This is a genomic window from Arcanobacterium sp. (ex Cirak et al. 2026), assembly GCF_053585065.1.
The window spans coordinates 57,672-101,930 of record NZ_JBQJCE010000008.1 but is presented as its reverse complement, the minus strand read 5'-3'; the positions used below and the strand labels follow the sequence as shown (position 1 = coordinate 101,930).

At 53.2% G+C, this 44,259-nt stretch carries 37 protein-coding genes and 2 pseudogenes (1 of these 39 cut by a window edge); 26 read left to right on the top strand and 13 right to left on the bottom strand.

Annotated elements, in window-relative coordinates:
* Window positions 1-136: 136 nt before the first annotated feature.
* On the top strand, window positions 137-721 hold the full coding sequence (locus tag ACTOVJ_RS05655) for a hypothetical protein (RefSeq protein ID WP_449504649.1): 585 nt from the start codon (window positions 137-139) through the stop codon (window positions 719-721).
* A 635-nt stretch (window positions 722-1,356) separates the two neighbouring features.
* On the top strand, window positions 1,357-1,554 hold the full coding sequence (locus ACTOVJ_RS05650; protein WP_449504201.1) for a phage portal protein: 198 nt from the start codon (window positions 1,357-1,359) through the stop codon (window positions 1,552-1,554).
* A gap of 92 nt (window positions 1,555-1,646) precedes the next feature.
* On the opposite strand, the gene ACTOVJ_RS05645 is transcribed toward ACTOVJ_RS05650, so the two are convergent.
* A complete protein-coding gene (locus tag ACTOVJ_RS05645) occupies window positions 1,647-1,979 on the bottom strand; it encodes a type IV toxin-antitoxin system AbiEi family antitoxin domain-containing protein (RefSeq protein WP_449504200.1) in 333 nt (110 codons plus the stop codon).
* Window positions 1,980-2,229: 250 nt separating this feature from the next.
* Window positions 2,230-3,029 (bottom strand): annotated as a pseudogene (locus ACTOVJ_RS05640) (IS30 family transposase); the annotation flags it as partial.
* A 304-nt stretch (window positions 3,030-3,333) separates the two neighbouring features.
* Here ACTOVJ_RS05640 and ACTOVJ_RS05635 point away from each other — a divergent pair.
* The 5 genes and pseudogenes from ACTOVJ_RS05635 to gap all read left to right on the top strand — a co-directional run bounded on the left by ACTOVJ_RS05635 (window position 3,334) and on the right by gap (window position 7,636).
* Window positions 3,334-4,038, top strand: a complete 705-nt coding sequence (locus ACTOVJ_RS05635) for a CDGSH iron-sulfur domain-containing protein (protein WP_449502063.1) — start codon at window positions 3,334-3,336, stop codon at window positions 4,036-4,038.
* Between the two features lie 45 nt (window positions 4,039-4,083).
* Window positions 4,084-4,545, top strand: coding sequence for a cation:proton antiporter domain-containing protein (locus ACTOVJ_RS05630; RefSeq protein ID WP_449504199.1), 462 nt, complete (start codon window positions 4,084-4,086; stop codon window positions 4,543-4,545).
* Window positions 4,473-5,336 (top strand): annotated as a pseudogene (locus ACTOVJ_RS05625) (cation:proton antiporter domain-containing protein). The gene ACTOVJ_RS05630 and the pseudogene ACTOVJ_RS05625 overlap by 73 nt, the downstream one beginning before the upstream one ends.
* 75 nt (window positions 5,337-5,411) lie before the next feature.
* Window positions 5,412-6,494, top strand: coding sequence for a zinc-dependent alcohol dehydrogenase family protein (locus ACTOVJ_RS05620; protein WP_449502066.1), 1,083 nt, complete (start codon window positions 5,412-5,414; stop codon window positions 6,492-6,494).
* A gap of 134 nt (window positions 6,495-6,628) precedes the next feature.
* A complete protein-coding gene (gene gap / locus ACTOVJ_RS05615) occupies window positions 6,629-7,636 on the top strand; it encodes a type I glyceraldehyde-3-phosphate dehydrogenase (RefSeq protein WP_449504198.1) in 1,008 nt (335 codons plus the stop codon).
* A 76-nt stretch (window positions 7,637-7,712) separates the two neighbouring features.
* Here gap and ACTOVJ_RS05610 read toward each other — a convergent pair whose 3' ends face one another.
* Window positions 7,713-8,456 carry an HNH endonuclease family protein gene (locus tag ACTOVJ_RS05610; protein WP_449502968.1) on the bottom strand — a complete coding sequence of 248 codons (744 nt, stop codon included), beginning with the start codon at window positions 8,454-8,456 and terminating at the stop codon, window positions 7,713-7,715.
* 475 nt (window positions 8,457-8,931) lie between these two features.
* On the opposite strand from ACTOVJ_RS05610, the gene ACTOVJ_RS05605 reads away from it, so the two are divergent.
* The 7 genes from ACTOVJ_RS05605 (at window position 8,932) to nadE (ending at window position 16,634) form a co-directional block, all read left to right on the top strand.
* On the top strand, window positions 8,932-9,759 hold the full coding sequence (locus tag ACTOVJ_RS05605) for a PRD domain-containing protein (protein WP_449502069.1): 828 nt from the start codon (window positions 8,932-8,934) through the stop codon (window positions 9,757-9,759).
* An 11-nt stretch (window positions 9,760-9,770) separates the two neighbouring features.
* A complete protein-coding gene (locus ACTOVJ_RS05600) occupies window positions 9,771-11,444 on the top strand; it encodes a PTS transporter subunit EIIC (protein ID WP_449502070.1) in 1,674 nt (557 codons plus the stop codon).
* Window positions 11,445-11,930, top strand: a complete 486-nt coding sequence (locus tag ACTOVJ_RS05595; RefSeq protein ID WP_449504197.1) for a PTS sugar transporter subunit IIA — start codon at window positions 11,445-11,447, stop codon at window positions 11,928-11,930. It begins immediately after the preceding gene.
* 124 nt (window positions 11,931-12,054) lie between these two features.
* On the top strand, window positions 12,055-12,315 hold the full coding sequence (locus ACTOVJ_RS05590; RefSeq protein WP_449502072.1) for an HPr family phosphocarrier protein: 261 nt from the start codon (window positions 12,055-12,057) through the stop codon (window positions 12,313-12,315).
* A gap of 3 nt (window positions 12,316-12,318) precedes the next feature.
* Window positions 12,319-14,037 (top strand): phosphoenolpyruvate--protein phosphotransferase, encoded by a 1,719-nt coding sequence (locus ACTOVJ_RS05585; protein ID WP_449504195.1) that lies wholly within the window; start codon window positions 12,319-12,321, stop codon window positions 14,035-14,037.
* A gap of 107 nt (window positions 14,038-14,144) precedes the next feature.
* The gene (locus ACTOVJ_RS05580; protein WP_449504194.1) at window positions 14,145-15,728 is read left to right on the top strand and encodes a succinic semialdehyde dehydrogenase; all 1,584 of its coding nucleotides are present in this window, start codon (window positions 14,145-14,147) and stop codon (window positions 15,726-15,728) included.
* 75 nt (window positions 15,729-15,803) lie between these two features.
* Window positions 15,804-16,634, top strand: coding sequence for an NAD(+) synthase (gene nadE / locus ACTOVJ_RS05575; protein ID WP_449502971.1), 831 nt, complete (start codon window positions 15,804-15,806; stop codon window positions 16,632-16,634).
* A 58-nt stretch (window positions 16,635-16,692) separates the two neighbouring features.
* On the opposite strand, the gene ACTOVJ_RS05570 is transcribed toward nadE, so the two are convergent.
* Window positions 16,693-17,364, bottom strand: coding sequence for a response regulator transcription factor (locus ACTOVJ_RS05570; RefSeq protein WP_449502076.1), 672 nt, complete (start codon window positions 17,362-17,364; stop codon window positions 16,693-16,695).
* A 20-nt stretch (window positions 17,365-17,384) separates the two neighbouring features.
* Entirely contained in the window at window positions 17,385-18,110 is a 726-nt protein-coding gene (locus ACTOVJ_RS05565; protein ID WP_449502077.1) for a sensor histidine kinase, read from the bottom strand.
* Window positions 18,111-18,224: 114 nt separating this feature from the next.
* On the opposite strand from ACTOVJ_RS05565, the gene ACTOVJ_RS05560 reads away from it, so the two are divergent.
* From ACTOVJ_RS05560 to ACTOVJ_RS05550, 3 genes are all read left to right on the top strand, one after another.
* A complete protein-coding gene (locus ACTOVJ_RS05560; RefSeq protein WP_449504192.1) occupies window positions 18,225-18,974 on the top strand; it encodes an ABC transporter ATP-binding protein in 750 nt (249 codons plus the stop codon).
* Complete coding sequence (locus tag ACTOVJ_RS05555) at window positions 18,971-20,371, top strand: ABC transporter permease family protein (RefSeq protein ID WP_449504191.1); 1,401 nt, start codon at window positions 18,971-18,973, stop codon at window positions 20,369-20,371. The genes ACTOVJ_RS05560 and ACTOVJ_RS05555 overlap by 4 nt, the downstream gene beginning before the upstream one ends.
* Window positions 20,372-20,464: 93 nt before the next feature.
* Entirely contained in the window at window positions 20,465-20,806 is a 342-nt protein-coding gene (locus tag ACTOVJ_RS05550) for a hypothetical protein (protein ID WP_449502080.1), read from the top strand.
* Between the two features lie 20 nt (window positions 20,807-20,826).
* On the opposite strand, the gene ACTOVJ_RS05545 is transcribed toward ACTOVJ_RS05550, so the two are convergent.
* Together ACTOVJ_RS05545 and ACTOVJ_RS05540 are read right to left on the bottom strand one after the other, a co-directional pair.
* On the bottom strand, window positions 20,827-23,061 hold the full coding sequence (locus ACTOVJ_RS05545) for an alpha-galactosidase (RefSeq protein ID WP_449504190.1): 2,235 nt from the start codon (window positions 23,059-23,061) through the stop codon (window positions 20,827-20,829).
* Between the two features lie 72 nt (window positions 23,062-23,133).
* Entirely contained in the window at window positions 23,134-23,868 is a 735-nt protein-coding gene (locus ACTOVJ_RS05540; RefSeq protein WP_449502082.1) for a FadR/GntR family transcriptional regulator, read from the bottom strand.
* A 168-nt stretch (window positions 23,869-24,036) separates the two neighbouring features.
* On the opposite strand from ACTOVJ_RS05540, the gene ACTOVJ_RS05535 reads away from it, so the two are divergent.
* The 6 genes from ACTOVJ_RS05535 (at window position 24,037) to ACTOVJ_RS05510 (ending at window position 33,233) form a co-directional block, all read left to right on the top strand.
* Window positions 24,037-25,473, top strand: coding sequence for a GntP family permease (locus tag ACTOVJ_RS05535; protein ID WP_449504189.1), 1,437 nt, complete (start codon window positions 24,037-24,039; stop codon window positions 25,471-25,473).
* A gap of 25 nt (window positions 25,474-25,498) precedes the next feature.
* A complete protein-coding gene (gndA, locus tag ACTOVJ_RS05530; protein WP_449504188.1) occupies window positions 25,499-27,445 on the top strand; it encodes an NADP-dependent phosphogluconate dehydrogenase in 1,947 nt (648 codons plus the stop codon).
* A 224-nt stretch (window positions 27,446-27,669) separates the two neighbouring features.
* Window positions 27,670-28,614, top strand: coding sequence for an aldose epimerase family protein (locus ACTOVJ_RS05525; protein WP_449504187.1), 945 nt, complete (start codon window positions 27,670-27,672; stop codon window positions 28,612-28,614).
* A 143-nt stretch (window positions 28,615-28,757) separates the two neighbouring features.
* Entirely contained in the window at window positions 28,758-29,978 is a 1,221-nt protein-coding gene (locus ACTOVJ_RS05520) for a substrate-binding domain-containing protein (protein WP_449502086.1), read from the top strand.
* Between the two features lie 74 nt (window positions 29,979-30,052).
* Window positions 30,053-31,561: a sugar ABC transporter ATP-binding protein gene (locus ACTOVJ_RS05515; protein WP_449504186.1), complete on the top strand. Its 1,509-nt coding sequence runs from the start codon at window positions 30,053-30,055 to the stop codon at window positions 31,559-31,561.
* 13 nt (window positions 31,562-31,574) lie between these two features.
* The gene (locus ACTOVJ_RS05510; RefSeq protein WP_449504185.1) at window positions 31,575-33,233 is read left to right on the top strand and encodes a galactose/methyl galactoside ABC transporter permease MglC; all 1,659 of its coding nucleotides are present in this window, start codon (window positions 31,575-31,577) and stop codon (window positions 33,231-33,233) included.
* Between the two features lie 55 nt (window positions 33,234-33,288).
* On the opposite strand, the gene ACTOVJ_RS05505 is transcribed toward ACTOVJ_RS05510, so the two are convergent.
* The 5 genes from ACTOVJ_RS05505 to ACTOVJ_RS05485 all read right to left on the bottom strand — a co-directional run bounded on the left by ACTOVJ_RS05505 (window position 33,289) and on the right by ACTOVJ_RS05485 (window position 39,856).
* Window positions 33,289-33,624 (bottom strand): rhodanese-like domain-containing protein, encoded by a 336-nt coding sequence (locus ACTOVJ_RS05505; RefSeq protein WP_449502089.1) that lies wholly within the window; start codon window positions 33,622-33,624, stop codon window positions 33,289-33,291.
* Window positions 33,625-33,651: 27 nt separating this feature from the next.
* Complete coding sequence (locus ACTOVJ_RS05500; protein ID WP_449504648.1) at window positions 33,652-36,300, bottom strand: bifunctional lysylphosphatidylglycerol flippase/synthetase MprF; 2,649 nt, start codon at window positions 36,298-36,300, stop codon at window positions 33,652-33,654.
* Window positions 36,297-37,556: an alpha/beta hydrolase gene (locus tag ACTOVJ_RS05495; protein ID WP_449502091.1), complete on the bottom strand. Its 1,260-nt coding sequence runs from the start codon at window positions 37,554-37,556 to the stop codon at window positions 36,297-36,299. The genes ACTOVJ_RS05500 and ACTOVJ_RS05495 overlap by 4 nt, the downstream gene beginning before the upstream one ends.
* Before the next feature lie 270 nt (window positions 37,557-37,826).
* Window positions 37,827-38,537: a purine-nucleoside phosphorylase gene (locus ACTOVJ_RS05490; RefSeq protein ID WP_449504183.1), complete on the bottom strand. Its 711-nt coding sequence runs from the start codon at window positions 38,535-38,537 to the stop codon at window positions 37,827-37,829.
* A gap of 53 nt (window positions 38,538-38,590) precedes the next feature.
* The gene (locus ACTOVJ_RS05485) at window positions 38,591-39,856 is read right to left on the bottom strand and encodes an AI-2E family transporter (RefSeq protein ID WP_449502093.1); all 1,266 of its coding nucleotides are present in this window, start codon (window positions 39,854-39,856) and stop codon (window positions 38,591-38,593) included.
* A gap of 101 nt (window positions 39,857-39,957) precedes the next feature.
* Between ACTOVJ_RS05485 and ACTOVJ_RS05480 the strand changes: the two genes are divergently transcribed.
* Entirely contained in the window at window positions 39,958-40,713 is a 756-nt protein-coding gene (locus tag ACTOVJ_RS05480) for an HAD hydrolase family protein (RefSeq protein WP_449504182.1), read from the top strand.
* Window position 40,714: 1 nt separating this feature from the next.
* Window positions 40,715-41,419 (top strand): vitamin K epoxide reductase family protein, encoded by a 705-nt coding sequence (locus ACTOVJ_RS05475; RefSeq protein WP_449504181.1) that lies wholly within the window; start codon window positions 40,715-40,717, stop codon window positions 41,417-41,419.
* Between the two features lie 107 nt (window positions 41,420-41,526).
* On the opposite strand, the gene ACTOVJ_RS05470 is transcribed toward ACTOVJ_RS05475, so the two are convergent.
* Window positions 41,527-41,952, bottom strand: a complete 426-nt coding sequence (locus ACTOVJ_RS05470) for an HIT family protein (protein ID WP_449502096.1) — start codon at window positions 41,950-41,952, stop codon at window positions 41,527-41,529.
* Between the two features lie 72 nt (window positions 41,953-42,024).
* Here ACTOVJ_RS05470 and leuS point away from each other — a divergent pair, with 72 nt between their 5' ends.
* On the top strand, window positions 42,025-44,259 hold the 5' portion of the coding sequence (leuS, locus tag ACTOVJ_RS05465) for a leucine--tRNA ligase (RefSeq protein ID WP_449504180.1). The gene runs 630 nt beyond the window's last position; only the first 2,235 of its 2,865 coding nucleotides appear in the window; the start codon lies at window positions 42,025-42,027; its stop codon lies off the right edge, out of view.

Below are 44,259 nucleotides of genomic sequence, written 5' to 3'. Positions count from 1 at the left end.
ATATACACTGTAGATAACCGTATTTAGTCAACAAAGTTGTTGCGCAAATATTGTTTTACTTGCAGCAGGAATCGACACTTACTGCGGAATATGGTTCTCTAGCACGACGCTAGCGGTTGAAACCACAAGGGGAAACATGAAAATACGAAACACAATTATCGCTGGGCTGACAAGCGTAGCACTTATTTTTACGACTGTCAGTGTGGCTTCGGCCTCTCCAAATGCCGAAGATGCAAAAAACTGGAAATCCCAAGGCCAATGTGAAGAAAAGAGTCTTCGCGCAGATCAACAAGAATTCGCGTCAATTCTTGAAGGTGAGTTGGCGCGGTTTGATCGCGTCAGCAATGTGGAAAATGTTGAGCTTACTGCCCGTGAGCGCTATCCAAATGATTTGGCTATGCAGAAGGAGTATATTTCTTTTGCTTCTGCCCCGTTGACAACAATTTATGAGGATAGGGCTATTCCGGCAATCGTGGCTGCTGCTATTCCAGTAATTGCCGCTTGTGTTGCTCGCGGCCTTTCAGGGGCCGCGTTGGATCAAGTTGTTAATGCGCTTCGGGGTAACGATTTGGCACGCGTGGATGATCTTATTTGGTCGTTCGGAGCAGGTTGTGTTGGTTGGGGTCCGTTAAAGTGGGCATACAATACAGCGAAACCAGTTGCAGCCAGAGCCTTAACGTGGGCTGTAAAGCAAGCACTTAAGCTCACCGGCAAAATCTAGTGGGCTCAAATGAAAACGAAAGAACGAGTTGCTGATATTATTGCGGGGTTGCTGGGGTTATTTGTCGCTTTTTGGGTAGTCGACTCCCATCTTTCTTGGAGCAAGATTGTACCAATCATTGCCGTGACTGCGCTGGTCTACCTGCTAGTTCGATTGTTGTTAATGCTGCCGAGAATTATCTGTCACGTGAAACGTGAGAACTCAGATGATTAGAGAGCCAAATTCTTCAAGGTTTCAACTGCTGATGTATAGTTCGCAAAAAGTATAAATTTGTTTTCGCCTCTGACGTCGCATGCGTATTGGTTCTAGTCGTCATATCTATGGTCAATGTGCGTGATAGGAAATCAACTAACGGTTGACATGTTCGTCAGGAATGCCGAGCTATTATTCCAAGGCTGAAACAATTGTAAACAGTTGGTCTGTGGGCACCTATTTTTTCGGATAGGCGCCCACTGTTTTTCTGCCCCGTATTGGAGGTGAGAAATGGGTTTATTGAATTGGTTGCGTGGCGACACTGCCCGCACCGCCAGTGATCACTCGATCAGCTCCGGCTACAGCTTTTCTTCGGGGCGACGTCGTCTGATCGTGTGGTGACGGAGCGCTCGGCGATGTAGACGACGGCGGTGTATTCGTGCGTGCGTATTCTTGCGGAGGCGATTGCTGGTTTGCCGTTGCACGTATATCGCCAAAGTGTTGATGGTGTGAATGTGAAGGCGCTCAATCATCCGCTCTACAGGTTGTTATGTGATGAGCCGAACCCAGAGATGACATCTTTCGTGTTCCGAGAAACGCTCATGACACATCTACTGCTCTGGGGCAATGCGTTTGCTTAGGTGATCCGTAACGGGCGTGACGAGGTGATTGGACTCTATCCGCTGCAACCTAACCGCATGACGGTCGTCAGGGACGAGACAGGCAGGCTTTACTACGAGTGTCGCCGCACATAGCTTTGCATGGCGGCGGTGAGGATCTGCGTATCGATGTGTGAACGCGAGCGCAGCATATCACAGATGGTACGTTCAAGATCGTAGAAGGGAACTAGGTGCCCATCAGGAGTTGGCACCTTCGTCTTACCCAACTCCAGCAGGTCAGGCTTGATGTAGAACACCTGCAAACTTGCTTTACGCAACGCAGTGGCGTTATAGCCAGACGGGACAGTGACAGTCACTGTGCCAGGTTCACGGTCAGTAAGGGAATGGGTGAGCAGCGCACTGTGATGAGAAAAACTGCGCGCGGTCAACGCAGCGAAGTCAGCCACATCTCATCGTGCCACCCATCCGCGTCGGCAGAGATTCCCTTCGACATCTGTTCATGCTCATTCTATTAGTAAACTACGCATAAATATAAAGTGCTAATGTGGTTGTTCTTTCGTCAACTCGGTGGCACAACAACTTCGGCGATAACAACCCACACTTTTCTCTAGCGACAAAGAATTCTCGACGAAAAGTAGTGGGCACACATTTTCGCCCCGTCCAGTCGTAATGGAATTTCAAATGGAAGGGCGGTTTCTAGTGGTGGTTGCAACAGTCGTTGTTGATTAGTTCGATTATATGTTCGCTTGGTTTGTACCAGTTGAGTGTTTTTCTTGGTCTGTCGTTGAGCTCTTCAGCGACGGTGTCGAGATAGGCTTCGGAAAACTGGTGCAGGTCGGTGTCTTTTTTTGGGGGGGGGAGTATTGGCGTAGCAGCCCATTAGTGTTTTCGTTGGTTCCTCGCTGCTATGGCGAGTGCGGGTCACAAAAGTAGACATCCATTTGTAGTTCTGTGGCTATTTTTGCGTGTAACGCCATTTCTGAGCCTTGATCCCAGGTCAGAGAATTACGTAAAAGTTTAGGAAGATGCCGCATTTTCTTCATCTTCACGATAGCTTCTTGCACGTTACCAGCATCGTGACGATCAGGCAGATGTAAGAGAATAGTGAACCGTGTGGTGCGTGTCTTACGTATCACCCGACCACTTCGCAACGCTTTCTTGACATAAGTTTCAAACTTCCACGAGCATGAACATAGATCGCTTGATAGATTGTTTCGGCACACACATGCATGGACTCGCATTCGGGAATATCTGTTTTAGTCTGCCACTGATTTGTTGTGGTGACCAGTGCTTACCTAAGTATTTCTCAACAAGAGCGAACAAGACAAGATTGGCGTGTATGTCACGACTAATACTTGATAGGGCACGACCTAGATGCCGAGCGATTGCACGAATACTGCACCCACGCTAGATCTGGTACGCCCATTCCTCCATACTTTTCCAGTACGTTTCGAAACGCCCACAGCCTTTGCTGCCTGAGTGAAATTCAATCCCTTATTCACTATGGCCACGCCCTTGACCCTGTATTCCGCGAATGTGAGCGGCGTACAGAGCAACAACCACTACCCGAACCAGCACCAGGTCACTGATGCGGCGTCGCTGACGGCAGTTAGCAGTGGCCGCGTTTCCACGTCTACTTTCCAATACACGAAGCGCGCGACGCAGATAATAGCGCGTGCAGGTTCGCCACGAAGGTTGCAGCCAAGCGCGCCAGCATGAGACTTCTTTTTGAAAGGGGTGAAATTGTCGTACAATGAAAACTACGTTTATTGAAAATTAAACTGAAAGGAGGGAGTGGGCATGACACCAGCTCCAAAGATCCGAATCATCAAGGATGGCCCGTATGAGGTATCCGGAGCTACCCGGCTGGCGCGCGTTGAAATTGAGCATGATAGTGCCGGTCATTCTGTTTCATGGGCGCACCTCGGCGATCTTGAATTGACTGAGGATACGGTGCACTTGTGTCGTTGCGGGCATTCACAGAACAAGCCATTTTGCGATGGACGCCATCAGAAGATCAGTTTTGATGGAACTGAAACAGCATCGCAAGTTCCTTTCGATGAACAGGCCAAGTTACGTACCGATCATGGGAAAACAACAGGTGATGTAGCTGAATTGTGTGTGCATGCGAAGTTCTGTATTCGGGAGATTGGAGATGTGTGGCATCTTCTCCATCAAGAGCTTAGTGAAGAGGACCGATCGCAAATGGAAGCGATGGTCGCATTATGCCCCTCGGGACGACTGACCTTCCGCCCAGCAGAGCTCGATGTGTGGCAGGAACCTCGCCTTGCTCCGTCGGTAAGTTTGGTCAAGGATGGTCAGATTCTCGCCTTTGGTGGCATTGAAATCGAGGGTTCCGACGGCGAAAACTTCGAAGTCCGCAATCGCGTGTCCCTGTGTCGTTGTGGTGAATCCCAGAACAAGCCATTTTGCGATGGGCGCCATCAGTCCAATGGTTTCACTGACCCCGAGGTCGACGAAAAGATCGCTTCTCAACAGTGCTAAGCATCCTATCTGCGCCTCACATCACACAATCACGAGAAAAGTGAAATGGAAATAGGAATCGAGCTCGTCGTCGCTATTGCCCTCGTCGCGTTTTCGACCATCGTGGCTGGAAAGGTCGGCGTTGCGTCGCCACTGATTTTGCTCGCGATCGGGACGGCGATTTCCTTCATTCCAGGCCTGTCGGTTCCCGAAATTGGTCCGGAACTCATCCTCGAAGGATTCCTCCCGCCGCTGCTCTTCGCTATAGCATGGCATACGCCAGTGGTTGACCTTCGCCGGCATCTTCTTCCCGTGTCGATTTTGGCAGTGGTTCTCGTTGGACTGACTGCGTTCTCTGTCGGGATCGCGACCTCGGCGCTCATCCCGGGTCTCGGGCTGACGTGGGCGGTAGCGCTCGGCGCGGCGATACCGAGAAACTCGGTGGCTCGGGACTGGTGGCCGCCGTCGTCGCCGGGCTCGTTGCGGGGCACCGTGCACCACTCTCGCTTGGCGCGCAAACTCGTCTGAATGCAAACTCCAACTGGCTCACCATCCGTCTCTTCTTAGAGAGCGTCGTTTTCCTCGTTATGGGACTGAATGTCTCGTCAATCGTGACAGCCATCCATACTGGAGATCTGGGAATCTGGCGTACCGTCATCATTTCTCTCATTCTTGGAACACTCGTTGTGGTGGTTCGCGCAGTGATTGTGTTGCCAATGATTGGTGTGATCTAACACCGCAATAGCTTTTTGCGCAGGTGCGTGGCTTCTTCACACCCGACAAGCGAACACCTCGTACACGACGTGTCCTACCACGACGCCGAAATTACTCATTGGCGCGACGGCGCAGTGCTGACCTGGGGTGGCATGCGTGGGGCAGTCACTCTGGCGGCAGCGCAGACATTGCCGCTCGATACTCCTGATCGCAATGTTCTGTTGCTCATCGCTCTCTTCGTTGCCACGGGTTCGCTCATCGTCCAGGGGTTGACGCTGACTCTACTGATCCGAATGGTCAAGCCTCATATGTTTGGTGATGTTGATCTTCCTGACGGTGACCACGTCAATACACTTCTTCACGGTGCTCAACACCTTGAGACGATCGCATCTCTACGTGCGCGTGTTGGCACTGAGGCTGACGTTGATCGAGATCAACGAATAGAGACAGTGCTCAAGGATATTGCGCAGCTTCGCGCTCATGCATTTAAAAAGTGCCGCTCAGGAACAATTTCATCGGCGACTTTCTCTGATGTTTTGTCTCACCTTGACCACCGGGAGATTACTCTCGTTTCGCTCATCAAACATCCCCACCATTCACTCTAGCTCGGATAACAGTCTCGGTATATGCTGTATCCAGCGTCACAATGTAGTGGCGCGAGATGACAAAGGAGTGATCATATGTCAACAACAATGAAGGCAATGACTTACTACGGTGAAGGTGATGTTCGCCTTGAAGATCGTCCTAAGCCGCAAATCATCGATCCGACGGATGCAATTATTCGCATCGAAAAGACAACAATTTGTGGAACAGATCTTGGTATCTTGCACGGCAAGAACCCAGAAATTGAGGAAACGGCGAAAGCTAAAACTGGACAGTGGAATGGCAGAATCCTTGGGCATGAAGGCATTGGCGTGGTCGAGGAGGTTGGAGACTCGGTGACCGGTTTTCAGCCGGGTGACCGTGTGATTATCTCCTGCATTTCGCGTTGTGGAACCTGCGAAAACTGCCAGAAGCAACTGTATGCACACTGCCAACGTGGCGGGGGTTGGATCATGGGGTACATGATCGATGGCACCCTCGCGGAATATGTCCGTACGCCGTTTGCTGACAACTCTTTGTACAAACTGCCAGAAGGTCTGAACACTGATACAGCGGTATTCCTTTCCGACGCGCTACCCACCGGCTTCGAAATTGGAGTCCAGAATGGGACGGTCAAGCCTGGCGACGATGTTCTCATCGTTGGCGCTGGTCCTGTGGGGTTGAGTGCGCTTGTGACATCGCAGCTATATTCGCCTGGAAATATCATCGTGGCTGATATGAATGAAAAGCGTTTGGAAATGGCAAAGGAAATGGGAGCCGGTTATGTGGTCAACCCTGCGACGCAAGATCTCGACGCTGTCATCGATGATGTCACGGACAGTCGCGGTGTCGATGTTGCAATCGAAGCCGTTGGCCTGCCTGCGACCTGGGCACTTGCACAACATGCGACGAAAGAAGGTGGCCATATCGCCGTCGTCGGCGTCCATGGAAAGCCAGTAGAATTCGAGCTTCAAAAACTGTGGATCCGAAATCTCACCGTTACTACCGGACTGGTAAGTGCGAATACCACGGGCATGCTTTTGAAGAGTGTGCAGAATTCGGATCTTCCGATCGAGAAGCTGGCCTCGCATCATTTCTCATTCGCCGAGATTGAAAAGGCCTGGGATACCTTTATTCATGCGAATGATACACAGGCGGTCAAGGTGATAATCGAAGCGTAGCTCCGATGTGGCTGGGGGAGTTCTGCTCACAGCGCATACCGGGAATCAATTTATTGTTCAACTAGTTCATGTGTACGTCACGGCACGAGTCCTGCAGGATGCACTACCCGTCGCCTTCTGTGAAAGGAGAAAACATGACAACAAAAGTTGGCATTAACGGTTTCGGACGTATTGGCCGCACCTACGTACGCGCAGCGCTCAGGACACACGCTGACGTCGATATCGTCGCAGTGAATGACCTGACAAGCCCGGAGATATTGGCTGACCTACTCGAATGGGATTCCTTGGATGGGCACCTTGAGGGTGTCTCTGTCTCAGGTGACACGATTTCGGTTGGTGACATAAGTTTCAAGGTCCTCTCAGAGCCAGATCCGTCAAAGATTCCGTGGGGCGATCTCGGTGTCGATGTGGTGATTGAATCAACCGGGCGTTTCGTGGATTCAGGGAAAGCGAAAGCTCACCTGGTAGGCGGGGCAAAGAAAGTCATTATTTCGGCGCCGGCGAAGGGAAGCGACGAGGAACTCCAGACCATAGTCTTGGGAGTAAACGACGACACCCTCGATGCCCAGAAGTACGACATCTTCTCCAATGGTTCGTGCACCACGAATTCGCTCGCACCTCTTGCCAAGGTCCTCAATGACAACTTCGGAATTGAGAACGGATTGATGACGACCGTGCATGCCTACACCTCGGATCAGCGATTGCATGATGCGCCCCACAAGGATGCACGTCGCGCTCGCGCCGCTGCAATGTCGATTATCCCAACCTCGTCGGGAGCCGCTAAGGCAATCGGTAAAGTCATTCCGGAACTGGACGGGAAGCTGACGGGAGCAGCACTCCGCGTCCCTGTGCCCGTCGGGTCGATCACTGATCTGACCGTGGTACTCAGCACGAGAGTAACTGTTGATGAAGTGAATGCTGCGTTCAAGAAGGCCGCTGAGGAGGGCGCGCTGAAAGGAATTCTCCAATATTCTGAAGCGCCAATCGTTTCAACGGATATTGTTCGCAATCCGCACAGCTCCATCTACGATGCTCCACTGACCGAAGTTATCGGTAATACCGTCAAAGTTCACGGCTGGTATGACAACGAGTGGGCATTCTCCTTGCGTCTGGTTGATTTCTCACAGCGTCTCGGTCTGTGAACCACACTCGCGTCTCGTGGCTGTTGAGCCACTGAACGTCTCGCGTGAGCCACTCCGGTCAAAATTCCGGGGTGGCTCACTTTATTGATGATGACGGTGGGCAGTTCGCGAGAACTCGTGCCATCGCATCTTTTTCCTCAGATGTGACACTCAACCCCCATGTGCTTTTGACCTGGATCTGCATCGTGACATATGTACACCGGAACTCGGAATTCGCCGGAAGCCAATGAGCGGCGTCGTCGGCAGACTTTTCCTGGTTTGCAGGGCCGTCCACGGCAAGGAGGTTGGAAGGTTCGTTAGCGAATTCTTCACGCCTGTGCGCATCCCACTTCCAAGCTCCTGATTGCCAGGCATTTCCTAACGCTACGACATGATCGATCTGCACTGCCTCGGATGTCTTTTGTCCTTTCACAAAATCAATAGTCTTTCCGGTATATGGATCAAGGAGCCGCCCGCCGGTCACTACACAGCGACGGGTGCCCGGCCGGAAAGTCGTATTGCGTAGGTCTCGAGCGAGAATATCGTTCCTCGTATCGCAACCGTTGCGATCGACGTCAGCCCATGTTTGTCCAAAAGCTGAACGGTGGTAACGCGGCACTTTTTCACTCCCGCGCACGGTCAGACCCGCAAGTGCACGCACAGTTGCGGTATCAGGCAGAGTGACCACTGGAGGGCGTGACAACGGGCCGCGCCAGTCACCGGGGGTGAGTTTGACTCCCCAGCGCGCTTCGATTCCGGCAATATCAGGTCCAAGTCCTGGGAGCATTATCCAGGCCAAAGCGGTAATGCACACTGCAGGTACCCATCGTGAACGTTTCATCAGTCTCCTCCTGGCCTGATTTTCCCATGATGCGCGTTATCAACTCAGGTTATTTCCACAGGTCTGGCTTGAGGGACACTGTACAAGTCGTCAGTCACGGCCTCTAGGACAGGGGACATGGTATCCAAAATCCGTTGCTGCAGGCGGACATCGACGAGGAAATGTTGTGGAACGTTGATGATCAGATCCATACCAGCCAACGAGTTGACATCACGATAAGCTGGGAGTGGTTCGGCTTGCCACCTTGCGCGACAGTCGTGAGTTAGTTCGCACGGAGGTGCGGTGTTGATCAGGTGGCATGGGGCAGAAGAGCTGACCAATGTGGACAAATGAGGAAATTGGTGTTCCAGCTCTCACTTTTTGCGAATGTCCGGTAAACTAACACTGTTAGTTTCCATCTGGGTGTTACTGATTCTCAGGCATGACCAGGACTGAGGCGCATTACTGTGCCCATGTCGCTCAACGAGGAGCTCAAGTGTCCGAAAGTCCTGCTCGCGTAATTCGCGCGTTCAACAACAACGTGGTTCTTGCACGTGTTGGTGACGCCGAAGTTGTGTTTGCTGGAAAAGGAATCGGATTCGACAAGCACCCAGGGGATCTTATCCCACCGGAAGCGATTCAACGGCAGTACGTGGAAGCTAACGCTGAACGCATTCAGACGCTGAAAGCGCTGGCACTGCGGCACCCACATCTGGCAGATTCTGTAGCTCAAGCGGTCGATCGAGCCGCCGAGGGGATTGCTGACGTTCATCCTTCGGTGTACGTGATGCTCGTCGATCACCTTGCTTTCGCTGTGGAACGATACAAAGCCGGGATGTATGTGCCGAACGAACTTCTTGGTGAAATCCAGGCAGGATTCCCACTTGAGTTCGCGGCGGCAGAGCGAGTGCTCGCTGATGTATCGAGCGAAATCGGTGTTGATCTCCCCATCGATGAAGCCGGATATATCGCGCTACATCTGTATGCGGCACGAACAGGAGCATCGGTGAAGCGATCCGTCGCCGTCGCCAACCTCTTGTCGAAGCTCGTCGGTGCGGTTGTGGCTTACCTCGGAGCTGAGGTTTCACGGCCAGCAATTGCGTCAGAGCTCGCGCGGCTCATCGGCCGCGTGGAGGCGAAACAATTCCGCAACAATGCAGCCACAGATGCGATCCGTGGCGCATTGCCTCAGGATTACGCCTTCGCACAGCAAATTATCCGAAAGGTCCCTGCTACGTCCGTCAATGACGCGGATAGTGGGGAAGCGGCATTCTTCGCAGTGACCTTACACGGTTGGCGAATGGATGCCGGCGCACAAAGATAAGGAGTTTTTCCGTGGGAGGAAAGACAATTGCGAGCTTGCAGAAGCTCGGTAAGGCGCTGATGGGCGCCGTCGCAGTCATGCCTGTGGCTGCGATTCTCATGGGTATTGGATACTGGATCGACCCGACCGGCTGGGGCGCAAACAGCGTTGTTGCGCTCGTGCTGATCAAGGCCGGTGCTGCAGTACTCGATAACCTAGGCTGGATCTTCGCAGTGGCGATTGCCTTCGGCCTCGCCCGCGATCACAACGGAGCAGCGGCGCTCTCCGGCTTCCTTGGATACGGCACCATCAAGCTTTTGCTGATGCCAGGAACCGTTGAGATTCTCAAGGGTCTGGATAAGAAAGCGGACTGCTCTATTCCTGTAGGGGAGAACGGTTCGGTCGCTGCAGATTTCGTGTTCGACGCTGCCAAGCACTGCAAGGATGTCTTCGTCTACCCAGAAGATTGGGCAGCTCAAGGCTGGGGCGCGATCAACGATAAGAACGTGCTCATCGGTATCCTCGTCGGCCTTCTCGCTGCTTGGGTGTACAACCGCTTCCACCGCACGAAGTTGCCGGATTACTTGGCATTCTTCTCGGGTCGTCGTCTTGTTCCGATTCTGACGTCGCTGTTCTCCATCCTTTTGGCTGTTGTCCTGTTCTTCGCATGGCCACTGCTCTACCACGCACTGTTCTCCTTCGGTCAGTGGATCTCCGGTCTCGGCGCTGTGGGCGCGGGTCTGTACGGCTTTGTCAATCGACTCCTCATTCCAACTGGTCTTCACCACGCTCTGAACTCGATCTTCTGGTTCGATGTGGTGGGCATCAATGACATTGGCAACTTCCTTAATGGTGCAAAGACCATTCAGGATGCTGCTGCTGTGACTGCTGCTGACCAGTGCTTCGGTGCGGGTTTCTGGAACGGTTCATCGTGTGAAGTCATCGGTTACATTGGCCGCTACCAGGGTGGTTTCTTCCCGATTATGATGTTTGGTCTTCCAGCTGCAGGCCTGGCGATGTACCTGCGTGCAGACTCGAAGTCCAAGAAGGCCACTGGTGCACTGATGATGGCCGGCGCTCTTGCATCATTCTTTACTGGTGTGACTGAGCCGATCGAGTTCTCTTTCATGTTCCTTGCTCCGGCTCTGTACCTGGTACACGCTCTTCTGACTGGTATTTCTGTAGCAATTGCAGCTGCTATGCACTGGACTGCAGGTTTCGGCTTCTCGGCAGGCTTCGTCGATATGTTCCTCTCTGCACGTAACCCGCTGGCGAATCAGTGGTACATGCTTCTGGTGATGGGTCTGGTGTTCTTCGCGATTTACTTCGCGGTGTTCTACTTCCTCATCGGAGCATTCGACATGCGTACTCCTGGCCGTCATGAGAACGAAGACGGTGGCGAAAAGGCTACTCTAACCTCGGATTCAGATTTCGCCGATGCAGCGTCCAAGATCATTGCTGGTCTTGGCGGAGCTGAGAACATCAATGAGGTTGATTACTGCACCACGCGTCTTCGTACCACTGTGCACGATCACGCAAAGGTGAACGAAAAGCTGATTAAGTCCACCGGCGTCGCCGGATTGATTCGCCCATCGCAAACAGCGGTCCAGGTCATTGTTGGCCCACAGGTAGAGTTCATGTATGAAGAGGTTGCCGGTCAGCTGGCTTCCTCACACGTGTCCTTGAAGGGCGAGCAGGAGGTTTAAGTGTTCGGCTTTGGTAAGAAGAAGGAAGAGTTCCACGCTCCATTCGCAGGAACAGTGCTAACACTGGACGATGTTCCAGATGAAGCATTCTCTTCGCGTATGCTCGGCGATGGTTTTGCGGTCAGCCCGGATCCGTCAGCGGCAGTGGTTGAGGTAGTTGCGCCCATCGCTGGAACAGTGGTGAAGATCTTTAAGACTCATCACGCGTTCTCGATGCGTACGCCCAGGGGAGTGGACGTCCTTGTTCACATCGGCATGGACACCGTGGAACTGGGAGGCAAGGGGATGGAGGCGTTGGTTGAGTCTGGCGCTGAAGTCGCGGCAGGCACACCGATCATTCGCGTTGATGCACAATCGGTGCGAGATTTAGGAAAGTCGCTTGTTACCCCGATCGTGTTTACTAAGAAGGCGCAAGTCGACTCGGTGAAAGTGAACGTTGGTCCCACGGATCTATCTGAAGTAGCCGCTACTGTCACTCTTGTGTGATCGAGATGGGTGAGGGGGCCGGCAATCGGCCCCCTCACCCAATTGACTTAATGAAATAAGTGACGCGAAATGCCTCACGTCACTCACACTTGCGGACTATCCGCATTAATCGAAAGGAACACTTATGGCTGAGCGTGTTGTTACTGTTGGTTCGAAGGTTGGTCTCCACGCCCGTCCGGCAGCAAAGGTTGCTGAAGCTGCCGAAGAGACCGGCGCAGATATTCTTCTGATCTTCGGCGAAGAAGAAGCAGACGCAGCATCGATTCTGGAGATTATGTCTCTGGGGGCAATGAACGGTGACGAAATTACCGTCAGTGGGGAAGATGAGGCAGCAGTGAACACGATTGCTGATCTCATTGCCTCGGATCTCGACGGAGAGGAGTGATCCGTGGCCTCGCAGAGCCTGAAGGGCATTGGAGTTTTCGCCGGAAGCGCTGTCGCGTCCGCAGTTGTTGTGGAACGTGTCGACGCCGACGCGGTGAAAGAAGTTGAGTTCGCTGATGCTGTCGCGGCCCGTGAACTTGCGACGGCAGCGCTGAGCGCGGTTGCCGAGCATCTCATGAAGCGTGCAGCAGATGTCGAAGGACATGCGAAGGAGGTTCTGGAGGCTACCGCAGGTCTGGCAACTGACCGAGGTCTCGTCAAAGCAGTTGGCAAGAAGGCCGACGCTGGTGCAGGACCAGTTGAAGCAGTGCGTACAGCTGTAGCGGATTATTCGGCTAAACTCGAGAAGATTGGCGGATACATGGCCGAGCGCGTCTCAGACCTTGCTGATATTCGTGACCGTGCCATCGCCGAGCTCGCTGGCCTTCCTCAACCAGGGATCCCGGCATTTGAGGGCGAAGCGGTGATCGTGGCCGACGATCTTGCTCCTGCTGATACAGCGACATTGGAGCCTGATCGGGTGCTCGCCGTCGTAACTGAAAAGGGCGGACCAACCTCGCACACTGCGATTTTGTGTGCCCAGTTGGGTATCCCCGCGATCGTACGCGCGAATGGTGCTGGGAACATCGCTACCGGAACCACTATTGGAGTCGACGGCGAACGCGGCATTGTCCTTGTCGACCCATCTGAAGAAGAAGCGGATGCGCTCGTTGAGCGCGCCCGGTTACGTGCTGAGGCTCTCGCCTCCGCCGTCGGCAAGGGAGAAACTTCAGACGGGCATCGTGTGCAGCTTCTTGTCAACATTGGTGGAGCCGAGGAAGCAGAAAAGGTTGCGGCAAAGCATACTGCCTCTGACGATCCGATCGAAGGTATTGGCTTGTTCCGCACAGAGTTCCTTTACCTCGATCGTGCTGATGCGCCGAGTGTCGAAGAACAGACCGAAACCTACCGCCGAGTTCTTGCAGCATTCGTCGGCAAGAAAGTCGTTTTCCGCACGCTCGATGCTGGCTCTGACAAGCCACTGAAGTTCACTGAGAAGATCGACGAAGAAAATCCAGCGCTCGGTGTCCGCGGTATCCGCATGTGCCAGCGCAACGAGCAACTTCTTCGCGATCAGCTTGAGGCAATTGCAGCTGCTTACCGTGCAGTGGTGGAGTCAGATCTGCCCGGTGCACACGAGACGCTCCTGTGGGTGATGGCTCCGATGGTCGCCGACGCCGATGAAGCGGATTGGTTCTTCAAGTTGGCTCACGAGTACGGGATTGATCATGCGGGCATCATGATTGAGACGCCGGCCGCTGCAATTCGATCGGGTGTTGTCCTCAAGAATGGAGCATTTGGTTCCCTCGGTACGAACGATCTGACTCAGTACACGATGGCTGCTGACCGCTTGCAGGGCGATCTCGCAACCCTTAATAGCCCGTGGCAACCGGCTGTACTCGACATGATTGCCGCTGCTGTTGCCGGAACTGAGAATCCGATTGGTGTATGTGGCGAAGCCGGTGGCGATCCACTTCTGGCACTTGTTCTGACGGGTATTGGGGTGAAGTCGCTGTCAATGGCTGCGCCGAAGGTGTCGGCTGTTCGGTTCGCGCTTTCGCTCCATACCCACACTCAATGTGTTGAATTTGCGCAGATCGCACGTGAGGCTCGCACAGCACATGACGCACGTGAAGCAGTCCTCGCCAAGGTCAATCCAAAGCTTGCCACTTTGGTGTCCTGACGAATGTGTGATTGTCATGGGTGGCGGGCTTTGCCCGCCACCCATTTTTCTCCCACACGATCATTTGTAAAGTTGAATCGTTACACAGAGGGGCGTTGAATAGTCTTATGAGTTACTCAGATAACAATGGTGTGACTGTCCCGGGTATTGGACCACAGCGTCATGGACGCGGAATTGACACCACACTTGCCCACCTTGCATGTGGCCGTGGTGATGTCATTGATATCCGTTATCCGGTGGATGGGAGCGTCATTGGTCAGGTGCGCTACGCCCGTGAAAAAGACGTCGATGAAGCCGTCCGGCGTGCACGCCAAGCACAGCGTTCGTGGGCACAGACATCGGTTCGGGAACGCGCTCGAATTATCATTCGATTTGCGTCGCTGGTTCTTGAACGTAGCGATGACATCCTCGACTCTATCCAGCTTGAAACAGGGAAAAACAGGCTCTCGGCGTTTGAGGAAGTGATGGATGTTGCGCGGCTTGCAGCGCATACGGCGAATACGGCGGCCTCAGTGTTAGCTTCGCGAAAGGCACGCGGAGCTTTTCCACTCCTGACACAAGTCCACGTTGAGCGTGCTCCTCGGGGCGTCGTCGGGGTGATTGCTCCGTGGAATTATCCTTTCACGCTTGCTGTCACAGATGTTGTCCCTGCGCTGATTGCAGGAAATGCTGTCATACTGAAACCTGATCCGGCTACGGTGTTCACAGCTCTCCTGGTACGAAAGCTTTTTGACGATGCCGGACTCCCGCGCGATCTATTTATTGTTACTCCAGGTGAAGGGCCGACTGTCGGCACATGGCTCATCGATCGCGTTGACTATATGACATTCACTGGTTCTACCGAGACTGGACGTACAATTGCGGCTCGCTGTGCACAACGGTTGATCGGTTGTAGCACGGAACTTGGCGGAAAGAACCCCATGATCGTCCTCAACGATGCCGATATTGATCGCGCAGTGGCAGGTGCAGTGGCCGCCTGTTTTTCTAACACCGGTCAGCTATGCCTGTCTATTGAGCGGCTCTATGTAATGCGCGAGATTGCCGAAGAATTCACCCAGAAATTTGTCCGGGCAACTCAAAAACTTCGTATCGGCGGTCACTTAGATTGGAGCATAGACGTGGGCTCGTTAATCTCGCCAGCGCATATGGAACGTGTAGATTCGCATGTTGTTGATGCCGTGAGTAAAGGAGCAACTGTCCTGACCGGTGGCCATCCACGTCCAGATCTCGGCCCGGCATTCTATGAGCCGACGATTCTGACGGATGTACCTTCTCATGCTGACCTTGTGCGTGACGAAACATTTGGCCCAGTTGTCGCACTGTACGTCGTCGATGACGAAGCGGAAGCAATTGAGCTGGCAAATGACACACACTACGGACTCAACGCATCGGTGTGGAGTCGTAATATCGCTCGTGCACGCAGTGTTGCTTCACAGATCGAGTCGGGTACGGTGGCCATCAATGATGGTTATGGCGCTGCATGGGGATCAATCGACGCTCCGATGGGCGGCTGGAAAGAATCGGGGATTGGTCGCCGGCACGGACGCGAAGGAATTCTCATCTACACCCAGAGCCGGACTGTGGCCACTCAACATGTGCTACCAATTGGTCCTTTCGGTCCGCTTGATCCGGAAAAATTCTCACGTGTCATGCGCCGAGCAATCCGTGTACTCAACGCGCTTAAAATCTAAGAAAAATTTCGTTCCATGCGAAAGCGGGCTGAACGTGTCACGCTCCCACAGCATCAGGAAGGATAAGATACACGTATGCGTGAATTACAGCAACAAATCATTGATACCCTGCATGTCAAGCCGCAGATTGACCCAGCTGAGGAAGTCCGTGCACGTGTGCAATTCCTTGTGGATTATGCACGAAACGCGCATTCCAAAGGTTTTGTCCTAGGAATCTCAGGGGGAGTGGACTCAACTTTGGCTGGACGCCTCGCTCAGATGGCCGTGGAGAAAATGCGCAACGAGGGTGACGACGTGACCTTCGTTGCCGTGCGTTTGCCTTACGGTGTCCAAGCAGACGAAGCCGACGCTGCTGCTGCGATGGAATGGATCCGTGCAGATCATGAAGTGACGCTGAACATTAAGGATCCTACCGTTGGGATGGAGGATGCATACGAAGATGCGATGGAAGTGGAAATTTCTGATTTCAATCGCGGCAATATGAAAGCTCGTATGCGAATGGTGGCGCAGTATGCGATTGCTGGCGACGCCGGTCTGCTCGTCATTGGTACTGATCATGCGGCTGAGAATGTGACGGCATTCTTCACTAAGTTTGGTGATGGAGCTGCAGATCTCCTTCCGCTCGCGGGTTTGAATAAACGTCAAAATCGCGCACTCTTGCAATACCTCGAAGCCCCCCAACGTCTGTGGGAAAAGATTCCGACCGCTGATCTTTTAGATGGTCAACCTTTACGCACTGATGAGGATGAGCTGGGTCTGACCTACGAGCAAATTGATGACTATCTCGAAGGCAAAGACATCGACCCGCGTGCAGCACAGACCCTTGAGGAAAAATGGACGCGTGCACAACATAAACGTGCGATGCCTGCCACTCCAGACGATATGTGGTGGCGTTCTCTGATATAAGCCGACAGAGTTACAGCGTCAGTGGCATATTGAGGCGGATCTGACTGTCACAACATCATCAGTTTTGCCCTGTGGCAGTCAGATACGCGAGAACCGCGCGCACGCGTCGATTCTCCTCGCCAGGGGCAAGGCCAAGCTTGGTGAAGATATTAGATACATGCTTTGACACAGCAGCCGCAGAGATGAAAAGTTCTTCTTGTATCTGCGAATTCGACAGACCGCGTGCCATCAGCTCCAGCACCTCTCGCTCACGTGGGGAAAGCTGGGATAGAGCGTTCAATGATCCACGTATGAGCCCTGCCGCAACTTCAGGGTCGACCACCACTCCACCTGAGATGACCATTTTCAACGAAGCGACAAAATCGGCAACTTTTGACACACGGTCTTTGAGTAAATAACCCAAACCTGCAGAACCACGATCAGGGGAGGAAAATAATGTCGCTGCATATGCTGGAGCCACGTATTGTGACAACACCATGATAGCCAGCTGTGGATAACGCTCACGCAACTCGGCTGCAGCGCGTAGACCGTCGTCAGACATTCCTGGTGGCATTCGCACGTCTACTAAAAGAACGTCGATATTCTCCCCGGCATCCAAAAGCGTGCTTACTCGCGATACTGCTGTCGGCGCATCGTTCGCAAAACCAATGACCTCGAAACCCACGCGTTGCAAAATCCCAGCGATTCCTTCGCGGATCAGCGCGGCATCGTCGGCAATAAAGATTTTCACAGATATCCTCCTGGAATATTTTACGAATCCAACGGGGTAATTCCGCTTTCTCCGCGACGCAGGAGCAGGGGAATCCTCCCACAAACGACCGTGGGGCCACCCACAGGCGACGACACATCAAGGATGCCTCCGAAAGCAGCTAGGCGTTCGCGCATACCATCCAAACCGTGCCCCGGCATCAAGACCGCACCACCAGGCCCGGTGTCAGCAATCGAAATATGCAGGTCTGCGTCGGCTCCTAAGACGACATTTGCAGATGCACCAGGGGCATATTTCGCCACATTTGTCAGCGCTTCGGACACCAAGAAGTAACCTGTGGCGATCACCCCTTCAGGCATGTGTGGTAGCGGGTGCGGGACGCGGACAGTCACCGGGATTTCAGTACGTTCTGCGACATCACGAACTGCCTGCTCTAAGCCGAGATCGGACAGAACCTTCGGATGAATATTATTGACAGTGGCTCGGATAGCTGCCATGCTGTCGTCGTTCGCGCGTTGAGCGCGGCGGATGATTTCGGGCAGATCCGCTAAATCAGGCGGGAGCTCGCCGGCAAGCTGCAAAATCAGATCGGCCTCACCGAGTGCCATGCCGGTTGCCACAATGTACTGCTGAGCTCCATCGTGAAGGTCTCGTTCGATACGGCGGCGCTCAATTTCAAACGCGCCGACGATCGTTCGCCGCGAGGCAGTGATCTGCTCAAGTTCGCGAGCAATATTGCGGTGTTTGCTGAACAACCAGGTGAACATATCTGAAGTCTAACGCTTCTCGCTTGAAGAAAAGAGTTTGGGTAGAGCTAGCTCTACCCAAACTGGGGAGCCTGCCCGATGTTGTTTTTGTCGATGCACAGTTGTAATAGAACTATGAACACGATGAATCTCCGCGCTCGCGGTTTAACAAAGTTGTACGGCTCCGTTCACGCTCTAGCAGGAGTGGATCTCGACATTGCACATGGCGAACATGTGGCCATTATGGGGCCGTCCGGTTCGGGTAAGTCCACATTGCTCCACGTTCTTTCCGGGATTCTCACTCCCGACGCCGGAACAGTTGAGCTGGGAACCACACAGATTTCGAAGCTTTCCGATGCGAAGCGATCCGCGATGCGACGTCGGCAGCTTGGCTTCGTTTTCCAAGATGGTCAGTTGGTTCCTGAGCTCACTGCACAGGAGAACGTTGCTTTCCCGCTGATGCTCGAGGGAGCGAACAAATCTCAGGCGATCCACGTCGCTCAGACGTGGCTCGATCGCCTCGGCGTGGCAGAACAGGCGCGCAAGCGGCCGGGGGAGATGTCAGGAGGACAGGCACAACGCGTGGCAATTGCACGTGCCTTGGTTCACAACCCAGCGATCGTCTTCGCCGATGAACCCACAGGCGCACTCGACCAGGCAACCGGCCACGAAGTGATGCAGATCCTGACCACAACCGCACGGATGAACGGAACCACGCTGATCGTCATTACCCACGATGCGAAGGTTGCCGGGTGGTGCCAGCGTTTGGTCGAAATCCGCGATGGCTTGGTTCACTTCGATGGTTCAACCCGATGCGGAACGCTTCCGGGAGCCAGTGAATCCATGAGCATGTCGGCTGAATTCAGCGAGGGGGACATGCGATGAGAACTCTCTCATTGGCGAGTATGCTGGCCAAGGCGCGCCTGACCACGCGTACAGGTAACGCTTTACTCGATGTGTTCGCTGTGGTGGCCTTCGCAGTGTCGAGTTGGCTCACTCTGACGACGCTTGGCGGGGTGTGGATGTTCCACTCGAATAAGGAAGCGATCGACCAGGTGTTCGCGGCGCAGTTCGGTGAGGCCGGACAGCTACAAGAAAACGGTGCAATGTACTTTGCTCTGTCGGTCTTCGCCTTGGCGCTCCTGACAATTCCGCTGATGACTCTTGGAGCAGGTGCCGCGCGTCTTGGTGCGAATGGTCGCGAGCGCCGTCTTGCCTCGTTGCGCCTTGTGGGAATGAGTGCGCGGCAGGTTGTCGGGATGTCGATTATTGAAAGCCTTATTCACGCGTCACTGGGCTTCCTCGTCGGGATGGCGATCTACGTGGCATCTTTGCCAGCATGGACAGCACTTTCCTTCGGGATGGTTCAGATTACGGTGGCAAAAATGATGCTCCCGTGGTGGGGAATCCTTGCCACCTTTGGACTGATCAGCGCGATTTCGATTGTGTCGACGACGGCGGGTCTGGCGAAGGTGTCAATCTCTCCGCTCGGCGTTGCTCGACGTGTCACACCCGGCGCCGTCCGCATGTGGCGCATGGGAGTTTTCACCGTTGCCCTCGTCGTTGTCCTCTATTTCTCGGGAATTCGAGATCGTGGGCAAGACACGGAATTCACCCAAATCATGACTTTTGCGGCTGTGTTTGTGATATTCTTCGGTGCGGTTGCTTTAGTCGGCCCACTTTTTATCCAGCTCACGATGCGTCCTCTGCTGGCCATTGGGAAACCAGCGTGGCTACTTGGTATGCGCCGTGTGGTGAGCGATGCGCGTGGGGCGTGGCGCAATATTAACTCTGTTGCTTTGATGGGACTTGTAGCAACACTGACCCTCACGCTGGTGTCGTTCAATATCAAGCAAGGCGGAGAGAACTTCGCTAATGGTTCGATGCTCCGGCAGATTTCCTCTGATATTTCTCAAGGAGTGGTCATCGCATTTGCCTTCGCCGTGATCCTGGGTGCGATTTCGACGTTGATCCACCAGGCGTCCGATATCTTTGACCGTGGCGACGAGTCTCGATCCCTGGTACAAATCGGCACTCCAATTCGTGTCCTTATTCGTGCACGTGTGATCCAGGTGATGGCTCCGATGACCGCACTGATGACGATCCTCGTCCTGATTGGATTTTTGCCGGCACTCTCTTCAGGTTCCGTTTTTAGATCCGGGAATATGTCGATGCTGTTGGTGATGGTTGGAATTGGTTTTGCCCTCACGCTTGTGTCGGTGCTTGTCATGATCCCTATCCAACACCAAGTGGTGCACGACCACGTGCGAAAGAATGACTAAGGAGCGCGCCTTATTCAGGTGAGGGCCGGTGGAAGAGGGAGATCTCTGCTACCGGCTCTCAGTCTCGTTAGGATATGTTCCGGAGGGAACACAGTGAAACTCGATTTTTCGACAATGACACGGCAGGATGCTGAGCGACTCGCTGCTGAGGGAGCATTAGTCAAGATTTACCTATATCCGCGCCGTTTCGGTGGAACACAAGAAGAATCCGATACGCGCTTTCTCACGCCTGAAGCCGCAGACATTAAAGCGAAGTTCGACGACGCCGTCGGCACGCGTTTCGATGACGGCCGGATTACTGGGTATATGGTTCGCGCCTACGACGTCGGTGACTCGCCGGTACCGCACATGATCAAGCTCATTGCTACTTCTCGTGGAATACCGATCTTTATCCAAGAAGTCCTAGTTTGGGAACACAGTGCTGTACAACCGTGAAATTTAGTTGACGATAAAAGTCATGTGTGTTTGTGGGAAGCAAAACAAACATGATCCCCTTTGCGCGATAAAAGCACTCCTGTGCTCTTTGCACTAATGCTGGCAAACGCCACTGCATCGACTTCCAATAAAACCGCATTTCCTGGGAAAATATGTTTCATTCTCATACCCCAGTGTGACAAAACTTTCCCCGGCACTTCCACTCCGTCGTCGCTCCACCACGCCGGACCGGGGCGACCGTCGACGTCGGAGTCGTTATAGCGCGCTGCGCCACCCAGAGGACGGACGCGATACGTAAGCTCGGGAAGTAAGCCAGGGAGGGTAACAGGCGCAATGGGGTAATTTTCGGATGTCGTCAGCTGCGTGATGCAGAAGATGGCGTGTTGACGATTCTGGCTCACAACGCCATCGATGCTCACTGAGGTGTCGGCGCTATCTCCATGAACAGCGAGCAACGGGGGATCTACCAGATCACGGTGCAGCCCAGTCCACTCGCGCGCTAGCACGCGTTCAAAATCACTCAAGGTGGAGATATCCATTTCGAAGCCAAAACCATAGCAGAAGGCGACGGCGGCACGGGTTGTCAGTGTAGTTGAACGGCGGGTTTGATGTGAGGGAGAAGCAGCAATGTGAGCGCCGATCATTTCGGGAGGAATCAACAGCGATGTGTAACGCTGGATGGTAGCGCGCTCGATAGGATCCGTACAATCCGATGCCCACACTGAGCTAGCAAGCGACATAATGGCAAGATCGACTCGTCCGCCGCCACTCGAACAGTTCTCGATCACTAAGCCTGAATGGGTCTGACGCAGATCGCGCATGAGCTGATAAAAGGCCAGAGTTTGTTCATGCACGGCAGGACGACCAGTGAAAGATGAGATGGCTTCGGTGATGAAGCGATTATGATCCCACTTAATGTAGTCAATGCCAAGTTGCTCGATAAGCGTAGACATGCGGCTGAAGAGATATTCGTATGCTTGAGGGTTGGCGAGGTCGATGACATATTCATGCCTACCCGGAAGCGGGAGTCGATCGGAGCTCGGACGAATGATCCATTCGGGATGTTCACGTGCGGCAGTGGAATTGAGAGAAATCATCTCAGGCTCAAACCACAACCCAAACTCCATACCGAGGTCATGAACACACTGTGAAATCTCTTCTAAACCGTGCGGCCAACTCTCGCCGTCGACATACCAGTCGCCAAGGGCTGCAAAATCGTTCTGTCGTCCAATAAACCAACCGTCGTCGACGACGAAACGTTCAATCCCCGTCGCAGCCGCAGTATGAGCTAAGTCAAGGAGGGTATGCGGATGTTGGTTGAAATACACGGCTTCCCAGGTATTGAGGGTCACTGGCCGACGCAATGTCGAGCCATGCACTTCTCGAAGGTAAGTATGAAAACGATGAGCAAGTTCGTTGAGCCCCTCGCCGAAGGATCCATAGACCTTTGGAGTAGTGTAGCTCTGTCCTTTGCTGAGCGTGATCTCACCGGGGTGGAGCAACTCGCTTCCTCCGATTAGACCCGCCGAGTAGGGCGTGCGCGCGGCAAAGTGCTCCACGTTTCCACTCCACCCTACGTGTGTGGCGTACACAGTGCCGTGCGTGAAACCGAACCCGGGGCTTCCAGCGATCGTGAGATATCCTGAGTCAAAATTCGGACGTCCCATCCAAGATTGTTGTGTATGGAACCCCTGAGTAAACGGATGGCGAATGGGTGATCGTTCGCGAAGATGGTGGCCGGTAAAAGTCATGAGCTCGCTGGCACAGGATGGAACTGGGAAAGCAAGGCGCAACTGCTCAATGTGTGTTGGAATATCGCAGGTATTGGTGATGGTGGCTTGTTGCCAGGCAAGACCGCCAGGTTCAAGCGCAATAGTGAATACCAATTCCAACCCGTCGGCGTCGGCAGTGAATGTGAAACGAGAAAGCTCAGCGCGTGAGGAGCTCACCGAGAACTGCGGAAAGAGTGCGACCCCGTTCCTGCTGACAGAAATAAATGGCACTCCACTCCATCCTTCGGCTTGATGGGGGAGCACTGACGGGACTTCTGGACAGTCAATGCCCGCATTAATGAGTTGCGGCGTTTGGCTTGGTAAGAGATGGGGATTGTCGCAGTGAATGTTCTCGCCCCAATACGTGATCGCAGGCAGTGACTGCGTCGGCGACAGCACGAGTGCGACCTGTTGTTCCGATATCCCAATCGGATGTGGTGCATGTGGGGCACGCAGGACGACATCGTTGTGCATCGTGGCCATGATCTACTCCAGTGGATCGTTTCACTGCTCGTTTTGCGGCTGAGCATTCGCTTTGTGCTGACGACCAGCCTATCACTGCTCAGTTTTTCCTTGTGGTGTGCGCAGAACATGAGGAAGGTGTGAATCAAATGCCTCTTGGACTTCTGTGACGATGGCGACCATCGCTTGTGAAGCTCGGGCGGGCTGTGCCTGGGCAATAGCCTGGGCAACCTCGCGGTGAAGCTGCATCGCGTGTGGCTCAGGATGAGGAGGCATTAACGCGGCATGTGTGCGCCATGACAGAACTGTGTCGATGACAGATGAGAGTGAACAAAACATTTCATTTCCACTCGCTTTGAGAATCGCTGTATGAAAAGCGATATCTACCTTGAGGAATTCCTCTCCCGATGTTGTTGCTCCGAGTTGCGTGAGATTGTCGGCTAGGGTGAGAAGGCTTTCGCGTTCTTCACGGCTTGCATACTGTGCTGCCAGGTGTGCAGCTTTGGGCTCGATCGCTTGGCGAAGCTCATTCAACGACCTCATTTGCCGGTCGGACTCAGAGCCTGCCAGGCGCCACCGAATGACGTCAGGATCTAGGACATTCCACTGGGAGCGTGGTTGGACAAGAAGCCCGTGACGACGTTTAGGGATGACTAATCCGCAGGATTCGAGGTGCCGTTGTGCTTCACGAGCGACAGTCCGCGAGCAGGAAAATTTTTCTTCAATCTGAGCCAGGGTGATGACTGCATCTGCGGGAATCTCTCCACCGGTAATCTGTGGGCCAATAATGTCAATGATCTCTTTGAAACGTGATGCTGGGTTTTGCACAGTGTCATGCTACCAGTGAGTTAAAGGTAATCCTTTTTCTTCTCAAAGGTATGACCTTTGAGGTAATGTGAGAGTAACGGCCCAGAGATGTGCCGTGGGCAAACATTATTTCGAGAAGCAATGACGCTGAGTGATAACGCTTTTCGCCCGATATGAAATGGAGAGACGATGATTCCTTTCGTATGTGAACAACAACCGTGGCATCAGACGATGTCTGCCGGGCCTTTGCTCGGTATCGCGCTCGCTGCTGTCGTCATTATTTTGGTGGCAGTAATCTATTTCCGCCTGCACGCATTCCTGACTCTTGCCGTTGTCAGTATCGTGACTGCGGTTGCGACGGGAATCCCCTCAGGACAACTTCTGCCGACATTGCTGTCAGGTTTTTCCTCAACGCTCGGCTCCGTTGCACTACTCGTTGGTATCGGTGCCATGCTAGGGAAGCTCGTTGAGGTATCTGGAGGAGCCAAGGTTCTCGCTGATGGAATGGTGAACACTTTTGGGGATGACCGTGCGCCGCTCGCTTTGGGAGTTGCCTCGCTCTTTATGGGATTCCCTATTTTCTTCGATGCTGGTTTTATCGTCATGTTGCCGGTCATCCTTGCGGTGGCTGCTCGTCTCAACGGTTCGGTTATCTTATATGCTTTGCCCTCGGCGGCAGCTTTCTCCGTGATGCATGTTTTCGTACCGCCGCACCCAGGCCCCGTCGGTGCGGGTGCCATTGTGCAAGCAAATATGGGCCTGGTGCTGATTATCGGTCTCATCGTAGCGATTCCGACTTTCTACCTTTCGGGGGTTGTGTGGTCAAAAATTGCGGCAAAGCGCCATCACATCACAATGCCTCAACTCTTCTCGCCGGTCAAAGATGAGACCCTTCCTCAAAAGCTCCCTCCGATGGGCTTGGTGATTTTCACATTGGTTCTCCCTGCACTATTGATCTTCGTCAATACAGGTCTCAATACGTTGGTGCAAACGGGTGCTATCGCGTCAGTAGAAACGGATGCCACTACCCACGCTCGCGTTGCTTCCTCTGGAGTGATCAATGCACTGATGCAGCTCGGGCAAACGCCGATTGCTCTCCTGATCGCCACCTTGGTTGCCATGATTATCCTGGGACGCTACATCAACACAGACAAAACAGGGATTGAAAAGATAATGGATTCAGCTCTTGGCCCGGTATGCTCGGTCATTCTGGTGACCGGAGCAGGTGGGATGTTCGGCGGAGTTTTGCGAGCCTCGGGTATTGGCACAGCTCTTGCTGATGCGATGAAGGGCCTCGGGATTCCAGTCATTTTAGGTGCTTACCTGGTGGCAGTGGCCTTGCGATTGGCACAAGGATCGGCCACAGTCGCGCTCATCACGTCGGTGTCGTTGATGGCTCCAGCTGTTCAAGCTGCTGATCTGTCGTCTGTTGGAGTGGCGTGCATCGTCCTTGCTGCCTCTGCTGGTTCTGTTTTTGCCTCTCACGTCAACGATTCTGGTTTCTGGCTCATCGGTCGTTTGCTTGACATGGACGTCAAGACAACGTTGGCGACATGGACAGTTCAACAAACTCTTCAATCCGTTTTCGGTTTTGCTTTCGTGGCATTGATCTACGTTGTCTTGTGATATTTCGAGGGAAAGGAGAGGATCGATGAACGACGTCGTGCATGTGGTCATCATGGGAGTATCAGGCTCTGGAAAAACTACTGTGGCAGGAATTGTTGCCGACAGGCTCGGTTGGGAGCTTGCCGAAGCCGATGATTTCCATCCGCAGGCAAATATTGACAAAATGGCCTCGGGTCAGCCACTTGATGACGATGATCGCTGGCCATGGCTTGAATCCATAACACAGTGGATGCGTGAAGAAGGCTCACGCTTGAGGTCAACTGTGGTGACGTGTTCTGCTCTCAAGCGCAGTTATCGCGATGTTTTACGGCAGGCAGGCTCCCGCGTCGTGTTTTTCCATCTCGATGGTGATCACGAACTTCTGACGAACAGGCTTGCTGCCCGGACAGACCATTTCATGCCGGCATCACTCATCCAGTCTCAATTCTCTACTCTCGAACCGCTTGAGGCAGACGAGGAAGGTGATGTCATTGATATCGCCGAGACCCCATCAGCGATCGCAACCACAATTGAAAAGCGTATTCGGGCAATCGTCGGCAATGTTGAGTTTTCGCAAAAGAAATACCCAACGTCAACAAAACCTCAAGCAAATGTTGGTGTTTATGGGCTGGGTGTGATGGGAGGTGCAATCGCACGTAATTTCGCATCAACAGGCTACTCGGTGGCAGTAGCGAATGTTGTGCCTGATGTCGCCACAGAATTTGCCACAGCGTACAGTGCTGACGGCATCATTATTGCCGCAGAAGATGTTGGCGAATTTGTTGGTCTGATTGAGCGCCCACGAATCATCTGTCTCATGGTCACTGCTGGGCCTGCAGTTGACTCAGTCATCAGTCAGCTGAGCGAATACCTTGACCCTGGAGACATTATCGTCGATATGGGGAACTCCCACTTTTCCGATACCCGACGTCGGGAGGCTCAGCTGCGTCAGGTGGGTATCGACTTCGTCGGCTGTGGCACATCTGGTGGGTTTGAAGGTGCTCTGCACGGGCCTGCGTTGATGCTTGGAGGCTCACGAGTGGCACTCGAACGAGTCGCCCCTATTCTGTCCGCAATCGCTGCCGTGGCCGACGACGGACGCCATTGTGCGACATTGGTTGGGCCAGATGGGGCGGGTCATTTGGTCAAAACATTGCATAATGGTATTGAGTATGCCGAACTTGAATTGATTGCAGAGGCCTATGATCTGTTGCGTTCGAGTGGCCTGACTCCGCATGAGATCTCTGAAGTGGTCGAACAGTGGAGAACCACAGAATTGTCCTCCTATCTGGTTGATATTACATCTCAGATACTGGCGACTACTGACGAACATGGGGTGTCGCTAGTCGATCGGGTATGTGACCGTGCAGGTCACAAGGGTACGGGTGCATGGTCGAGTCAGATTGCCGTGGAGTTAGGTGTCGATGCAGGTATGCTCGTGATGTCACTCATGGCACGCTTTGCCAGTGTGAGCGAACTTCGGCATATTAGACACAGTAATGCGGTTGTTGGTAACACTTTAGACGTGACACGCGTTGCGCATGCACTGTACCTGGCAAAAATCATTGCCTATTCACAAGGCCTTGAGGTGATTTCCGCAGCATCATCTGAGTACGATTGGAACATCAATCTCGGGGATATTGTCCTGGGGTGGCGTGCAGGATGCATTATTCGCGGTCGTATCCTGGATGATATATCGCGCGCATTGAGTTCGTCTCACGGTGGATCATGTGACATATTGTCTGATGAGTTTTTTGCGCAAAAAATAGATTCGTACATTGGTGACCTGCGTGACGTTGTGTGTTTTGCGGCGGAGAATAGCGTGCCGGCTCCAGCATTGAGTACTGCTTTGGCGTATCTCGATACGTTGGCACGCCCGCAGCTCCCGACAGCTCTGATTCAATTGCAACGAGACTATTTCGGCTCCCATGGCGTCGAGCTCATTAATGACCCCGGTACTGTGGCACATGGACCGTGGAACCTGATGAGGTGACTAGTCAGTCACCTGTGAGACATCAGCACAACGACTTGTGTGCATCAATGCGAAGCCGATTTTGCCGAGGGTCAAAGACAACTTCACTGTGTCGGGCGAGGACGTCAACGTTGGCATGTCAGCGCGATGACACTGTGGGTCGCTATTGTTTGTTTCGGGGCGTTTGAGCTTTGCGGAGTCGCATCACTCGGGAATAAAATGCCCACTGGTACAAGGAGGTATCAATGACGAATGCAGTTGACAAGGATTTTGTCTGGATCCAGTCCGGCTCCTACCGAGCAGCAATTGACCCCTATGGCGGTGGACTTGCGAGAGCACAATACGATGGCGTCGAATTCGTGAATACGTATGCGCTACCCCGGCCTCACTGTTCGGGGATGCTCTTGGCTCCGTGGCCAAACCGCGTTGGTGACGCGCGTTACTACCACGATGGTGAAGTTTTTGAGCTTGTGATCAGTGAGCCTGAGCGCGGCAATGCGAATCACGGTTTTGTGGGTTTTGAACGTTGGGACGTGAGTCGGGCCGAGGAAGACAAGTGCACGTTACGTTTGTCGATGCCTGCCCAGAAGGGCTACCCCTGGCCTTTTGAATATGAGATCACCTGGTCTGTTTCAGCGAACGAGGGGGTGAGCGCGAGTTTCTCCGCAACAAATCTTTCCGACGTGACCGTTCCGTTTGGTTTCGGATTCCACCCGTATCTCATTGCTCCAGGCTCAGCCACGGACGAATCGATTCTTCAGCTTCCTGTGCGCCAAATGCTCCCACTGGATCCCGTACGTAACTTGCCTGCGGGGCCACTTGTCGCGGTGGAGAAAGTGTGCACTGACGTCGGCACACTCGCCAATATTTCCGACGGAGTTGCATTGAATGGTTTATGGTTGGACAACTGCTTCACCAACGTCATCAGCGATGATGGAAAGGTGCGTGCGCACGTCGTGGGTCATGATGGCCAGCGTACGCAAGTGTGGGCAGGTGAGTGGTGCCGGTGGCTGCAAGTCTTTACCGCGGGCCCTGGACGAGCGGAGCCGTACCCAGGATACGGCCGGGCTGTGGCGATTGAACCAATGAGTTGCCCGCCAAACGCGTTTCGCACGGGGATTGATTGTGAGTATCTTCGTGGGGGAGAGATCCGAGAGTATCAATTTGGCTGCAAAATTCTTGCAAATTAAACCGATTTTTGCAGAATAGTTTTTCGCATTGCTTGCGGGTGTAAGCGGTGTGTAATCTTTCGGTGTCTGACAAACGAGATGCAGAGCACAAAGTGGTGCGAATAGTTCGTCAGAAGTCAACGACGACTCCAGAGAGGTTTCAGATGAAAAACTTCAGCAAGATCCTGACCGTCTCGGCGGCAGCTTTGCTCGCTTTATCCGCGTGTGGAACGAGCACATCGGGTTCGAGCCCAGCCGGTCCGAATAACCAAAAGCCACTTGTGTGGTTCAACCGCCAGCCATCGAATTCGTCCACAGGCGAGCTCGATAAGGATGCCTTGAACTTCAACGACAAGACCTACTACGTGGGATTCGACGCCAACAATGGTGCTGAGCTCCAGGGACAGATGGTTGCTGACTTCATCAAGGCACACAAGGATATTGTTGACCGCAATGGCGATGGGACGATCGGGTACGTCCTTGCAGTCGGCGACGTCGGCCACAACGATTCGATTGCCCGTACGCGTGGCGTTCGCAAGGCACTCGGAACCGCCGTCGAGAAAGACGGTGCAATTCTCTCCGACCCGACCGAAACCAACGCTAGTGCAGTCAAGGTAGGCTCGCTTGATGACTTCAAGGTTGAAGAACTCGCCTCGAAGGAAATGAAGACTGGTGCAGGCGCAACATGGGACGCTGGAACTGCAGGTGACACGATCACTGCGTGGAGCGGAAAGTTCGGGGACAAGATTGACCTTGTCATTTCGAACAACGATGGCATGGGCATGGCCATGTTCAACAAGTGGAGCAAGGCTAACAAGGTTCCGACGTTCGGCTACGACGCGAACTCCGATGCGGTAGCAGCAATTAAGGACGGCTACGCTGGCACCATTTCGCAGCACGCGGATGTCCAGGCGTACCTCACTCTGCGAGTGCTTCGTAACTCCCTCGATGGCAAGGACATCATGGAGGGCATCTCGAAGAAGGACGAGGCAGGCAATGTTTTGTCTGAGCAGGACTACAAGTACGTTGAAGCTGAGCGTTCTTTCTACGCGTTGAATGTTGCTGTCACCGAGAAGAACTACAAGGACTTCCTCGATTCGACAGTGACCTACAAGCCAGTAAGCAACCAGGTCAAGGCGGAGAAGAAGAAGGTATGGCTCGATATCTACAACTCCGCCGACAACTTCCTCGGTTCGACCTATCAGCCACTCCTACAGAAGTACGACAAGTTGCTTAACCTCGATGTTGAGTACATCGGCGGCGACGGCCAGACTGAATCGAACATCACCAACCGTCTGGGTAACCCGAGTGCCTACGATGCATTCGCCATCAACATGGTCAAGACAGACAACGCATCGTCCTACACCGCGTTGCTGAACCAGTAAACACTGGCCCAAGACATCAACATGTGTGGGGGCCAGGACTGACCTGGCCCCCACTGCCAAACGAAAGCACAAAAATGACAGACATCAATAACGATTACGTCTTGTCGATCCGAGGAATGTCAAAGTCATTCGGGCGCAATAAGGTGCTCGATCACATTGACTTCGATGTCAAACGTGGTTCCATCATCGGACTCATGGGCGAAAACGGCGCTGGAAAATCCACGATGATGAAGTGTCTTTTCGGTACCTACCAAAAGGACGAAGGCGACATTACCCTCGATGGACATCCCGTAGCATTCACCGGTCCTAAGGAAGCGTTGGAGAATGGAATTGCGATGGTGCATCAGGAGCTCAACCAAGCTCTTGAACGCTCCGTCGTCGACAATCTCTTTCTCGGACGCTACCCCACCACAGCCCTAGGAACTATCGACGAAACGCGTATGCGCAAGGAAGCAGCAGACTTGTTCCGCCAGCTCGGCATGACAGTCGATCTGACTCAACCCATGCGCAAGATGTCGGTCTCTCAGCGGCAAATGTGTGAGATCGCTAAAGCGATCTCGTATCGCTCGCAGGTGATCGTGCTTGACGAGCCGACGTCGTCGCTCACCGAACCTGAAGTACGCAAGTTGTTTTCCATGATGCGCAAGCTGCGCGACGACGGAATCTCCCTGGTTTATATCTCACACAAGATGGACGAGATTTTTGAGATTTGTGATCAGGTATCCGTCCTTCGCGACGGAAAACTCGTGATGACCAAAGACACGACAGAAACGAATATGGGTGAGCTCATTACTGCGATGGTAGGACGCTCTCTCGATAATCGTTACCCCGAAGTCGACAACACCCCGGGTGCCCCAATCCTCTCCATCAAGCATCTATCCACGAAGTTTGCGCCGTTGATTAAGGACATCACTTTCGACGTGCGCCAAGGAGAAATTTTTGGTCTCTATGGACTTGTCGGAGCCGGACGAACTGAACTGTTGGAGACGATCTTTGGCGTGCGTACCCGTGCGACTGGACGGGTGTACTACCGCGACAAATTGATGAATTTTGATAAGCCACGTGACGCAATCGATTCGGGATTTGCCTTGATCACAGAAGAACGTAAGGCTGACGGACTGTTCCTCAAAGGTGACCTGACATTCAATACGACGATTGCGAATCTTCCCGCTTACAAACGTGCTGCCATGTTGTCGGATCGCAGGATGCAAGCAGCGACAGTTGCAGAAATTCGTACGATGCATACCAAGACAACTGGGCCTGAAGAGTTGATCGCGGCATTGTCTGGTGGCAACCAGCAGAAAGTCATTTTCGGACGATGGCTTGAACGCGAGCCCAAAGTTTTCATGATGGATGAACCGACGCGAGGTATTGATGTCGGTGCAAAGTACGAAATATACGAGCTGATCATCAAAATGGCCAAACAAGGACGCACGGTAATCTTGGTCAGCTCCGAAATGCCGGAGATCCTCGGTATTACCAACAGGATCGCGGTGATGTCTGGCGGAAGACTCGCTGGCATTGTCAACACCAAAGAGACGAACCAAGAAGAGCTGCTAAAGCTCAGTGCAAAGTATCTGTAAGAAAGGCAAGTACATGAGCATCCTGTCTTATGAGAAGGAAGAGCAGCTCCTCGAACCGGTCAAGGAGCACGTAGGGAAAATCCAAGCGCAGATTGATGCGTTGCGTGCTGACGGCACAACGAAGGTGACACGTTTGCAGCATCAGCTGCGAGCGTTGAAAGCTGATCGAACCTTGTCGAAGGAAGAAAAAGCTGAGATTCGCAAACAAGATGAAGCTGAACTCGCTGCTGCGCGTAAAGTCCAAGCTCAAAATAAGGGGAAAATTGCGAAGTTAGTGAACGAAGCTGAAACATATCTCGACAAAAATTACGACAAGCAATATTTCACCCATGTTGAAGAGTCTGTCGTCAATGAGAAGAAAGCAGCCAAAGCACAGTATGAAGCCACCCTTCTTGAGCTAAAAACGGAGCACGAGCACAACGTCAAGAAGCTCAATGCCACCGGCGGGGCCGAACTTAAGCAAGAGCTTAAGGACGAGAACTTCGTATACAAGAATCGCCAATACGATGCTAAGACTCAGATGAAGCATCAGATTCAGGCTGCGAAGGATCGTCGTCATGCAGCAGTGGCGGAGAAGTTCCACATGATCGACATGTTGCGAAACTCCAATTTTACGTTGACGCAGTCGATGTCTCAGAAGTGGGAAAATTACCGATACTCGTTCAACCGTCGCCAGTTCTTGCTCAAGAATGGCTTATACATCGTCATCGTCTTGATCTTCATCGCACTGGCGATCATGGCACCGATCGTGAAGAACGTTGATCTTTTCACCACGCAAAATGTGCTCAATATTTTGCAGCAGGCCTCCCCGCGCATGTTCCTTGCATTGGGCGTTGCCGGTTTGATTTTGCTCACCGGCACCGATCTGTCCATTGGCCGAATGGTGGGCATGGGCATGGTGATTGCCACAGTTGTGATGCATAAGGGCCCGAATACGGGAAGTGTTTTCGGCGCAGTCTTCGATTTTTCATCGGTTCCTCTCGGGATTCGTATTATTGGCGCGTTGATTGCATGTGTCATTGCAACCACGACATTCACGATGATCGCCGGATTCTTCACTGCACGATTCAAGATGCATCCATTTGTGTCAACGATGGCGAATATGCTTATTATCTTCGGCCTCGTCACATACGCGACGAAGGGCGTGTCCTTCGGTGCAATCGAAGCTGATATTCCGAAGATGATTGTTCCAAATGTTTCGGGATTCCCCACTATTATTCTCTGGGCGGTTGCGGCCACGGTTGTCGTGTGGGTCATTTGGAACAAAACAACATTTGGTAAGAACCTTTACGCGGTTGGCGGTAACCCTGAAGCCGCTGCAGTCTCAGGCATTTCGGTGTTCAAGGTGACGATGGGAGCCTTCATTCTCGCTGGTATTCTCTACGGTTTCGGCTCCTGGCTTGAAGCAGCACGTATGTATGGATCTGGTTCGGCGGCTTACGGCCAAGGCTGGGACATGGATGCAATTGCAGCCTGTGTGGTTGGTGGAGTGTCCTTTACCGGTGGCATTGGGAAGATTTCCGGGGTGGTTGTCGGTGTGCTGATCTTTACTGGCCTGACTTACTCACTGACGATCCTTGGAATTGACACGAACCTCCAGTTTGTCTTTGAAGGAATCATTATTCTCGCTGCTGTCACGCTTGATTCGCTCAAGTACGTTCAGAAGAAGTGAGACGTAGTGTTAAGTGGCGCCAGGGAAATCCTGGCGCCACTTAACATATCACCGATTATTCGACCTGGTAGCCTGCGCTTTTCCACGCCACAAAGCCGCCGTATACCGATGTTGCTTCCACGCCGTGCTCGTTGAGCTCACGTGCAGCATCTAAAGAGGTGCGGCCGTCCTGACACATCACGATGAGGGGAGAGCCAGAGGGAAGTTGCGTGGTGGGGCGAAAAAGACGCGCCTTGGGCAGATGAATCGCACTCGGGATATGGCCTTTGTTCCACTCAATGATTTCGCGGATGTCGATGATGGGCGCGCCAGCTGCGTGTGCGGCGGCTGCCTGTGCAACGGTGAGTTGTGGGTTTTTCCCACCTGGAAAAATAAAATCAAAGAACCCCATGTCGCTACTCTACGTGATTGACAAGTTTTACTCTGTGCGAGTAGCTTCAGCAACGATCTGTGCAACAGCTTCTCTGCCCAGGACAGCAACTGCCTCTTCAGGGACGGGAAGCCCTCGATGGATTGCCTTGCTCACTGCGTCGCGAGCCTCAACTTCGGCACGACGGCGAGCCTTGTTTTCCTCGTCAATCTTGGCCTGCTTTTGTGCTTCGAAGTACACGCGTACGATTTCAGCAATCCCCTTTGGCCCAATTCCGGGCAGATAACAGTGTGAAATCGCCATGCCGATTTTGCCCAGTGCTAGTTCATCATTGTACGCCAAGTACCAGCCGTGATGGTCGGGATTGAACTTGTACTTCGAACCTGCAAGCGAGCGGAATCCGTAGAGAGGCTCAATAAGCGCTCCGGTACGTTCCAGGACGATATCCAGGAAGGACGGATCCTCTATCGCTTCACTTCGCGCGAGCGGCGCGCCTGACAGAGAAACCCACTTAAGTCCCAATTCATTGATCTTCGGAACTGACTCACCAAGCAAAAACTCAATCACCGAACGCCAACCGTCGGAATCTCGGCGCATAAAATCGAGCGTGTATCCCACGAGTTGACCACCTTCATAGACAGGAAGCCACGACGTAATTCCATGAAGATGACAGGATTGATCCACCGCAAGCATTATCTTGGTGCCCGGAATCTTTAACTCGTCGAGAGCTCCAAGAGTGAACCCCATTTCCGGTAGTGCCTTCTCAGCAACCCACTGTTCAGACAGAGCTGTGACACGGGCACGCATATCAATATCGAGGCTTTCCCAATCCGTCCAGATCGCTTCGATACCTTCTTTTTTCGCATTATTCTTGGCGGTGCGGACGTTTTGGAATTTCTTTCCAGTAAATTTGGTGTCGGCGCTCAGCACGCCTTCTTCAGCCACATGGAGTTTCTTGAAGCCAGGGCGAGTAAAGTCCTCGTTGACCGAATACCAAGCGATTTGCCACCCCTGTTTCTGGACAAATTCTTCGAAGGCACTTGCAAGTTCGTGACGGTTGGCATCTGACGGAAGCATATCAACCGCCGAGGCCGACTCTTCGTTGTCGTGAACTAAAGAATCGCTGTGACCAGCGAAAACCGGGCCACCGAGTGTTACCGCACCGCCATTAGACACACGGTAGGCGACGTAGCCCAGCTCATGGAAGAAATAAGAGTTCCCGTCCCACAGAGTCATGAATGACAAGTGATCGCCGGTTCCATTTTCAAGAATCTGGCGCGCTTTAATACGGTCATTAAAACGAAGCTCCGAATGAGAATCAACCACGAGGAAATACATCGCAATGGCGACGAGTATCCAAAATATTGTTCCAGTCCAGATGAACGCAAACCAAGCTCCTATGCCAGCGGGGATGTTCCCTAGTGGTAGAAGGAGCGAAGCGATTGGGGGGAGAAGTCGGACGAAGAATTCTCCGAAAGCTTGGCTCGCCCCGATTTCTGGCGTGAATTGAGTAGAGAAGACTGCAGTACCGATAAACCAGATTGCCGCAGCTGCGATGATTCCGCCGACAACGAAGGCAATAGCGCGCGTATATGCCTTTGAGGATGTGCACACTGTATAAAGTTTGCGCGTGGCAAGTAGCGCCATGAGAACAACAAGCCACGGGGTGAGTGAAAATGTTGCAAGAGTAAGAACGGTGGAGAGATCGCCATACAGGAATGCAATCTGAATGAACTGAATGATGACGATTGTCATTGTGGCGAGTGTTGAGACGATCCCACCGATCCAGGCGGCTCGCTTCGCGCGTACGAGACCCCAGGCAAAAATCAGCTGGATGATGACGGGAACAAGATTGGCAATCGTATTGCTTGGGCCTTCAAAAGTGACGAGTTTGCCCATCGCAGCACAACGGGCTAAATCATTCGAAGTGCACGCCCAGTCCGCGTGGAACGCCAGAGCGTAGGGCTGCCAAATGAGGAAGTTCGCGTCAGCGAATAATCCTGACGCTGTTGGGTGAGTCCCGATAAGGACGGGGGTGATGGCCACTGTTCCAAAAAGTACTGCCACCAGGATTCGTCGTTCACGTGCAGAGGGCTGACTCAACGTACGCATTCGAGGGAAACCACGACCAGCCACTAGCGATCCCGCAATAATTCCTCCAACCACTGAAATGAGTGCGACAGTGTTTGTGACGTTTCCTAGGAAAAGCGTTTGAGTCGCAGTGACCACAAAGCCGGCAAGACGTAGTCGGCGTTTCCATAATGGAGGCATGAACGCGGTGGCGAACATCGAGGTTCCGAAAATCCATGCACCAGGAGAGAGGAGGTAATCTGACGTGCTGGCAGTGGCAATGGATTCCAAATACGGTGCACTGACATGAGCGAACCATAAACCGAATGGTGCGAAGACGACGTGCATGGCAAGAGAAAGCATCGCGAAACGGGCAGAGCCAAGTGTCCGTTCAGCTGCGAGGCCTAATGTTAGGACGCCAACGCTCGCGCCGATAACACCTTGGAGGGTCGCCGAGGTCAGGCCTGATGTGAACATATGAAGGAAGTTGAGATCGCCAGTTGCTCGCAATCCGAACGTATGTCTTAAGGCCAGGTGATCGCCGCCTTGGGATGCCCATAAAGCCCACAGTGTGGTCAACAGAATGATGGAGACAGGCGCTTTCTTGACGAGAGACACAAATTTCACTTCAGACCTCCGATTGTTTGAGCAGCAAAGGGCAGTGCTTCGACGAAGGCTGCTCGCCACACGTCAAAACTATGCCCGCCTGGGATCGTGCGAGTATGAACATCCATTCCAGCCATCCTCGCCAATCGCGCCAAGTATTCTTGGGCTGCAATTGATCGAGAATCATCATCACCAGAGAAGAATAAACCGCGTCCTCCTTGGAGATTAGGCGATCCTTTTTTAGCGGCCATCGCTAACACGTGAGCTGGATCAGCGGCTTCCCATGCCGACTGATCTCCGTTAAAGAGTGAGTCGATTGTTTGTTCCTTCGTGCCAATCAGGAGCGTCTTATCTCCCGAAAAACTCAAAAATGCGCCGTATGTGCCCGGGGCAGTTGTGGCGATCTGGACGGAACAGGTCGCGCCATATGAGAGGCCACCAATTGACCATGTATGCTGATCTTGAGTAACACGGAAATGCTTTTTGATGAGAGCAGGCACGTCCTGGGTGAGATAGGTGTGGACTTTTAAATCTGGGCCATCGACACAGCCGGGATTGCCGGTCAGAGAACCTGTGCCATCAACTGAGACAATGATGGGCGATACGCCCTGATGCTTAGACTGATATGTATCGGCTGCTGATGCTGCGTCACCCGCGGTAAACCACTGATCAGGACTTCCTGGATTGCCTGCGAGGAGGACGATGACGGGAAGCTGAGTTGTCGAGGAAAAGTATGCGGGTGGAACATAAGCAACCGCGTTGCGTGCAGGAAATGCCGAGACTGGACCCTCAAATGGAACGGAAACAAGTGCACCAACTTTTCTTCCATCATTCATCGGCGCGGAGGTCAGCTTTGAAAACTCCTCATAATTCATCCGCACGACGTTTGTTGGCGGAAGGAAGGACGCTGGATTTGTGTATTCCTTGTAGGTGAGATTCGCGACAAGAAAAGTCAGCCCCGCACTGACGAGTGCCAGAAAGAAAAATTTGAAGCGCGCACCTTTTACTATGGCGAATGCAGCGATGGTAAACGCTGCTCCGAATGCTGCGATGAAAAGATTCCAGGGGACTTCTCCTGGCCATGGGTTTGGCCACACGAAGAAACCGAAGACAGCAATTGCATCCACTGTGACCGCCACGGACAGCGACATCCAAGCGCGTCGGCGATTAGTGTGAAACGCGAGTGCGCATGCGCTGAGCGTCGTTATGGCAACGAGTGTCCAGATCACAATTTGTGCAGTGAAATCAGTGAGTGGAAATTTCCAGAAAAAGTCCATACTTCCATTATCTCACACTCATCGAACTAAAATCATGCGCCTCTGGAGCAGAAATTTGTGTTGTATGAAACGTTGTGTCTCGATAAGTCGCGTGAGGAGTAAGGAATGATCACCAAAAAGTGTCATAGGTTAATGAAAAGCTTATTTCAATAAAAAATCTCAAAGGAGTGATCATGAACAATCGGGTGAATATTGAGAGACAAAATCAGCAGGGGCGTACGCTCCCAAAAGAAACGTACGCCCCCACGCTTTATATGGTCTACGCCAAAATTACGAATGAGCCGCAGCCACGGCGAGCTTCAGAGCGCGCTGGAACAGTTCCTCACGCTCGGCAGCCGTGTAGTCACGATCGGTCCCCTTGAGGATGTGGTCGGAGACGGTCAGAACGGCAAGTGCCTTGCGTCCGTACTTCGCGGCCAACCCGTAAAGTGCGCCAGCTTCCATCTCGGCGCCCAAGCATCCCACTTCTGCTAGTGCTTCGTTTTCTTCCTTCGGTACTCCGTAGAAACGGTCACGTGATGCCACAGTGCCGACATGAATCCCGTCTTCTCCTTCTGCAGCTTCCACAGCCGCACGCACGAGGTCATAGTCGGCCACTGCAGAGTAGTGGATACCCGGTGTGAGATAGGTGTTGAGGACGCCTTCGTAATGCGCGCCCATTGCGACGACGACATCACCAACGTTCACATCGAGCGAGAGTCCACCACATGTGCCCACGCGAATTGCGCGTTCCACGCCGTAGTGCATGAACAGTTCGTTGACATAGATAGATAGTGAGGGCTGCCCCATTCCGGTTCCCATGATTGACAGCGGCTGGCCGTTGACCTCGCCGGTGAATCCGAGGATACCGCGAACGTCAGTGACGAGCTTCGCATCTGGCATCAGCTGTTTGGCCATGCGCTCAGCGCGCTTAGGATCGCCAGGGAGCAAGACGGCGGGGGCGAAATCTCCTGGCTCAGCTGCGATGTGGGGTGTGGACATGTTTATCTCCTTTGATTAATCTCGCCGCATGACGGCGTTCTATTGTAACAATCTTATTCGGCTGAAGCCGTGTCTTCTTCATCGCGCTTGATCGATTCATCAGTACCCGATTCGCCTGTGACATAGCGAGACTTAGGAGGTTTTGTCTGTGCCACGTTCTGTGCAAAATCTTCCCAATATCGTGATGCGTAATAGTCGAATGGTTTGAACGGACCGCCCGGGCGGTTCTCGTCTTGGGTGAGATAGGGGTAGATATCGTGACCGCGTAAATACAGGGCTACGGTGTTGATTGCCGCAGCGATCGGTACTGAGAAGAGGGCGCCGTAGATGCCGAATACAGCTGAGCCGCCAGCGACCACCATGACGATGGCGAGCGGATGCATGTTCAAGGCGTTCCCCTGAAGAACTGGTTGAAGGATATTACCTTCCACCTGCTGAACAATAAGAACTCCGATGAACATCGCCAGAGCCATCCACGGGCTTCCTGTGTTGACCAAGACAACCATCGTGGCAACGAAACCCGAAATGAATGCTCCCACAATCGGAATAAACGCAAAAAGGAAGACGAGGACACCGATGGGGAAGGAAAGAGTGAGCGGCGTCTTCAAAATGAAGGCCACAAGCGCGATGCCGAGAGCATCAACTGCGGCAACAATCGCTTGGATCCGCACATACGATGCAATGGTGATCCAGGCGCGAATTCCCGATTCGTTGACACTGGTTCGATTCGCTTCGGGGAAGAGGCGCACTACCCAATGCCACATCCGTCGGCCATCTTTGAGGAAGAAAAAGAGTGTGAAGAGTACGAGGATCACACCGGTGGCGAGACTAATAAGACTTGAGCCGACGGAAGCGACGCCACCTGCGATGACAGAGGAATTATTCCTTGCATATCCCTGGATTTGCTCCCAAGCGCCTGAAATTTCCTTATCAAATTGCGGGAACTGGCCGTGTAACCAGCCGACAACAGAATTGATGCCTTGGGTGATCTGTTCAGAGAGATCTGAGAATCCTTGGAAGATGGAGGTTCCCGCACCGACGAAAAGCAACGAGACGATGATGATCAATCCGAAGAGCGCCGTCGTTGCGGCAAGCGCACGTGGCCAATGCCAACGGTTACGCAAAAAAGAAGCGACCGGTTCAAGGATCACCGCCAAAAGGAGCGAGACCATCAGTGAGACCACTAGCGAAGAGAGCTGTAGCAGAACCCATCCGGTTGCCAGGAACGCGACTGTGGTGACAATCAGGCGCCACGACCACGCGGCACTCCTTTCCAGTGCTACTGGGACTTTCGGGGACGATGAGGGAGAGTTGAGCATAAAATACGTCTTTCTGTTGTGATTGAATCTAGAACCAACACTAGCGGCGACCCGGGTAAAAGTGGAATGATATCTGCGAATAGCTTGGATGAAAGGTAACCATGACTTCCCTTATCGCGTTCGATCTTGACGACACGCTTGCGCCTTCGAAATCTCCGTTACCGCAGCGAATGGGAAATGCTCTGGCACGTTTGCTTGATCATGTTGATATTTGTGTTATTTCGGGTGGAACTTTTGACCAGTTTCGTCACCAGCTCCTGGCCAATCTTGATGCCACCGAAGAACAACTCTCCCGCCTTCATCTGATGCCGACGTGTGGCACTCGGTATATGCGACGTAACGCGGGGAAGTGGGTTCCGGTCTATGTGCGAGATCTGTCTGAACCATTACGCATACGAGCGCTCGATGTTCTCCGCACGCAGGCTCAGCGCCTAGGTCTATGGGAAGAGTCGACGTGGGGAGAGATTCTTGAGGACCGCGGATCTCAAATCACTTTTTCAGCTCTGGGACAGCAAGCACCCCTTGAAGCAAAAAAAGCGTGGGACCCAACGGGAGAGAAGAAAGAAAGTCTTCGCTCCGCCGTCGCCGCACTTCTTCCTGAATTGGAAGTCCGCTCAGGAGGATCGACCTCGGTCGATATCACTGCTCAAGGTATCGATAAAGCCTACGGAATTGAGGAACTTGCGAAGCAAACAGGTATCCCTTTCGAGCAGATGCTTTTCATTGGTGATCGTCTTGATAAAGGTGGAAATGATTACCCGGTGACACGTCTGGGCATCGAGACACACGCTGTGCGGGGTTGGGAAGATACTGCTGATTTCGTCGAACGATTCGTCGCACTACGAGAGGAAAAGTGAGATGGCTGACGATCTCGAGTACCGCGAGGACATGAGTGATGATGAACTGACTGCTCTTGAGGCACGACTCGATGCCGTTAATGGGCGCTACTACGGATCTGCAAGTGAGCATGAACAGCTCGGAGGTGCCCGGCTCGGCTCGGCGATCACGATGTTGGTCACGTCGCTTGTCGGATTCACAGCTTCCCTGGGGCTGATCATGAGTGAAAAGGAGAAATTGACTCATCCGAACGCCTCCCTCGCTTGTGATCTGAATCCGCTGGTGGGGTGCTCGAAGTGGATCGGACAGTGGCAAAACGAAGTGTTTTTTGGAATCTCGAATTCTGTTCTGGGATTCGCATTTTTTAGTGGCATGGTGGCAATTGGATTAGTGCTCCTGACTGGATCACGGTTGGCACCGGTGCTGTGGCGGGCGCTGAGTCTAGGGGCTAGCGCAGGTATTGTGTGGGTATGTTGGTTCGCTTATATGTCCTTCTTCAAAGAAGGGGCATTATGTCCCTACTGTGTGGTGACATGGTTCGCCACGATTCCGCTGTGGCTAACAGTGGCTAGTACCTCTTTATATGCTGGGCATTGGGGGAGCGCAGGTGTTGCCCCCGGTCGAGCGCTTACTCGAAACCGCTGGCGGATCACGATCGCTATATGGACGCTGATCATCGTCTTCGCTCTCGTGTGGTTTTGGGATCAGTGGAGCCTCCTCATATGAGGGGTCAGTGATAACACTCCTGACGTTCACCACAGATCTGTCAGATATATTATGACTGCCCCGGTCTTACGCCGTTGTCAAACCGGGGCAGCCGGTATCGGGACGAATTAGGGCTGAGGGACGAAGTCACCGTGCCCGGCACGAGTGAGCGCGTCGCGCAACTTCTTCATCGACGAAGCAATATCCTCGGGGCTCGCTGGAGCAGCATTTTCAAATTTCGCTGCCCCGGAGTCGGCACCTGGAATGACGTGCACATGAGTATGCGGCACATCGAAACCGAGGATCTGAACGATTGTCCGCTCAACCTCGAAGGCATCTTCTTGGGCACGGCCGATAATCTGCACAACGTTCATCATGTGGGCAAAGATTGCGGGGTCAAGCTGCGTGTAATTGGCCACTTCCTGGCGTGGAATCACCATGACGTGTCCAGGGCGAACTGGTTCGATCGTTGCGAAAGCTACGCACACCGCATCTTTCCAGACAAACTGACCGGGGATCTCTCCACGAATAATCTTTGTAAATACGCTTGGCATGTCCTTAGTCTACGCCGGCTTGTGGACTCTGTGCGTTACCATTGGTTGAACCATTTTTATTCAAGGAGAGTCATGAGCGAATTCCGCTATCGCTACACGGCCGCACTCGCTAACGAGATCGAGGCTAAGTGGCAGAATACTTGGGAAACTGAAGGAACGTTTAACGCCCCCAATCCGGTTGGCGCGCTTGCGGGGCCAACGGATAACGAGGCATTCTTCCTCCTTGATATGTTCCCTTTCCCCTCTGGAAAAGGACTGCATGTCGGACACCCCTTGGGTTACATCGCCACAGACACTGTCGCTCGGTACCAACGTATGCTCGGCAAGAACGTTTTATACACCATGGGCTATGATGCGTTCGGCCTTCCTGCCGAGCAATACGCTGTGGAAACAGGGCAGCACCCACGTGTGACGACAGACGAGAATATCGCCAACATGAGGCGTCAGCTTCGTCGTCTCGGTCTGAGTCACGAGCAACGTCGCTCGTTGGCAACCACCGACGTCGAATTCATTAAGTGGACTCAGTGGATCTTCCTTCAGATTTTTAACTCTTGGTACGACGCTGACGCGCCCGGTCGCGCTGAGGGAACCGTTGGTCGTGCCCGTCCCATTAGTGAGCTGATCGCAGGTTACCGCGACGGTTCCATCCCCACGCCGTCGGGTGCTACGTGGGAGGAAATGAGCGAGTCTGAGCGGCGTGAGGCTGTGGACTCACGTCGCCTAGCCTATATTGAGAACGCTCCCGTGAACTGGGCGCCAGGTCTGGGCACGGTGTTGGCAAACGAAGAAGTGACCGCTGACGGGCGTTCTGAGCGTGGAAACTTCCCCGTTTTTAAGCGTGAGCTATCGCAGTGGATGATGCGTATTACCGCGTACGCCGACCGTCTGGCAGAGGATCTGGACACTGTTGATTGGCCGGAGAAAGTCCGTGCCATGCAGCGTAACTGGATTGGAAAGTCGCACGGAGCGCAGGTGCGTTTCATTGCGCATCACGAAGGCGGCGACGAGACGCTCACCGTTTTCACGACCCGTCCGGATACTCTTTTTGGTGCCACGTTTATGGTGGTGTCGCCTGAGCATCCGATGCTCGATCAGGACAATCTTCCAGCGGCGTGGCCGCAGGGCACTCGTGAAGCCTGGACTGGTGGAGCATCAGATCCGCGCAGTGCAGTGCATGAGTACCAGATTGCTGCGTCGCGTAAATCAGATATGGATCGCGCTGACGCAGAAAAGGAAAAGACTGGTGTGTTCACTGGCATCTTCGCGACTAATCCTGTAACCGGTGCCGATGTTCCAGTGTTCGCGGGGGATTACGTGATGATGGGATATGGCACCGGTGCAATCATGGCTGTGCCCGCTCACGATGAACGTGATTTCGCTTTTGCAATGAAGTTTGATCTAGATATTGTGCGAACCATTGAGGCTCCCGCAGATTTCCCAGAAGATCAGGCATACACAGGTGACGGTCAGATTGTGAATTCAGCGAATAACACGCTGAGCCTCAATGGTCTTGATAAAGCTGCGGGCAAGGCAACGATGGTTGAGTGGCTGGAGAGCACTGGGGCAGGCGAGGAAGCAATTTCATATCGCTTGCGCGACTGGCTTTTTTCCCGTCAGCGCTACTGGGGCGAACCATTCCCCGTTGTTTATGACGACGAAGGCAATGTGCATGCACTGCCGGAGTCGATGTTGCCTGTTAAACTTCCCGATACTCCTGATTATTCTCCGCGATCCTACGATCCTAACGACGCTGAATCTAGCCCGGAGCCTCCGTTGGGTCGTTTGACAGATTGGGTGAACGTTGAGCTTGATCTTGGCGATGGTGTCAAACACTACACGCGCGACACCAACACTATGCCGAACTGGGCTGGATCGTGTTGGTACGAGATTCGCTATATCGACCCGCACGACGACGATGAGTTCGTTGCACCCGAAAACGAGGCGTACTGGATGGGGCCTCGTGACGGCAAGGTCTCTGGCGGCGCTGATCTTTACGTGGGTGGTGTGGAACATGCTGTGTTGCACCTGCTCTACGCCCGTTTCTGGCAAAAGGTTCTCTTTGATCTCGGCTACGTGTCCTCGTCGGAGCCATTCCATAAGCTCTTCAACCAAGGATATGTGCAGGCATATGCCTACACTGATTCGCGCGGCGCGTATGTCCCTGCTGAGGACGTTGTCGAGGTGCCTGCCTCGGATGGCTCAGGAGAAGTCACCTGGGAGTACAAGGGCGAGAAGGTGAATCGCGAGTACGGCAAGATGGGCAAGAGCCTGAAGAATATTGTTACTCCGGATTACATGGCCGATGAG

Excerpts from the sequence above, each read along its gene's own strand:
- ACTOVJ_RS05655 (WP_449504649.1), top strand. The coding sequence starts at position 137 with ATGAAAATACGAAACACAATTATCGCTGGGCTGACAAGCGTAGCACTT.
- ACTOVJ_RS05635 (WP_449502063.1), top strand. The coding sequence starts at position 3,334 with ATGACACCAGCTCCAAAGATCCGAATCATCAAGGATGGCCCGTATGAG.
- ACTOVJ_RS05630 (WP_449504199.1), top strand. The coding sequence starts at position 4,084 with ATGGAAATAGGAATCGAGCTCGTCGTCGCTATTGCCCTCGTCGCGTTT.
- ACTOVJ_RS05620 (WP_449502066.1), top strand. The coding sequence starts at position 5,412 with ATGTCAACAACAATGAAGGCAATGACTTACTACGGTGAAGGTGATGTT.
- gap (WP_449504198.1), top strand. The coding sequence starts at position 6,629 with ATGACAACAAAAGTTGGCATTAACGGTTTCGGACGTATTGGCCGCACC.
- ACTOVJ_RS05610 (WP_449502968.1), bottom strand. The coding sequence starts at position 8,456 with ATGAAACGTTCACGATGGGTACCTGCAGTGTGCATTACCGCTTTGGCC.
- ACTOVJ_RS05590 (WP_449502072.1), top strand. The coding sequence starts at position 12,055 with ATGGCTGAGCGTGTTGTTACTGTTGGTTCGAAGGTTGGTCTCCACGCC.
- ACTOVJ_RS05580 (WP_449504194.1), top strand. The coding sequence starts at position 14,145 with ATGAGTTACTCAGATAACAATGGTGTGACTGTCCCGGGTATTGGACCA.
- nadE (WP_449502971.1), top strand. The coding sequence starts at position 15,804 with ATGCGTGAATTACAGCAACAAATCATTGATACCCTGCATGTCAAGCCG.
- ACTOVJ_RS05565 (WP_449502077.1), bottom strand. The coding sequence starts at position 18,110 with ATGTTCACCTGGTTGTTCAGCAAACACCGCAATATTGCTCGCGAACTT.
- ACTOVJ_RS05560 (WP_449504192.1), top strand. The coding sequence starts at position 18,225 with ATGAACACGATGAATCTCCGCGCTCGCGGTTTAACAAAGTTGTACGGC.
- ACTOVJ_RS05555 (WP_449504191.1), top strand. The coding sequence starts at position 18,971 with ATGAGAACTCTCTCATTGGCGAGTATGCTGGCCAAGGCGCGCCTGACC.
- ACTOVJ_RS05545 (WP_449504190.1), bottom strand. The coding sequence starts at position 23,061 with ATGGCCACGATGCACAACGATGTCGTCCTGCGTGCCCCACATGCACCA.
- ACTOVJ_RS05535 (WP_449504189.1), top strand. The coding sequence starts at position 24,037 with ATGATTCCTTTCGTATGTGAACAACAACCGTGGCATCAGACGATGTCT.
- gndA (WP_449504188.1), top strand. The coding sequence starts at position 25,499 with ATGAACGACGTCGTGCATGTGGTCATCATGGGAGTATCAGGCTCTGGA.
- ACTOVJ_RS05525 (WP_449504187.1), top strand. The coding sequence starts at position 27,670 with ATGACGAATGCAGTTGACAAGGATTTTGTCTGGATCCAGTCCGGCTCC.
- ACTOVJ_RS05520 (WP_449502086.1), top strand. The coding sequence starts at position 28,758 with ATGAAAAACTTCAGCAAGATCCTGACCGTCTCGGCGGCAGCTTTGCTC.
- ACTOVJ_RS05515 (WP_449504186.1), top strand. The coding sequence starts at position 30,053 with ATGACAGACATCAATAACGATTACGTCTTGTCGATCCGAGGAATGTCA.
- ACTOVJ_RS05510 (WP_449504185.1), top strand. The coding sequence starts at position 31,575 with ATGAGCATCCTGTCTTATGAGAAGGAAGAGCAGCTCCTCGAACCGGTC.
- ACTOVJ_RS05505 (WP_449502089.1), bottom strand. The coding sequence starts at position 33,624 with ATGGGGTTCTTTGATTTTATTTTTCCAGGTGGGAAAAACCCACAACTC.
- ACTOVJ_RS05495 (WP_449502091.1), bottom strand. The coding sequence starts at position 37,556 with ATGGACTTTTTCTGGAAATTTCCACTCACTGATTTCACTGCACAAATT.
- ACTOVJ_RS05490 (WP_449504183.1), bottom strand. The coding sequence starts at position 38,537 with ATGTCCACACCCCACATCGCAGCTGAGCCAGGAGATTTCGCCCCCGCC.
- ACTOVJ_RS05485 (WP_449502093.1), bottom strand. The coding sequence starts at position 39,856 with ATGCTCAACTCTCCCTCATCGTCCCCGAAAGTCCCAGTAGCACTGGAA.
- ACTOVJ_RS05480 (WP_449504182.1), top strand. The coding sequence starts at position 39,958 with ATGACTTCCCTTATCGCGTTCGATCTTGACGACACGCTTGCGCCTTCG.
- ACTOVJ_RS05475 (WP_449504181.1), top strand. The coding sequence starts at position 40,715 with ATGGCTGACGATCTCGAGTACCGCGAGGACATGAGTGATGATGAACTG.
- ACTOVJ_RS05470 (WP_449502096.1), bottom strand. The coding sequence starts at position 41,952 with ATGCCAAGCGTATTTACAAAGATTATTCGTGGAGAGATCCCCGGTCAG.